55 protein-coding genes and 1 pseudogene (1 of these 56 running past the window's edge) are annotated in these 55,748 nt (G+C 65.6%); 31 read left to right on the plus strand and 25 right to left on the minus strand.

Annotated features, from left to right (window positions below):
* Together RMCB_RS36350 and glsA are read right to left on the minus strand one after the other, a co-directional pair.
* The coding region (locus RMCB_RS36350; RefSeq protein ID WP_206779459.1) for a hypothetical protein at positions 1–182 on the minus strand (182 nt) is incomplete at its 3' end.
* A 13-nt stretch (positions 183–195) separates the two neighbouring features.
* Positions 196–1,128 carry a glutaminase A gene (gene glsA / locus RMCB_RS16525; protein WP_234792142.1) on the minus strand — a complete coding sequence of 311 codons (933 nt, stop codon included), beginning with the start codon at positions 1,126–1,128 and terminating at the stop codon, positions 196–198.
* 207 nt (positions 1,129–1,335) lie between these two features.
* On the opposite strand from glsA, the gene RMCB_RS16530 reads away from it, so the two are divergent.
* Entirely contained in the window at positions 1,336–2,874 is a 1,539-nt protein-coding gene (locus RMCB_RS16530; protein WP_063979628.1) for an APC family permease, read from the plus strand.
* Entirely contained in the window at positions 2,871–3,629 is a 759-nt protein-coding gene (gene fabG, locus RMCB_RS16535) for a 3-oxoacyl-ACP reductase FabG (RefSeq protein ID WP_062829638.1), read from the plus strand. Before RMCB_RS16530 ends, fabG begins: the two co-directional genes overlap by 4 nt.
* A 17-nt stretch (positions 3,630–3,646) precedes the next feature.
* Here the strand turns inward: fabG and RMCB_RS16540 are convergent, their stop codons facing one another.
* Positions 3,647–4,387, minus strand: a complete 741-nt coding sequence (locus RMCB_RS16540) for a FadR/GntR family transcriptional regulator (RefSeq protein WP_062829639.1) — start codon at positions 4,385–4,387, stop codon at positions 3,647–3,649.
* Between the two features lie 171 nt (positions 4,388–4,558).
* Between RMCB_RS16540 and RMCB_RS16545 the strand changes: the two genes are divergently transcribed.
* The 10 genes from RMCB_RS16545 (at position 4,559) to RMCB_RS16590 (ending at position 15,097) form a co-directional block, all read left to right on the plus strand.
* Entirely contained in the window at positions 4,559–5,290 is a 732-nt protein-coding gene (locus RMCB_RS16545) for an SDR family NAD(P)-dependent oxidoreductase (protein WP_201028305.1), read from the plus strand.
* Complete coding sequence (locus RMCB_RS16550) at positions 5,284–6,558, plus strand: YlbE family protein (RefSeq protein ID WP_062829641.1); 1,275 nt, start codon at positions 5,284–5,286, stop codon at positions 6,556–6,558. Before RMCB_RS16545 ends, RMCB_RS16550 begins: the two co-directional genes overlap by 7 nt.
* 44 nt (positions 6,559–6,602) lie before the next feature.
* A complete protein-coding gene (locus RMCB_RS16555) occupies positions 6,603–7,352 on the plus strand; it encodes an SDR family NAD(P)-dependent oxidoreductase (protein WP_109784316.1) in 750 nt (249 codons plus the stop codon).
* A complete protein-coding gene (locus tag RMCB_RS16560; RefSeq protein ID WP_062829643.1) occupies positions 7,349–8,413 on the plus strand; it encodes a hypothetical protein in 1,065 nt (354 codons plus the stop codon). The genes RMCB_RS16555 and RMCB_RS16560 overlap by 4 nt, the downstream gene beginning before the upstream one ends.
* The gene (locus RMCB_RS16565) at positions 8,406–9,668 is read left to right on the plus strand and encodes a glutamine synthetase family protein (RefSeq protein ID WP_062829644.1); all 1,263 of its coding nucleotides are present in this window, start codon (positions 8,406–8,408) and stop codon (positions 9,666–9,668) included. Before RMCB_RS16560 ends, RMCB_RS16565 begins: the two co-directional genes overlap by 8 nt.
* A 2-nt stretch (positions 9,669–9,670) precedes the next feature.
* Entirely contained in the window at positions 9,671–11,041 is a 1,371-nt protein-coding gene (locus tag RMCB_RS16570) for a glutamine synthetase family protein (RefSeq protein WP_234792143.1), read from the plus strand.
* Positions 11,042–11,080: 39 nt separating this feature from the next.
* The gene (locus RMCB_RS16575) at positions 11,081–12,016 is read left to right on the plus strand and encodes an alpha/beta hydrolase (protein WP_062829646.1); all 936 of its coding nucleotides are present in this window, start codon (positions 11,081–11,083) and stop codon (positions 12,014–12,016) included.
* A complete protein-coding gene (locus RMCB_RS16580) occupies positions 12,013–12,741 on the plus strand; it encodes an SDR family NAD(P)-dependent oxidoreductase (RefSeq protein WP_062829647.1) in 729 nt (242 codons plus the stop codon). Before RMCB_RS16575 ends, RMCB_RS16580 begins: the two co-directional genes overlap by 4 nt.
* Before the next feature lie 117 nt (positions 12,742–12,858).
* The gene (locus tag RMCB_RS16585) at positions 12,859–14,328 is read left to right on the plus strand and encodes a flavin-containing monooxygenase (RefSeq protein WP_062829648.1); all 1,470 of its coding nucleotides are present in this window, start codon (positions 12,859–12,861) and stop codon (positions 14,326–14,328) included.
* 31 nt (positions 14,329–14,359) lie between these two features.
* Positions 14,360–15,097 (plus strand): gamma-glutamyl-gamma-aminobutyrate hydrolase family protein, encoded by a 738-nt coding sequence (locus RMCB_RS16590; protein WP_063979634.1) that lies wholly within the window; start codon positions 14,360–14,362, stop codon positions 15,095–15,097.
* Here the strand turns inward: RMCB_RS16590 and RMCB_RS16595 are convergent.
* From RMCB_RS16595 to RMCB_RS16605, 3 genes are all read right to left on the minus strand, one after another.
* On the minus strand, positions 15,069–18,524 hold the full coding sequence (locus tag RMCB_RS16595) for a serine/threonine-protein kinase (protein ID WP_062829650.1): 3,456 nt from the start codon (positions 18,522–18,524) through the stop codon (positions 15,069–15,071). The genes RMCB_RS16590 and RMCB_RS16595 overlap by 29 nt on opposite strands.
* A gap of 100 nt (positions 18,525–18,624) precedes the next feature.
* Positions 18,625–19,290: an SDR family oxidoreductase gene (locus RMCB_RS16600; protein WP_062829651.1), complete on the minus strand. Its 666-nt coding sequence runs from the start codon at positions 19,288–19,290 to the stop codon at positions 18,625–18,627.
* A 135-nt stretch (positions 19,291–19,425) separates the two neighbouring features.
* Entirely contained in the window at positions 19,426–20,385 is a 960-nt protein-coding gene (locus RMCB_RS16605) for a MerR family transcriptional regulator (protein ID WP_062829652.1), read from the minus strand.
* Between the two features lie 301 nt (positions 20,386–20,686).
* Here RMCB_RS16605 and RMCB_RS16610 point away from each other — a divergent pair, with 301 nt between their 5' ends.
* The gene (locus RMCB_RS16610; protein WP_062829653.1) at positions 20,687–21,388 is read left to right on the plus strand and encodes an Rv3717 family N-acetylmuramoyl-L-alanine amidase; all 702 of its coding nucleotides are present in this window, start codon (positions 20,687–20,689) and stop codon (positions 21,386–21,388) included.
* A gap of 12 nt (positions 21,389–21,400) precedes the next feature.
* Here the strand turns inward: RMCB_RS16610 and RMCB_RS16615 are convergent, their stop codons facing one another.
* The 3 genes from RMCB_RS16615 to RMCB_RS16625 are packed head-to-tail and all read right to left on the minus strand — an operon-like array spanning position 21,401 to position 24,007.
* A complete protein-coding gene (locus RMCB_RS16615; RefSeq protein WP_201028307.1) occupies positions 21,401–22,348 on the minus strand; it encodes a LysR family transcriptional regulator in 948 nt (315 codons plus the stop codon).
* Positions 22,345–22,896, minus strand: a complete 552-nt coding sequence (locus RMCB_RS16620; RefSeq protein WP_062829654.1) for a cytochrome b — start codon at positions 22,894–22,896, stop codon at positions 22,345–22,347. The genes RMCB_RS16615 and RMCB_RS16620 overlap by 4 nt, the downstream gene beginning before the upstream one ends.
* Positions 22,886–24,007 carry a catalase family peroxidase gene (locus tag RMCB_RS16625; RefSeq protein ID WP_234792145.1) on the minus strand — a complete coding sequence of 374 codons (1,122 nt, stop codon included), beginning with the start codon at positions 24,005–24,007 and terminating at the stop codon, positions 22,886–22,888. The genes RMCB_RS16620 and RMCB_RS16625 overlap by 11 nt, the downstream gene beginning before the upstream one ends.
* Before the next feature lie 198 nt (positions 24,008–24,205).
* Here RMCB_RS16625 and RMCB_RS16630 point away from each other — a divergent pair, with 198 nt between their 5' ends.
* The gene (locus RMCB_RS16630; protein WP_084388515.1) at positions 24,206–25,243 is read left to right on the plus strand and encodes an FAD-dependent oxidoreductase; all 1,038 of its coding nucleotides are present in this window, start codon (positions 24,206–24,208) and stop codon (positions 25,241–25,243) included.
* A gap of 13 nt (positions 25,244–25,256) precedes the next feature.
* Here the strand turns inward: RMCB_RS16630 and RMCB_RS16635 are convergent, their stop codons facing one another.
* On the minus strand, positions 25,257–26,015 hold the full coding sequence (locus RMCB_RS16635) for an aminoglycoside 3'-phosphotransferase (protein ID WP_407662127.1): 759 nt from the start codon (positions 26,013–26,015) through the stop codon (positions 25,257–25,259).
* A gap of 201 nt (positions 26,016–26,216) precedes the next feature.
* On the opposite strand from RMCB_RS16635, the gene RMCB_RS16640 reads away from it, so the two are divergent.
* From RMCB_RS16640 to RMCB_RS16650, 3 genes are all read left to right on the plus strand, one after another.
* Entirely contained in the window at positions 26,217–27,437 is a 1,221-nt protein-coding gene (locus tag RMCB_RS16640; RefSeq protein ID WP_062829655.1) for an acyl-CoA dehydrogenase family protein, read from the plus strand.
* Entirely contained in the window at positions 27,434–28,213 is a 780-nt protein-coding gene (locus RMCB_RS16645; protein ID WP_062829656.1) for an SDR family oxidoreductase, read from the plus strand. The genes RMCB_RS16640 and RMCB_RS16645 overlap by 4 nt, the downstream gene beginning before the upstream one ends.
* A gap of 77 nt (positions 28,214–28,290) precedes the next feature.
* Positions 28,291–29,094, plus strand: a complete 804-nt coding sequence (locus RMCB_RS16650; RefSeq protein ID WP_063979629.1) for a hypothetical protein — start codon at positions 28,291–28,293, stop codon at positions 29,092–29,094.
* On the opposite strand, the gene RMCB_RS16655 is transcribed toward RMCB_RS16650, so the two are convergent.
* A complete protein-coding gene (locus tag RMCB_RS16655) occupies positions 29,075–29,674 on the minus strand; it encodes a TetR/AcrR family transcriptional regulator (protein ID WP_109784317.1) in 600 nt (199 codons plus the stop codon). The two genes, RMCB_RS16650 and RMCB_RS16655, sit on opposite strands and share 20 nt — an antisense overlap.
* A 91-nt stretch (positions 29,675–29,765) precedes the next feature.
* Between RMCB_RS16655 and RMCB_RS16660 the strand changes: the two genes are divergently transcribed.
* Genes RMCB_RS16660 through RMCB_RS16680 form a run of 5 tightly spaced genes read left to right on the plus strand, consistent with a single transcriptional unit; the run spans position 29,766 to position 33,994 of the window.
* Positions 29,766–30,296, plus strand: coding sequence for a DUF4242 domain-containing protein (locus tag RMCB_RS16660; RefSeq protein ID WP_062829657.1), 531 nt, complete (start codon positions 29,766–29,768; stop codon positions 30,294–30,296).
* Complete coding sequence (locus RMCB_RS16665; protein ID WP_062829658.1) at positions 30,293–31,336, plus strand: acyl-CoA dehydrogenase family protein; 1,044 nt, start codon at positions 30,293–30,295, stop codon at positions 31,334–31,336. Before RMCB_RS16660 ends, RMCB_RS16665 begins: the two co-directional genes overlap by 4 nt.
* Positions 31,312–32,037: an ABC transporter ATP-binding protein gene (locus RMCB_RS16670; protein ID WP_062829794.1), complete on the plus strand. Its 726-nt coding sequence runs from the start codon at positions 31,312–31,314 to the stop codon at positions 32,035–32,037. Before RMCB_RS16665 ends, RMCB_RS16670 begins: the two co-directional genes overlap by 25 nt.
* Entirely contained in the window at positions 32,034–33,200 is a 1,167-nt protein-coding gene (locus tag RMCB_RS16675; protein WP_062829659.1) for an ABC transporter substrate-binding protein, read from the plus strand. Before RMCB_RS16670 ends, RMCB_RS16675 begins: the two co-directional genes overlap by 4 nt.
* Before the next feature lie 38 nt (positions 33,201–33,238).
* Entirely contained in the window at positions 33,239–33,994 is a 756-nt protein-coding gene (locus tag RMCB_RS16680) for an ABC transporter permease (protein WP_062829795.1), read from the plus strand.
* Here RMCB_RS16680 and RMCB_RS16685 read toward each other — a convergent pair.
* Positions 33,984–35,816 carry a hypothetical protein gene (locus RMCB_RS16685; RefSeq protein WP_456152462.1) on the minus strand — a complete coding sequence of 611 codons (1,833 nt, stop codon included), beginning with the start codon at positions 35,814–35,816 and terminating at the stop codon, positions 33,984–33,986. The two genes, RMCB_RS16680 and RMCB_RS16685, sit on opposite strands and share 11 nt — an antisense overlap.
* A 292-nt stretch (positions 35,817–36,108) precedes the next feature.
* Between RMCB_RS16685 and RMCB_RS16690 the strand changes: the two genes are divergently transcribed.
* Complete coding sequence (locus RMCB_RS16690; RefSeq protein WP_062829661.1) at positions 36,109–37,746, plus strand: hypothetical protein; 1,638 nt, start codon at positions 36,109–36,111, stop codon at positions 37,744–37,746.
* A 27-nt stretch (positions 37,747–37,773) separates the two neighbouring features.
* Here RMCB_RS16690 and RMCB_RS16695 read toward each other — a convergent pair whose 3' ends face one another.
* Both RMCB_RS16695 and RMCB_RS16700 read right to left on the minus strand, forming a co-directional pair.
* On the minus strand, positions 37,774–38,985 hold the full coding sequence (locus tag RMCB_RS16695) for an acyl-CoA dehydrogenase family protein (RefSeq protein ID WP_029368633.1): 1,212 nt from the start codon (positions 38,983–38,985) through the stop codon (positions 37,774–37,776).
* A gap of 25 nt (positions 38,986–39,010) precedes the next feature.
* Positions 39,011–39,622 carry a TetR/AcrR family transcriptional regulator gene (locus RMCB_RS16700; RefSeq protein ID WP_062829662.1) on the minus strand — a complete coding sequence of 204 codons (612 nt, stop codon included), beginning with the start codon at positions 39,620–39,622 and terminating at the stop codon, positions 39,011–39,013.
* 148 nt (positions 39,623–39,770) lie between these two features.
* On the opposite strand from RMCB_RS16700, the gene RMCB_RS16705 reads away from it, so the two are divergent.
* Together RMCB_RS16705 and RMCB_RS16715 are read left to right on the plus strand one after the other, a co-directional pair.
* Positions 39,771–40,379: a cysteine hydrolase family protein gene (locus tag RMCB_RS16705; RefSeq protein WP_062829663.1), complete on the plus strand. Its 609-nt coding sequence runs from the start codon at positions 39,771–39,773 to the stop codon at positions 40,377–40,379.
* Between the two features lie 278 nt (positions 40,380–40,657).
* Positions 40,658–40,813: pseudogene (locus RMCB_RS16715) on the plus strand (Lrp/AsnC family transcriptional regulator); the annotation flags it as partial.
* A 36-nt stretch (positions 40,814–40,849) separates the two neighbouring features.
* Here the strand turns inward: RMCB_RS16715 and RMCB_RS16720 are convergent.
* Positions 40,850–41,701, minus strand: coding sequence for a hypothetical protein (locus tag RMCB_RS16720; RefSeq protein ID WP_062829664.1), 852 nt, complete (start codon positions 41,699–41,701; stop codon positions 40,850–40,852).
* Positions 41,702–41,720: 19 nt separating this feature from the next.
* On the minus strand, positions 41,721–42,443 hold the full coding sequence (locus RMCB_RS16725) for an SDR family NAD(P)-dependent oxidoreductase (RefSeq protein WP_062829665.1): 723 nt from the start codon (positions 42,441–42,443) through the stop codon (positions 41,721–41,723).
* A 138-nt stretch (positions 42,444–42,581) separates the two neighbouring features.
* Here RMCB_RS16725 and RMCB_RS16730 point away from each other — a divergent pair, with 138 nt between their 5' ends.
* The 3 genes from RMCB_RS16730 (at position 42,582) to RMCB_RS16740 (ending at position 44,919) form a co-directional block, all read left to right on the plus strand.
* A complete protein-coding gene (locus RMCB_RS16730; RefSeq protein WP_062829666.1) occupies positions 42,582–43,115 on the plus strand; it encodes a helix-turn-helix domain-containing protein in 534 nt (177 codons plus the stop codon).
* 101 nt (positions 43,116–43,216) lie between these two features.
* Positions 43,217–44,023, plus strand: a complete 807-nt coding sequence (locus RMCB_RS16735; protein WP_072278491.1) for an aldolase — start codon at positions 43,217–43,219, stop codon at positions 44,021–44,023.
* An 11-nt stretch (positions 44,024–44,034) separates the two neighbouring features.
* Positions 44,035–44,919 carry a dihydrodipicolinate synthase family protein gene (locus RMCB_RS16740; RefSeq protein WP_062829667.1) on the plus strand — a complete coding sequence of 295 codons (885 nt, stop codon included), beginning with the start codon at positions 44,035–44,037 and terminating at the stop codon, positions 44,917–44,919.
* Between the two features lies 1 nt (position 44,920).
* On the opposite strand, the gene RMCB_RS16745 is transcribed toward RMCB_RS16740, so the two are convergent.
* The 8 genes from RMCB_RS16745 to RMCB_RS16775 all read right to left on the minus strand — a co-directional run bounded on the left by RMCB_RS16745 (position 44,921) and on the right by RMCB_RS16775 (position 51,625).
* Positions 44,921–46,063 (minus strand): FAD-dependent monooxygenase, encoded by a 1,143-nt coding sequence (locus tag RMCB_RS16745; protein ID WP_062829668.1) that lies wholly within the window; start codon positions 46,061–46,063, stop codon positions 44,921–44,923.
* Positions 46,060–47,403 carry an ABC transporter substrate-binding protein gene (locus tag RMCB_RS16750; protein ID WP_062829669.1) on the minus strand — a complete coding sequence of 448 codons (1,344 nt, stop codon included), beginning with the start codon at positions 47,401–47,403 and terminating at the stop codon, positions 46,060–46,062. Before RMCB_RS16750 ends, RMCB_RS16745 begins: the two co-directional genes overlap by 4 nt.
* Positions 47,400–48,752, minus strand: coding sequence for an MFS transporter (locus RMCB_RS16755; RefSeq protein ID WP_062829670.1), 1,353 nt, complete (start codon positions 48,750–48,752; stop codon positions 47,400–47,402). The genes RMCB_RS16750 and RMCB_RS16755 overlap by 4 nt, the downstream gene beginning before the upstream one ends.
* 44 nt (positions 48,753–48,796) lie before the next feature.
* A complete protein-coding gene (locus RMCB_RS36840) occupies positions 48,797–48,922 on the minus strand; it encodes a hypothetical protein (protein WP_264028955.1) in 126 nt (41 codons plus the stop codon).
* Complete coding sequence (locus RMCB_RS16760; RefSeq protein WP_234792146.1) at positions 48,909–49,466, minus strand: peptidoglycan recognition protein family protein; 558 nt, start codon at positions 49,464–49,466, stop codon at positions 48,909–48,911. Before RMCB_RS16760 ends, RMCB_RS36840 begins: the two co-directional genes overlap by 14 nt.
* A 103-nt stretch (positions 49,467–49,569) precedes the next feature.
* A complete protein-coding gene (locus RMCB_RS16765; protein WP_062829671.1) occupies positions 49,570–49,986 on the minus strand; it encodes a DUF5313 domain-containing protein in 417 nt (138 codons plus the stop codon).
* 8 nt (positions 49,987–49,994) lie between these two features.
* On the minus strand, positions 49,995–50,492 hold the full coding sequence (locus RMCB_RS16770) for a MarR family winged helix-turn-helix transcriptional regulator (protein WP_062829672.1): 498 nt from the start codon (positions 50,490–50,492) through the stop codon (positions 49,995–49,997).
* 146 nt (positions 50,493–50,638) lie between these two features.
* The gene (locus RMCB_RS16775; protein WP_084388520.1) at positions 50,639–51,625 is read right to left on the minus strand and encodes a LacI family DNA-binding transcriptional regulator; all 987 of its coding nucleotides are present in this window, start codon (positions 51,623–51,625) and stop codon (positions 50,639–50,641) included.
* 147 nt (positions 51,626–51,772) lie between these two features.
* Here RMCB_RS16775 and RMCB_RS16780 point away from each other — a divergent pair, with 147 nt between their 5' ends.
* From RMCB_RS16780 to RMCB_RS16790, 3 genes are read left to right on the plus strand one after another with little or no spacing between them, the layout of a single operon-like run.
* Positions 51,773–53,191: a sugar porter family MFS transporter gene (locus tag RMCB_RS16780; protein ID WP_062829674.1), complete on the plus strand. Its 1,419-nt coding sequence runs from the start codon at positions 51,773–51,775 to the stop codon at positions 53,189–53,191.
* Positions 53,192–53,217: 26 nt separating this feature from the next.
* The gene (locus tag RMCB_RS16785) at positions 53,218–54,264 is read left to right on the plus strand and encodes a Gfo/Idh/MocA family protein (RefSeq protein WP_062829675.1); all 1,047 of its coding nucleotides are present in this window, start codon (positions 53,218–53,220) and stop codon (positions 54,262–54,264) included.
* A gap of 3 nt (positions 54,265–54,267) precedes the next feature.
* A complete protein-coding gene (locus tag RMCB_RS16790) occupies positions 54,268–55,140 on the plus strand; it encodes a sugar phosphate isomerase/epimerase family protein (RefSeq protein WP_062829676.1) in 873 nt (290 codons plus the stop codon).
* 91 nt (positions 55,141–55,231) lie between these two features.
* Here the strand turns inward: RMCB_RS16790 and RMCB_RS16795 are convergent, their stop codons facing one another.
* Positions 55,232–55,748, minus strand: the 3' end of a protein-coding gene (locus RMCB_RS16795) for an MFS transporter (protein ID WP_062829677.1). 722 nt of this gene lie beyond the right edge of the window; 517 of the gene's 1,239 nt are visible here — the last part of the coding sequence; the start codon falls outside the window, past its right edge; its stop codon occupies positions 55,232–55,234.

The raw sequence follows: 55,748 nt of genomic DNA on the forward strand, positions 1-55,748 counted from the left end.
CACACCCGGTCAAACAACTCCCGCCGCGTCGCCTTCGAATGCCGATAACCAGTTGGCACGACAACCTCCCAAATCACCGATGTTGTCGTAACCGTATGAATCTGCCCGCCGATTTTTCGCAGACGATTCACGTTCGCGGTGCGACTGGTCCTGATCCCCCGTTGAGTGGTGCGGCGGTTCACGTTGGCATGAGCCTCAGAACACCGACCAGCGGGCCAGTCGGGCGAATTCCTCGATGGCGGCGACGCCGCCGGCCGAGTTGCCTGCAGGGTCCAGGGGCGGGCTCCAGACGCAGATGACGCCGTGTCCGGGCATGACGGCCAACACACCACCACCGATGCCGCTCTTGGCGGGCAGGCCGATCCGGTAAGCGATGTCACCGGCCGCGCCGTACATGCCCGAGGTCAACAGGACCGCATTCACGCGACGGGTGCTGCTTTCGTCGAGGACATCGGCGGCTTCGCTGCGGTCGGCGAGGAAGAGGGCGGCTCTGGCCAGGGCTCGCACATCGGCCGTGATCGCGCACTGGGCGAAGTACTGGCGCAGAACCTCGTCGATGGGATTCTGCAGACGCCCATGCTCGGCGAGCACATGGGCGATCGCCGAGTTGCGGTGCCCCGTCAGATACTCGGACCGCGCTGTTCGCGCGTCGCTCTCGAAAACGGCGCTGTTGTCGGATGTTCGGAGCAGCTCGATGGTCGCCGCGGTCGCATCGCCCGCGTGGCTGATGAGCCGGTCGGTGACGACGAGTGCACCGGAGTTGACGAAGGGGTTTGCGGGCTTGCCGTGGCTGCGCTCCAATTCGGCGACGGAGCCGTAGTCGGCATTGGTCGGCCCCCAGCCGATGTCCTGCCAGGCGCCGGGGTCAAATCTGAGCAATGCGCAGAGGGCGAACAACTTTGACAGGCTCTGGATCGAGAACACCTCTGCACTGTCGCCCGTGTGCAGCAGCGTGCCGTCCACGCCTGCAACGGCCATCGCAAACTTGGTGGCGGGGACGTCGGCCAGGGCCGGAATCTGCGTGCTCACCAGTCCGTCGCGCGCTGCCTGCACGCCGCGCTCGACCGCGGCGTGCAGGTATTCGATGTTTGACGAGGTGCGAAGGGGTCGGTCTGTGCACGTGGCCACAGCGGTCCTCCTGTCGCGCTTGCGAAGTCACGTCTGAGGTCAAAGCTCAGGGGATTAGGCCTTTATGGCCCGATGGGTTAACAGCATGTCACGTTCGCGAGATTTGGTCTATAGGTCTTGTTTTTAGTTCTTTTAGATCGTACGCTCTCGTCACCTGTAACGAACGTCACGTTGCACCGGGTAGGTATCAGAAAGGAAGGCTTCGCCATGGCCGTTGAATCAGTACCCGAGGCGCCGCCGTCGGCCGGCTCAGACGGGAGCCGTGCAACCCTCAAGCGTGGAGCGATCGGCCTGGTCGGCGTGGTGTTCATGGTGGTGGCGTTCTCCGCGCCGATCACTGCGATGACCGGAAACCTGCCTGTCGCAGTGGGTTTCGGTAACGGTCTAGGCGCTCCCGGCGGGTTCGTCATCGCGACGGTGGTCCTCACCGTATTCAGTGTCGGGTTCATCGCGCTGGCCCGGCACATCACCGCCGCCGGCGCGTTCTACACATTCGTCTCGCGCGGGTGGTCGAAGATCCCGGGTCTGGCGGCCGGCGTGATGTCGATGTTCACCTACATGACGATGGAAGCCGGATTGATCGGTATCTTCTCGGCGTTCACCAATCAGGCATTCAGCCAGCAGCTCGGGATCAACCTGCCGTGGGAGGCCTACGCCGCGGTGTGTCTCGTGGTGATCGCGCTGCTGTCGCATTTCGACATCTCGGTCGCCGCCAAGGTGCTCGGCGTAGTGCTCGTATGCGAGATCGGCATGCTCAGCATCAGCGCCATCGCGTCGCTGATCCACCACCCGGACGGGATGAGTTTCACGTCGTTGAGCCCGGTGGCTGCGCTGTCCACCAACGGTGTTGCCGGTGGCGTCGTCGGGTTGGGCCTGCTGATGGCGTTCTGGTCCTGGGTCGGTTTCGAATCCACCGCGATCTACGGGGAGGAGTCCAAAGACCCCAAGAGAATCGTCCCGTTGGCCACCATGATCGCGGTGATCGGCATCGGCGCGTTCTACACCTTCATCTCCTGGGGCGTCATCGTCGGCAATGGCCCTGACAAGGCTGTGGAACTGGCCTCGGGCTCCGATCCGTTCCAGCTGCTGTACAGCCCGGCGCGGGAGTATCTCGGTGAGTGGGGCGTGACGGCCTTCGAATGGCTGGTGCTGGGCGGCTCGTTCGCGTGTGCGCTGGCCATCCACAACTCAGCGGCCCGCTATCTGTTTGCGTTCGGTCGCGACGGCCTGCTGTGGCGCCGTCTGGGCGGAGCGCATCATCGGCACGCCTCGCCGTGGGTGGCGTCCTTGACCCAGAGCGTGTTCGCGGCCGTGCTCCTGATCATCTGCGCGGTATCGGGCAGCGATCCCTACGCCGTGCTGTTCGTACTCGTTGCGATCCTGGCCACGCTGTGTCTGCTGATCGTGCAGACAATGTCATCGATCTCGACGATCGTCTACTTCCACGTCAAGAAGGAACATCCCGAGACCGCGCACTGGTGGCGCACACTGGTGGCGCCTGCGGTTGGCGGGCTTGGCATGGTGTACGTGATCTACCTGATGGCATCCAATATGACGGCTGCGGCCGGAAGTGCTTCGGGCACCTTGTTTTTCAAGTTGATCCCGTGGATCGTCGGCTTCCTGTTCCTCGGATCGATGGCCGTCGCCGCCGTGTGGCGGAAGACCAGCCCGCGCCGCTACGCCCGCATCGGCAGCACCGTGTTCGATGACCGACCCGACGAGTTGCTGGCGGCGGATCGGGCATGACCGACTGGTCGACGATGCGGGTACTGGTCACCGGCGGCAGCCGTGGCATCGGGCTTGGGATCGCCGAGGGATTCCTGCGCGCGGGGGCTGCGGTCGCGATCAGCGGCCGCAGCCCGGACGTGCTCGCAGCCGCCACGCAGCGGCTCGGTCCGCAGGTTCATGGCGTGCTGGCCGATGTCGCCGACCCGCAGGCCTGCGTCGCAATGGTTCAGCAGGCAGAGGATCGGTTGGGCGGCCTGGATGTGTTGTGCGCCAACGCCGGAATCTATCCTGAGCGCACACTGGACCAATTGGGTGCCGACGACGTTTCGGCCATCCTGGCTACCAACGTCGCCGGCACGATCTTCTCCGTGCAGGCCTGCCGGGCGGCGCTGAAGGTTTCGGGCCGCGGCCGCGTGGTGGTCACGTCGTCGATTACCGGACCGATCACCGGTTTTCCGGGCCTCAGCCACTACGGCGCGAGCAAGGCCGCGCAGCTGGGATTCGTTCGCAGTGCCGCACTCGAAATGGCCGCCGACGCCATCACCATCAATGCCGTGCTGCCCGGCAGTATTGCGACCGACGGGCTGGACGGACTCGGTGCGGACACCATAGCCCGCATGCAGGCGTGCATACCGCAGCGCCGACTCGGGTCGCCCGCGGATATCGCCGCGGCAGCAATGTTTTTCGCCAGTGAAGAGGCAGCATTCGTAACCGGTCAGACCTTGGTGGTCGACGGCGGACAGACGCTTCCCGAACTACCGGTGTCGCTGTAGCCCCCCTGTGCTCGAGCTCAGCGCTTGAGCCAGGACTCGATGGTGTGTCGGGTGTCGTTGATGTGGGCTTCCATCCGCTCGGCGGCCAATTCCGGTTCGCGATTCTCGATCGCTTCCAGGATGGATTCGTGAAAGTCGTTGGCATTGGGCTCGAGCCGGCCGAATATCGCGCCGACCGGTAGCCACATCCGCCGCCGGGCGTCAGCCACCGCGTCGAGCAGGCGCTCGTTCTGCGCGGCTTGCGCGATTCCCATGTGAAATGCGGTGTCGAGGGTCTGGAATTCGGTGGTGTGCTGGCCGGATTGATCGTTGAGCGCGGTGTCGAGAGCGGCGTCCATGCCGGTCAAGAGTTTGTGCAAGTCGGTCAGATCGGCGCTACGGCGACGTTCGGCGGCCAGTCGCGTCGCCCCGGTCTCGACGATGATTCGGTAGTCGAATGCGTCCCGGATGGCACGCTTGTTGGCCCGCAGCTCTCGGCGCATCTGCGCGGCGTCGTAGACCGGTGCCTGCACGGTGAACCCGCCGCCGCGCCCGCGTCGGACCGCGATGAGTCCTTCGCGCTCCAGCACTGCCACTGCGGCCCGCACCGTGGTGCGGGACACATCGAGCATCTCGGACAGTTCGCGTTCGGTCGGCATGCGGTCACCGGGGCGGAACTGGCCCAGTTCCAGGGCGCGTCGCATCTGATCGACGACCAATTCGTGCGCCGGAATCTGACGCACGGGACTCAGTGCGACTTTGCTCGACGGTGACACCATGGTTACCCCTTTTCGCTTGCTCGAAGGGTAACCCATCTGGTTGCCAAATCAGGTAAGGCCTGGACCTTTGGGCCAAATGCGATAAAAGAACTAAAAACTTGACCAATAGGTCTTTATGCGTGAGACTCGATGGCAGTAGGTGATGGGCATCGCGAACGAAAGGATCAAGCGGTGGGAGACAAGGTCATCGTGACGGGAGGGGCCGGCGTCATCGGTCAGGCGATCTGTCGCCGCCTGCTCCAGAGCAGCTACGTCCCTGTGGTGGCTGATGTGAAGTCGGCTGTCGATGCACTCGATCTCGCCGAGGCCGGGATGGTCGGCGCCCAAGCCGTGGCAATGGACGTCACCGATCCCGAGAGCATCGACTCGGCGCTGGCGTCGGTTGTTGCGGACGGTGAGACCGTGTACGGGTTGGTCAACTGCGCTGGGATCCTGCGGGATTCGTTCCTCGGCGAGCTTGACGAGGCCAAGCTGGAGGTGATGTTCCAGGTGAATATCGCCGGAATGGCGCGCGTCACCGACGCGGTTGCGCCGTTGTTGACCGTGGGCAGCGCGATCGTCAACATCGGGAGTCTGACGGGCCACTTCGGGCGGTTCCGCGGCGCATCGGTGTACGGGGCAACCAAGGCGGGGATCGCCGCCTACACGCGGTATGTTGCCGAAGAACTCGCCGAGCGTGGTATCCGGGTCAACAATGTGGCGCCCGGGGTTATCCGTGCACCGATGAGTCCGTCCATGGCGCGGGTATCCGGCGGCGAGGAAGTCAGCGCGAGTTACGCGATGCTCAAGCGCATCGGTGAGCCCGAAGAGGTGGCCGAGGCCGTCGAATTCTTGCTGTCGCCGCGTGCTTCCTTCATAACGGCGCAGACGCTGCTGGTCGACGGCGGGGTCGTCGCATGGTGAGTGCCGAGCAGCTCGAGACTGCGCTCGACGCGGTCGACGAGGCCAATGTCGCATCGTTTCGCCGGCTCGACGCAGCCGACCCATGGGTGGTCGACGTGCGACCGGCCCGCGAGGTGTTGCCCGGCTACCGCGACAACTTGGTGCTCACCTCCGGTGCTCCCATGACATGGGACGACTACACCGGTGGTCAGCGCGAGGCGCTGATCGGTGGCGCGCTGTTCGAAGGTTTGGCGCCAGACCGCGACGAGGCGATTGCTCGTTTCGCCTCCGGCGAGATCGAGGTGGGCGCCTGCCACGACTACGCCGCTGTCGGCTCATTGGCCGGCATCTACACCGCGTCCATGCCGGTGTTCGTCGTCGAGAACCGCGCCCACGGCAATCGCGGATACTGCAACTTCTACGAGGGCAAGGAGCACCGGCGGCTCAATTACGGCTGCTATGACGCCGGCGTTCATGAACGCCTGCTCCACGTCGACAACGTGCTGGCACCTGTGGTCGGGGAGGCGATCCGTCGCCGCGGCGGTATCGCACTCAAACCGTTGATCGCCAGGGCCCTGCGGATGGGTGACGAGGTGCACAGCCGTAACGCCGCTGCATCGATCCTGTTCAACCGCGAAATTCTGCCCTCGATCTTGGACATGGTCGACGACCACGTGCCCGGGGTGCGCGAAACCATGATGCATCTGGCCGAGAACGACTACTTCTTCCTGAGGTTGTCCATGGCGGCCGCAAAGGCTTCGGCAGACGCGATGGTGGTTCCAGGCTCGACCCTTGTCTCCGCTATGGCGTTCTCCTGCCGTGGTTTTGCGATCAGGTTGGCGGGTCTCGGCGATATGTGGTTCGAAGGGCCGCCGCCGATTCACGAGGGCAAGCTGTTCGCCGGGCATACCGAGGACGAGATCACGTGGATGGGTGGCGAGTCGCCCATCACCGAAACCATCGGCCTGGGCGGGTTCGCGCAGTCATGTGCCTTGTCGCTGCAGGAGTATCAAGGTGGCTCGCCAGACGCGATGATCGAGCGCAACCGACAGATGTACGCGATCACCCACGGCGAGAACAGCGCATACCGCATTCCGCTGTTCGGCTTCCGTGGGACACCGACGGGCATCGACGCTCGCAAGGTCCTGGAAACCGGCGTACTGCCGGTGATGGATGTCGGGCTCGCCGGCCGCGACGGCGGCCAGATCGGCGCCGGCGTGATTCGTGCGCCACGAGAGTGTTTCGCCGCTGCCATGGCAGAGCACGAGCGTCGGTACGGTTCGGCATGACGAGTGCGACCGCGGACGTGAGGAGCAATGAGGCTGCTGCTCGGATGTTTACGCTGACGTTCCGGGGCGGCGACGCCGTGGTGACCGGAGCTGCGTCGGGAATCGGGGCGGCGGTCTCCCGAGCCCTGATGGGCGCGGGGGTGCGTACGGTACGACTGGACGTGCGCACACCCGATCCGGAACCGGGATATCCGGATGAGCTGCAGATAGCCCTCGGCGCGGACGTGCGTGACGAGGCACTGGCGCAGCGGCTCGCTGCGGTAGGTGTGGAAGATGTCTCGTACCTGGTGAACTGCGCTGGCGTCATCGACAACACCGGTTTCGCGGGCGTGGACCGGCAGGCCTGGATGCGCTGCCTGGAGATCAATCTCATCGGCGCGTACAACCTCATCGATGCCCTCGGTCCGGCCCTGCGCCGTGCTCCCACGGCCGCCGTCGTCAACATCACCTCCATCGAGGCCTACCGAGTCATCGCGCTGTCGGACCCTGACCCCACTCCGCAGTACGCGGCGTCGAAAGCGGGACTGCAGATGCTCACCCAGACCGCAGCGCGGGCCATGGCCCCCGACGGCGTGCGCGTCAACAGCGTCTCACCAGGGTTCACTGCGACGCCGATGGCCGCCGCGCACGGTGACACATCCATGCTCCCACCCGCGTTGGCTGCGCGAGTGCCTGGCGGACGCTTCGCCCAGCCCGAGGACATCGCGTCGGCAGTGCTGTTCCTGCTCAGCGATCAGGCCGCCTACATCACCGGCACCGACGTACGCGTCGACGGGGGGTTCGCGCTGACATGACCACCGACGAAGGCACCGTCGTCGCCTACGAGCCCTCGCTGGGGAGGTTGGCCCGCACCGGATCCTGGGAGCAGCTCGCCAAGGGCACGTATCGCGCAGCCACCGAGCAGTTGGCCGCCGGCAACGGCGCCGCGGCAGCACAACTCGTCGAAGTGGCAGTCTTGGAGGCCGATGAACTGCGCGACATCTACGAGCGCTGGCCGGCGGCCACGACCGAGTGGATTCTCGGTCACGGCGTGCCCGCCGAGAACGTCACGGCCGCGGTAGCTGCTCTGACGACGTTGATCGGCGAGCCCGCCATGGAAGGCATCGAAGCGCAGTGGCCGCAGTTCACCGCTGCCGTCGCCACGGCCGCCACAACATGCCGTCGGGGGACGCCGGACGCAGCCGACGCGATCGAACACGCCCGTGTGGTGTGGCAAGGCATCCACGATCGCGCCGTCGACCGGGTCGCCGGTCTCGTCGACATCGCGACCCGTCTGGTCGGCGAGGACAGCCTGGGCGGGCTGTGGGATTTCCTGATGGACGACTGGTACGAGGTGCACGCCCGCCGATACGCGCTGACCAACCAGCCGTGGTCGGATTCAGCGCATCAGCTGATGGTCGCCATCGTCGACGGCTTCCACGCCCACCTCACCGGCACCGGCCGGACAGGTGACATCGAGATCATCGATGAACCCACGCGGATGGGATTCCGTTTCGCCCCATGCGGATCCGGTGGTCGGTCTCTCGACCCGCGCATCACCGACGGTGCGCCCCGCTCCGGTGAACCGTTCGGATTCGCGGTCACCACCGAACCACACGACTGGGCCTGGAACACCGTCGGCATCTGCTCCTACTGCGTGCACTGCTGCCAGCTCAACGAGGTCATGCCGATCGACCGGCTGGGGTACCCGACACGGGTGATCGACGCCCCGACGTGGGACCCGCACGCACCGGTTACCTCCTGCACCTGGTGGGTGTATCGCGACCCCGCCGACGTGCCCGATTACGTTTACCGGCGCGTCGGCCGTGATCCCGGGCGCCGGCCCGCCCGAAATGTAGGAGCAGGCCATGACTGAGCGCGTAGCAATGACCCAGGTCGAAGTGCCCGACTACGATCTCGGAATCCGGGGAAAGTTGGTGCGTACCAACAAGACCCGGGACACGGTCAGTGTCGCGATGTGCACGATTCTGTACGGGCTCTCGGTGGCCGACGAGGTCGCCGACACTCCCTTCAGCAACGCGGCCAACGGTTATCCCGACGCCAGGCTGGTCCCCGATGAGTCGACTCGGATCGATCTGAGCTGGCGAGACGGCGTCGACGCAGTGATCGCCGATCTGGCGGGCGCCGACGGTCACCCGGTGGAGATGTCGCCGCGCAACGTGTTGCAGAGCCTGCTGCGCCGCTATGCCGAACTCGACCTGCAACCTGTGCTCGGCTTCGAATACGAACTGTGGTTGTTCAGCGGAGAACGCCGACCGTTCGGCGCTACCGAGAATGCCTACAGTCTTACCAGATCCGCCGAAACCTCGTCATTGGCAACCGAGTTCATCAATCGGATGGAGTCGGTCGGGATCACCGTGGAGATGTTCCATTCGGAACTCGGACCCGGCTTCTTCGAGTTCACCCTCGCGCCGGCGCCGGCTTTGGAAGCCGCTGACAGCGCCGTGCGCGCCCGGCAGTATCTGCGTGACCTGTGCGCCGAGCGGGGTCTGCACGCGAGTTTCATGGCAAAGCCGTTCGCCGACAAGTCGGGTGCGGGCGGACACGTCCATTCCAGCTTGATGCGGGACGGCGCCAATGTGTTCTCCGATGGGGCTCGCGGACTATCGCGCGAGGGCAAGAGCTACCTGGCCGGTCTGCTGACCGGGATGTCTGACACCACAGCGCTGCTCAATCCATACGTGAATTCGTACAAACGGATCGACCCGGAGATGTTCACTCCGGCGGTGGCCGCCTGGGGTCATGATGACCGCGGACAGGCCTGCCGGGTGATCCTCAACGACACCGCTTCTGCGCGAGTCGAGCATCGTCGCCCCGGCGCTGACGCCAGCCCGTATCTGGTGGCCGATGCGGTGTTGGCTGCCGGTCTGCACGGATTGACAGACAGGCTCGCATTGCCGGCGGCGGGCGAGCAGGTGGCTGCCCTTCCGGCCGATTTACGCAGTGCGGCAGCATTGTTCGAAGATTCCGCCTGGCTGGTCGAACTGCTCGGGAAACCGTTCTGTGGATCCTTCGCGGCCACTCGGCGCGCCGAGGCCGACCGCTATGAGCAGTGGCTGCGGCAGAACATCACCACCTGGGAACTCACGCGTCACCTGGAGCATCAATGAACATGTCACCCCTTACGCTCGCGCAATTCGACCGGCTGGCAGAATCGGGCGAGATCAACACCGTTGTCTGTGCCACGCCGGATCCTTACGGGCGACTTGTCGGGAAACGGCTCACGGTCCCGGCGTTCCGATCGCTCGGCCTGTCCGGCGACGGCATCAACGCCAGCAGTTTCATCTTCGCCGTCGACCTGGAGATGAACCCGTTGGACCTACCGGTGTCCAACGCCGCGAACGGCTGGGCCGACATCCGGCTGGTCCCCGACCTCGCCACGTTACGTCGGGTACCGTGGGAATCCCATGTCGCACTGGTGATCTGCGATGCCTACGAGGCGAACTCCGACACCCTGCTGGAGGTGGCGCCGCGCACGATTCTGCGCCGCCAGGTGGAACGCGCTCGTGAGTACGGCCTGCGCTTCAAGTTCGCCTCCGAGCTGGAGTTCTTCCTCGCCGCCACACCGCCGCGGGAAGCCTGGGAACTGGGCTACCAGAATCTGAAGATGTTGTCGGACTACCGGTCTGACTACCAGATGGTGCAGGCCGGCCGCGATGACTGGTTCATCGAGCAGATTCGCAACCAGATGCCCCAGTTCGGGGTACCGGTCGAGTCATCCAAACCGGAGTGGGGGCTGGGCCAGCAGGAGGTCACCCTTGACTACTGCGACACCCTCGAAATGGCAGACCGGCACGTGCTGTTCAAGTACGGAGTGAAGCAGCTCGCCCATGCCGCCGACCTCACAGTGACCTTCATGGCCAAACCCAAGATCGACGAGGTCGGGTCTTCGTGTCACCTGCATGTGAGCATGTGGTCTACCGAGCAGGACAGCAGCCTGTGCTGGTCGCAGCAGCCCGGTGGGGGCATGTCGGAGCGGTTCGGGTCCTTCGTCGCCGGCCAGTTGGCGCACGCTGCCGACATGACGCTGATGTTTGCCCCGACCATCAACTCGTACAAGCGATTCCAGCCCGATCAGTTCGCCGGCACCGCGATCGCGCTGGGGGACGACAACCGCTCATGTGCGTTCCGGCTGGTCGGCCACGGACCGTCCTATCGGGTCGAGAACCGGATACCCGGCGGCGACGTGAACCCCTACTACGCGTACTCGGCGACCATCGCGGCCGGGCTCGACGGCATCGAGCGCCAGCTTCCGGTCCCGGACATCTTCCACGGCAATGCCTGGACCGCAGAGCACATCTCGCTCGTGCCGACCTCCATGCATGAAGCGTTGCGCTTGTTCGCCGAGTGCAAGATGGCCCGCACCGCATACGGCGACGACGTCTTCGACCATCTGATGACCTCAGCGCAAGCCGAACTCGTCGCCTTTGATTCGCACACGGTCACCGACTGGGAGAGTCGCCGCTACTACGAACGCGTCTAGGCATATACAACCCGAACCGGCACCACCACGAGGAGCAACATGCCCATCGATCCGATCGCCCAGAAGATGCTGGACGACGCCAAAAAATCCGGCCGCCCCAACGCCCACCTGCTGCCGGTTCCGACGGCGCGGGAGAATTTCGAGAACACCTTTGCCGCCCTGGCCAAGCCGCCCGTCCACCGCGTCGTCGACGTCGCGATTCCCACCCGAGACGGGCAGACCATTCCGGGCCGGCTGTACCTGCCTGCCGAAGACAGTTCAGATCTGCCACTCACGTTGTACTACCACGGCGGTGGCTGGTTGCTCGGCAGTATCGACTCCCACGACGTCGCGACTCGGCTGCTGGCCAACGCCTCGGGCAGCGCCGTGCTGTCGGTCGGCTACCGGCGTGGTCCCGAAGCCAGGTTCCCGACCGCGGTCAACGACGCCGTCGACGCGCTGAACTGGGCGAGCGATCTCGCAGCGGGCCTGGGCGTCGACCACCGCCGCGTGGCCGTCGCTGGCGACAGTGCGGGCGGCAACCTGGCCGGCGCTGTGGCGCTGCACGCCCGTGACACCGGAACACCGCTGTGCCATCAACTGCTGATCTATCCAGTGACCACCACTGACCTCACCATAGGCATGGACCCCGAATACGACGGTGTCATGCTCGAACGCGACGAATTGCAGTGGCATCAGGACAATTACCTGCCGGGGCCTGACGCCATGAGCGACCCTCGGGTCAATATCCTGGGTGCCGACCTCACCGGATTGCCTGCTGCGACAGTCATTCTCGCCGAATGTGATCCGATCCGACCACAGGGTGAGCGCTACGCTGCGGCCCTCGACGCCGCGGGCGTGCCGACCATGGTTCATGTCACTGCGGGCATGGTTCACGGATTCTTCGGTCTGGACGAGGTCTTTCCCACGGCGACCGAGGCGATGATGTTTGCCGGTGCGCAGCTCGCACAAGCGTTGGCCGGTGTACACCGGTGACCAGGACTGCTCTGGTCACCGGCGCCGGTGGCGGAATCGGGCTGGCGACGGCCATCCGGCTTGCCGCCGAGGGCATCGATGTCCTCGCCACCGACGTCAAATCGCGCCCCGCGGAACTGCCCGCGTCCGTGCGGTTCGAGAGCTTCGACCTGATCGGCGCGGATCCGACGACACTGCTCGACGCTGTGGGGTCGCCGGCGCTGGACTACCTGGTCAACGCGGCCGGACTCGCATTGTTCGACCGCGACGGGTCGGTGCTCGAGACCGACGAGTCGGTGTGGGACGTCACCCTGGGAGTGAACCTCCACGGGCTTCGACATCTCACCGTCGCGGCGATCCCCTTGCTGCGTAACGGAACCGGACGCAGCATCGTCAATGTGGCGAGCACCGCCGGGATCCGAGGGATGGACTCACCACTGGACGCCTACCAGGTCAGTAAGGCCGCCGTGGTGTCCCTGACCCAAAGCCTGGCCCTGCAGCTGGGGCCTGAACGGATCCGGGTCAACACCGTCTGCCCGGGCGCGATCCTGACGCCGATGATCGAACCGCTGTACGAGGAGAACCCGGCGCGGCGCGCCAACATGGAAGAACGCACACCGTTGCGGCGTCTGGGTCTGCCGGTAGACATCGCCAACGCCATCCATTTCCTGCTCTCCGACCAGGCGTCGTTCATTACTGCCACCGACCTCGTGGTCGACGGCGGCTGGACCGCCCAGATCAAATAATCCACGGTGGCTGAGCCACTTTCAGCATGTTGACAATTCCATTTAAGGTCTAAATACTGGGCCTATAGCTATTTCGGCGCTGGCCCGCCGGTTCGTACATCTCGAAGGAGCATCCCGATGAACGCACACGCACACTCGACGCCCCGGGTGGCGATCATCGGTGCTGGGTTCAGTGGTATCGCGGCGGCCGTCGCTCTGCGGCGTAAGGGAATCGAAGACTTCGTCATCTTCGAGCAGGCCCCCGCCCTGGGCGGAACCTGGTGGCACAACCGCTATCCCGGTGCCGAGGTCGATCTCGAATCCCACATCTACTCGTTCTCGTTCGAACGCCACGATTGGACCCGCACCCACGCGGACTGGCGGGAGTTGTTGAGTTACCTCGAGGGTGTGGCTGACAAGTGGGACCTGCCACGGCGCATCTTGTTCAACGAGTCGGTTCAGGATGTGGTGTGGTCCGACCATGACCACACCTACACCGTGCGGACGTCATCCGGGGTGGATCACGGCGTGTTCACGGCTGTGATCAGCGCGGTCGGCTTCCTCAACATTCCCGTTGTGCCACCGTTTGCCCGGGGCGACAACGAGTTCCAGGGCGCGATGTGCCATACATCGCGGTGGATCGACAGCCTGGACATGACCGGCAAGTCGGTGGCCGTCGTCGGCACCGGGTCCTCGGCGGTCCAGATCGTCAGCGAGGCTGTGAAAGTGGCCTCCGAGGTCAAGATCTTCCAGTTGGAGCCGAACTGGCTGCTGCCCAAGGACAGCCGCGACTTCACCCCGCGCGAACGCCGACTCAACCGCAACCCTCTTGTGTATGGGTGGCGGCGTTACCGGCTGTACGCGGACTACGATCTGCGACAGATCCGGTCCAGTCATGCCCGCAGCACCGGCCGGCACAACCGTCAGCGCCACGCCAAGTCGCTGGCCTTCTTGCGTCGTGAGCTGGCGGCACGGCCAGACCTGATGGAATTGGCCACACCGCAATTTGCGTTCGAAGCCCGGCGTACCGTCCTCAGCGACACGTACTACGCTGCGCTGCGCAACCCCAAGGTGACCCTGGTACCGCACGGCGTCAAGGGCCTCACCCGGACCGGCGCGGTGGATGCCAACGGCGACGAGCATGAGCTCGACATCATCGTCATGGCAACAGGTTTCGATGCGGCAAACTATCTCGGCAACTATCAGGTACACGGCATGGGTGGCAGAGAACTGCACGAAGGATGGCAGGGTGAGCCGGAGGCGTTCCTGGGCATGATGGTTCCGGGCTTCCCGAACTTCTTCATCATGTACGGCCCCAATACCAACTCGGTGCCTCTGGTGTCGTTCTACGAGGCCCAGGCCGCCTTCGCTGCCGGATTGATCGCCAGAGCGGCGAAGACCGGCAAGACGGTCATCGACGTTCGCCGCTCGGTGTTCGTCATCTACAACGACTGGCTTCAGTCCCAACTGGCCAAAACGGTGTGGGCCACGACCACGAGTTACTTCCGGGCTGGGACGGGAAAGATCGTGTCACAGTGGCCGTTAGGAGCGACGCCCTATATCTTGGCCACCAAGATGCTGCGCCGGATTGCCGTCCGGTTGTCATGAAACCCCTCGGACTGCTCTCGGAAGGCTTGTGATGGGAAAACCAGTCATCGCGGTCACGCTCAGCAGTCGAGAGCTGTCCGACATGGTGTATTGGCGCCGCATGTTCGACGGGTTGCAGGAATGCGGTGCGATTGCCTTCGCGGTGGACTGCGGCACCGCACCGCTGAACATCGCGGCATTGCTTGAGCATGTCGACGGGCTACTGATCAGCGGTGGCGTCGACGTCGACCCGACCCGATACGGAGCGGATCCACACGATCCGAAGTTGGGAGCGATCAACACCATTCGCGACGCCAACGAGATTGCCGCGGTCGAGTATGCCGGGGGTTCCGCCGTTCCCACGCTTGCCATCTGTCGCGGTGCGCAACTGGTCAACGTCGCGCGAGGCGGCACGTTGTATGTCGATCTGCCGCGCGACCGGCCGTCGGACGTGTGGCATCGGCGGTCTGAGGAGGAGCTCACGACCACGGCCCACAACGTCGATGTCGCAGCGGGCAGCCGCCTGTCCGAGTGGTTGGGGGAAGCCGGGCGACTCGCCGTCAACAGCCAGCATCACCAAGGCATCCGCACATTGGCGCCGGGTTTGGTTGCCACGGCGTTCGCCGATGACGGGCTCATTGAAGCGTATGAGGCGACAGAGCAGCCTCTTTCGGCCGTTCAGTGGCACCCGGAGATCGACTGGCCGGACAGCAAGGCGTCACGACGGTTGCTGGAAGGATTTGTCGGCTCTTGCCGGAGCCTCACACCCGTTGCGGTGCAGCAGCGTTGAGTGCCTGATCGAGGAAATCGGCCGGCACCTCGGGCCACGCCGGATTCCAGTGGCCCGCTTGTTGATCCGAACGCAGCGCCGCCAGGGTGGCGACCACGTGCGGGCCACCGTCGACGAGGTAGCGCAGCATCCGCAGCTGCGCGCACTGGGCTGCCACCGTCACAACCATGGCCTTGGCGTCAGCTGTCCGCCCGTCGGCGGCCAGACACGCACCCAGCAGACGCCGGGCCCGCAGCATCGCCTGCGGTCGGTTCAGCGGAGCCAGTTTGTCCACCCATTCGCGGGCCCAGCGGCACGCGAGTTCGCGCTGTGCCGGATCGGCGCCGGCGATGAGTGTCCGTATTGCGGAAGCCTCTTCGAACTGCACGGCGATCTCGTCCATCGCGTCGACAGGTTGCCGGCGGGCGTCATAGGACGTCACGGGCATGGGACCGAATTCCGGATGCGGCGGTAGACCGAGCCTGATGCGTTCATGCTCGGCCAGCGCGCGGAGCCGATTCAGGGACAGCGCACGTGCGACGCGGGTGGCCTCGTCGAGCCGTTGAGCGGCTGCCAACCGGTCACCTTGCAGTGCTTTGATCCGGGCGTTGATCACGTACCGGGAGATCTTGAAGTCGACGGAACCGCCCTCTGGCCCGAGCTTGTAGCTCTCGTCCAACAGGCGCGTCGCCTCATCGAGATCGCCTCGCTCGTATACCAATTCGCCGAGCAATGAGCTGGCCAGCCGGGCGGTGTAGGAATGGATGCCGCCCGACCGCTTGGCAATTCGCAGCGCTTTGCGGAAGAAGGCTTCGGCCGCATTGTTGTCGAGCATCAGGTGATGCGCCATCCCGGTGAAACACAAACCGTTGACGATGGTGAACGCATCGCCGCTGCGCGCGTAGTACGGCGCCGCCCAGTCCTGGATCCGATTGACCTCGTCGAGGTCGTAGCGGTACGCGGCCGCGAAGGTCGCGACGTTGGCGGCCGACGCGACGCTGAACGGGCGCAGGCGATCCCGGCGTCGAATCGCCGCCGCGATGTGGTCGTCGATACCGGTGAGCCGGTCGGCGCGCAGATCCACCACACCGCGCACCACACCGGCGTCGGCTTGTACGTCGGCGATCTCCTCGGCGGTCAGCCCGGAGTCTTGCAGCGTCGTATCCACCAGTGCCAGGGCCTGTTCGGCGGTCGGGATCCGGTGTAGCACGATGTTGGCCCACGCCAGGGCGAGCTGCAGGCGTGGGTGTGATTGCACGGCGGCGGCGGGAAGCTTGCCGGCCAGTCCGATCAGCGTGGCCATCTGGGAGTTGGCGACGAACGAGAGGCCGTCCTGCTCGACGAGGGTGACGGCGCGTTGCTCGTCGCCGGCGGCCAGCGCGTGGTCGACCGCCTCGCTGATCAACAGGTGCTCGGCGAACCATTCCGAGGCCGCCCGGTGCAGCCGCACCACCCGCTGCGGATCGCGACTGAGCCGGTGCTGCAGAAAGTCCAGGAACAGTTGGTGGTAGCGGAACCACTGATCGTCGATCCGGCGGAGGAACAGGTCGCGTTCCTCGATCTGCTCGAGTATCGCGAGCCCGTCGGGCACACCGGTCAAAGCGGATGCCAGGTCCCCGCAGATGCGTTCGGTGATCGAGGTGGCCAGCAGGAAGTCGAGGATGGACGGTTCCAGGGTGTCGAGCACGTTCTCGGCGAGGAATTCACTGATCATGTGGTGCCGGCCGGTCATCGTGCCGATGAGCTCGACGGGGTCGTCGCGGTCACGCAGCGACAGGGAGGCCAGCTGCAGGGCCGCCACCCAACCGTCGGTCTTGGCGGTGAGCTCCTCGACATCGGTCGGGTCGAGGTCGAGGCCGCCGAGCTCCACCAGCAGATTCTCCGACTCGGAAACGTCGAAACGTAGTGCGGTGGCGTCGATTTCGACGAGTTCGTCCTGCATCCTCATTCGGCTCATCGGCACGCCGCTCTGGCTGCGGCTGGTGATCACGATGGTCATGCCGGAGGCGACGTTGTCCAGCAGGTAACGCAGCGCCCCGATGGTCGCGGGATCGGTGACCCGCTGCCAGTCGTCGATGACCAGCGTCATGCGGGTGCCGCTTTCGTGGATCTCGTTGATCAGAGACGTCAGCACGTAGCGTTCGGCCTCGTCGCCATGTTCCTCGAGCACCTCGCCGAGATCGGCCGCCAGCGCGGGCGTCACCGCGCGGATGGCCTCGATGAGGTGGGACAGGAACCAGACCACGTTGTTGTCGTCATGGTCGACGGTCAGCCATGCGACCGTGGCCCCTTCGGATTTCAGCAGCCGCGCCCATTGGGCCGCCAGCGTGCTCTTGCCGAAGCCGGTCGGCCCGTGGATCACCGTCAGCTTCTTGTCTCGCTGGGTGCGCAGTACCTCGATCAAGCGGGCCCGTTCGACGAGCGTCTTCGTCGACATCGGCAATCGGAACCGGGTGGCCGGGGCGGGTGGCGTCAGCGTGCGGACCCGCTGGCCGCTGAACGGCGTGCGCGGAGACGCCGACGGCTCGAACCGATTCTCCGGCGCCGGGACCGGGATGGCCATGTCATCGACGGGAAGACCATGGCGGCGCTGCAGGTCGCGCAGCTGCTCCCCGAACGCCGCTGCACTGGCCGGACGGTCCTTGGTGTTGCGCGACATCGCCCGTTCGATGATCGTGCACATGTCGGCGGGCAGCTCAGAATCCCGCAGGTTCGGCATCGGTTGCTTGGTGATCCTCAGGAACTGGGCCACCAGCTGCTCGCCGTCACGACGCTCGAACACCGCGTGGCCGGTCGCTGCGCTGAACAGGGTGGACGCGAGGCTGTAGATGTCCGAGGTGACGTCCGGTGGCTGTCCGAGCAGAACTTCGGGCGCCGTGTAGGCGGGTGAGCCGGTGACGGCACCGTCGGCGGTCTCGAATCCGCCGATGATGCGGGCGATGCCGAAATCGGTCAGCTGCGGGTCGCCGTACTCGGTGAGCAGGATGTTCGCCGGTTTCACGTCACGGTGCAGGGTGTTGCGGCGGTGTGCGGTTTCCAGAGCGCCGGCCATCTTCACCCCGATGCGCAGCGCCTCCTGCCAGCCGATCGGTCCGGTGTCGTTGATCTTGGCGTTGAGTGAACCGTGCGGGTGGTACTGCATGACGATGTAGGGCCGGCCGCTCGCGGTGCTGCCGACCTGGAAGATGTTGACGATGTTCGGGTGGCCGGACAGCTTGCCCATCGCGATCTGCTCGCGCATGAACCGTTCGAGATTGTCCGGCTCCAGATCGGTGGTCAGGACTTTCACGGCGACGGTGCGCCCCAAGGCGCGCTGGGTGCAGCGGTACACCATGCCGAACCCGCCGCGGCCGATCTCCTCGGGATCCTCGTAACCGGCCGCCGACAGCTCCGCCGGGATCCCGGCGGGCAGATCCCGCTGCGTCGGCAGCGGGTCATTGCGGCCCATCGTTCGCCTCGAAACTCCCATGGCGTCGTGGCAGCAGCTCAGCCGCCTCAGGAGAGAATATCTCCGGCTTTGCCGACGGGCGCGGACTCGGAGAGATCGGTTACGCCGGCTGACGGGTCAGGTGCTCGGGGCCGCTGACATAGACGATGGCGGGGTGGCCGGGCGAGGTCGCAGCGTCGGCGACGGCGGCGGCGAAGTCGACCGCTGAGTCGGCGAGCACCTCGCCGGACACCACGGTGAAGTTGATTCCGTGTCGGTCGAATTCCTTGCGCATGGCGTACAGGGTGGTCTCGCCGGCGCGCTTGCCTGCGGCGATGGATGCGTACCCCTTCGGCACCGCCTTGTAGGGATAGAAATGCGCCTGGTGGCTGGTGACGAAGACGATCCGGCCGCCGACGGGGATCAGGGGCAGGGCCAGCCGCGCGAGACGGCGCTGGGCGTCGCGGTTGAGGTGCATGGCCGGTCCGGGTTCGGTGCAGTATTGCCGTCCACCCGATGCGTTGAGCACCAGCATGTCGAGCCGGCCGAAGCGGGTTGCGATGTCGTCGATCATCGCGGCGACTGCCGTTTCGTCGGAGATGTCGGCCGCGGAGGTCGAGGCGTGCCCTCCCGCGCAGCGAATGGCATCCGCGACGTAATCGGCACGTTCGGTGTTCGAGCGGTAACCGACGACCACGTGGATGTCAGGATCCGCGAGCTGGAGAGCGATTTCTGCGCCGATGCCTCGCGATGCACCGGTCACCAGAGCGACCCGTTGGCTGTGCATATTCGGTTCCTTTCCCTGGTAGCGGTGACAAGGCACAAATGCGCGCCGCCGCCATGACAACCGGATACGTCAACGCTACACCGACATTAAGAAAAATAAGAGACTCGTAAGGTCACGGTAAGGTTGAGATGCGGGTCACATTCGGTTCTGCCGTAGCCAGTCGAGCACCTGCTGACCGTGGGTGTTCGGCGGGAAGATCGGGTAGAACACGTGCTCGATCACGCCATCGGTGACCACCAAGGTCAGTCGCGAGTAGAGCCGCGGATGTCCCGATGCGGCGAAGGTCGGCAGGCTCAAGGTGTCCGCGAGGGAGAACTCCGGGTCCGACAACATGTGGAACGGCAGGTGCAGACGCTCGACCACCTCGGCCTGATACTCCGGCGACTGGCTCGACATGCCGTAGATCCCGACGGCACCCGCTGCGCGGAGCTCATCGTGATGGTCTCGGAAACTGCACGCTTCGGTCGAGCATCCGCGGGCACCGGGTATCGAGTCCCACCCCTCGGGAATGTCGACACCCGGGCGGCCGGTGAGCGGATACAGGTAGATGATCGTGCGTCCGTGGGGCAGGGCGGACAGGTCGACCCTGCCTCCGTCGCTGGTCTGCACCGTCAACGACGGCATGGGCTGTCCCGGCAGGTGTGCGGCGCGGCCGTCGTCACTCGGTACCGGCAGATCGTCGGGCAGCGTGGTGAAGTCGACAGGCATGGTGGCGATCTCCGATTCGGGTTGGTGGTGGTGTGGCCGCGTGGCTCCCTGGTGCAACTTCTCGGCCAGCACGGCCCGACGTCGCGTCAAAGTAGCTATGGCATAGTCGATTTCGGCGATGCTGTCGCGATACGCCGCGAGTGAGGCGGGGCATTCGTCGCTGTGGAGGTGCCCGGCGTCGAGGCATTCGATGAACGGACCGGCCTTGGCAGGCGGGATACCGAGCTGCGCGAGCTCGCGGATCTCGGCCACCGCGCGCAGGTCGGTGTCGTCGTATTCGCGGTATCCATTGGGTTGGCGCAGTGGGGTCAGCAGACCCAGCTGCTCGTAATAGCGCACGGCTTTCACCGAGACGTTGGCTCGGCGGGCGAGCTCACCGATTTTCATCGTCACCTCCTCAAACCGACGGTAAACCCTGCCCCCGGGGGCAGGGTCAAGCCCGATGTCGTCAATGGCGCCGAACGCTCGCGGTCCGGGGCTTCGCGCCGACGCCCGCCGTCAGCTGACAGCAAATTCACATGTCCGCGTGACGGTTTCGATACGCCGCCGATCGGCCCCGTTGATGGCGGCACGAACGCAGTCGCCGTACGGTGCAAGAATGCAGATTCCGAGCAGCCGTGGCCTGCCTCGGCAACCAGGCTGCGTCAGCCGTCGGGACGTTCTCCGGTACGCGGCTGCCGGGCCGCTCATGCTTGGTCTCCCGACGGTCACCGCGGCGCTCACGGCACCCGTCGCGACCGCCTCGAACATCGCCGGAAGCATCGTGTTCCTCGATCCGGGCCACAACGGCGCCAACGACGGTTCGATCAACCGGCAGGTCCCGACGGGCCGCGGTGGCACCAAGGAATGCCAGACCACCGGGACGACAACCGATAACGGTTATCCCGAGCACACGTTCAATTGGGATGTGGTGCTGCGCATTCGGGCTGAACTCTCACAACTCGGTGTCCGTACGGCGCTCTCGCGCGGCAACGACGATGCGCTCGGGCCCTGTGTGGATCAGCGGGCGGCCATGGCAAATGCCCTGCGTCCCAACGCGATCGTGAGCATTCACGCGGACGGCGGACCACCCGATGGCCACGGTTTCCACGTCAACTACTCGTCGCCGCCGCTCAACGCGGCACAGTCCGGGCCGGCCCTGCAGCTCGCGCGGGCGATGCGCGACCAGCTCGTCGCGGCCGGGTTCACCCCGTCGAACTATCTCGGATCCGATGGCCTCTACGGGCGTTCGGATCTGGCCGGGCTCAACCTCGCCCAGTACCCTTCTGTGCTCGTCGAGATGGGGAATATGAAGAACCGCGACGACGCGGCCCTGCTCGAAAGTGAACAAGGCAGGGCCAGGTGCGCCGCGGCTGTTGCATCAGGGCTGAACGCGTATCTGTCGCAGTGAGTTTGAGAACGTTCAGCCGACTGCGCCGCGGGTGATGTGGGTCAGCAGATCGCGCGCCGCGCCGGCCGGCGGCATGCGACCACCCACCCAGATCGCCCGCAGATCGCGGCGCAGGTCCAGCCCTGCGACCGCGACCTCGCGCACCCGTCCGACCGTGAGATCGTCGGCGACGGCCAGCCGGCTCATGACGGCGGGACCGGCACCGGCGGCCACCGCGGCGCGGACGGCCGCCGATGAGGACACCTCGAGGATGGGCGCTGGTTGATCCACCGCCGCGCCGAGTGCGGCTTGTAGCGCCGCGGCCAGCGCATCACGGGTGCCCGAGCCTGATTCGCGCGTGACCAACGGGGTGCGGGCCAACTCGTCGGCGGACAACGGGCTGCGTCGGCGGGTCCACTTGTGGTCTGGCGGCACGATCACCACCAACTCGTCGTGGCCGACGATCCGGCTGCGCACATTGCTTGGCACATGCGGGGTTTCGACGAAGCCGAGATCGGCGGTGCCGTCACGCACCGCTGAGATGGCGTGGTCACTGTTGGTGGCGGTCAGGATGAATTCGGGTGGTAGGACACCACGCCGGGCGGCGTCGGCCTGCAGCGCCACCAGCCAGCGCGGCATCAGGTGTTCGGCGACGGTCAGGCTGGCGGCCACCGTGATGCGCCTGCGCTTCTCCGAACGCAACGTTGCCAGCCCGGCGTCGAAATGCTGTGCCGAGTCGAGCAGCCGTGCGGCCCACTCGGCCACTACTGCACCGGATGGCGTCAGCGTCGAACCGCGCGGTGTGCGCGACACCAGCACCACACCCGTCTGGGCCTCGAGCGAGGAGATCCGGGACGACACCGCCTGCTGGGTGAGGCCGCACGCCCGGCCTGCGGCGCCGAGACTGCCGGTGGTCGCGACTGCCAGGAAGATCTCCAGTGCCGACAGCTCGGGCATGCGGGCGCTGAGCTGGTTGGTCATCGGCTCCTCGACGGCCACAGCGCCATGCGGTCGAGCAACCCGTCGCGCAGCACGAGCGTGTGAAACAGCACGGCGCACAGATGCGCGGTGAACGTCGTGAACAGCAGGGCCGCCAACGCGACGTGTGCAATGTGCAAGCCCGCGAACAGGTTCAGGTTGTGGGGTGCGATGGCGGGCAGACGCCACGAGCCGACGACGACGGGAGTACCCGACGCCGAGACCATGGCCCAGCCGACCAGGGGCTGCAGGAGCAGCAGGGCGTACAGCAACCGCTCCGACCATGTGGCGACGCGGCGTTCGATGCGGCTCATGGTGGCCAGGAACGGTGGCGGGTGATGCCGCAGCCGGTTGACCAGCCGGACCACGGCAAACACCAGGATGACGATGCCCAGCGGGCGATGGATCGCCAGCAGCAGCGGGTAATAGGCCAACGACGCGACCATCGTGACCCCGAGGAGCAACTGGGCGATCACCATCGCGGCCATCGACCAGTGCAACAACCGCGAGACCACGGTGAAGCGGGCCGGGGCGAGCTGGTCAGTGCTCATCGCGGTGCTCCACCGTCGCGACATTGACGGCGCTGGGCTGTTTGGGTTCTGCCGCCCGCCGAGCGAACGACCGCGCATACACCGCTGATCGTGCAGGCAGTAGCGGATCGTCGGAAGGCGCGATACCCCGCGGCAGCACAAGGGGATCGAAGTTGATGTCGCGCGCATTGCCCGGCGCTTCGGTCTGGACGGCTTCGATGGTCAGCGTGCCCGCGTCGATGGTGCGCCGGTCCGCCGGCCAGGGTTTGGTCGCGTCGTTGGTGGGGTCTTCGGGCCGGCCGATCACGATCTTCAACGTCCAGGCCTGCGGCCCACGTTCCATTGCTTCGATCAACGCGTCGAAAAGGTAGTTCGGGTCTGATGTCGCGGCCTCGCTGACCGGTTGGGCGGCCTGCTGCCGCGGCACCAGCATCCATCGCACCGGTACGGTGACGCCTTGGCGGTTGGTCATCAGGAACGCGTTGAGCCCCCAGAAGGTGCTGTCGGCGAATCCGGATGTGGGTGGCTGCTGTGCGATGATACGTTGGGCGGCAACGGTTTCCGGATGTCTGGCGAGAAAGGCTGACATGGCGGCAGGATCCGGTTTGCCGGTCTGCGGTTGCGGTTTGGCGGCCAGGATGCGCTCGTAGAAACCCTGCGGGGTGCTGTCGACGAACACGGGGGTGTTGATCATCGGGCTGTGCCACTGCTCACCGTTGGGCAACTGGTACTGGACCGCCAGACCCCGGACGGTCGCGGGTTTGTCGGGTTGATCCGGTAGACCACCCGACAGCGAGAAGCGCGCGACGACGGGGATGGTGCCCTTGGCGAACACCGGGGCGTGGCAGATCTCGGCGGCTGCGCCACTGGCGGCGAATGTGCCGGTCGCGGCCAGACCTTTCGCGTGGTTGCGCCGGAAGCCGTCGTGGCGGCCCGCGATCTGCTCGAACCGGTCGGCGAACTGCGATGGGGTGAGGGTGTCGGGGCGCAGCCAGCCGCCGGCGTAGGCGAACCCCCCGACGTCGATCGCGGCCACACCGGCCACGGCGGCCATGCCGAGCATGACGGCGCGCCGGTTGATCGGAGGTGGGTCCGGCTCGCGCGAAGAATCGTCGGGAGCCGCGGGTTCCATGGTGTTCCCCCCTCGGTGAATCCGGCACTGTCACCGATCCTGCACCTGTCGCAGCGCTGTGTCGACACCTGCTGGCCGGGAACTGCGCTACCGGCTAGCTGCAATGCCCTGACACAAGGCAGTCTTGTGAGCTGACAACATGTGCGGCTCTACCCGCGGCCACTTGACCGGCCCACCATCGAAGATGTGACAACGGCAATGACTCAGTACAAGTGGGCAGTGATCGGCGCGGGCCCGGCAGGAATCGCCGCGGTCGGGCGGCTTCTCGACCACGGTGTCGCCGGCGAACACATCGCCTGGCTGGACCCGTATTTCGCGGCCGGTGACCTGGGCCGCAAGTGGCGGCGAGTGCCCAGCAACACACCGGTCAAGACGTTCCTGGAGTACCTGTACGCCTCACCCGCATTCCAGTTCACCGAGGCACCGCTGTTTGCCCTCGCCGAGGCAGATCCGTCGCAGACCTGCGCGCTGGGTCTCGTCGCCGAACCACTGGTGTGGATCAGTGACCGGCTGCGCGAGAGAGTGTCGGCAGTCCGGACCATGGTCACTGATCTGCGTCTGCGCCAACGGCATTGGATCGCAACGACCGGCGTCGGTGAGATCGAGTGCGACAACGTCATTCTCGCGGTCGGCGCCACACCCAAAACGCTTGACCATCCCGGCTTGACGAACATCGCTCTCGATGTCGCACTCGACCCCGACAAGTTGGCGCAACTGCCACTCGACGGCGCCACCGTTGCCGTCTTCGGCTCATCGCACTCGAGCATGGTCGCGCTGCCCAACCTGCTGGAAAGGCCGGTGGCGAAGGTGGTCAACGTCTATCGCAGCCCCCTGCGGTACGCCGTTGAGTTCGACGGGTGGACACTGTTCGACGACATCGGGCTCAAGGGTCACGCCGCGGCGTGGGCGAAAGAGCACATCGACGGCGTCCATCCTGCCCGGCTGCAACGGATACCCCTGCACGACAAGGACTTCAAAGCCGCACTGGACATGTGCGATCACGTCGTCTACACCGTCGGGTTCGAGCGCCGGACACTGCCGCACACCCCGCAATTCGGCAGCTTGGACTACAACCCCACCAACGGGATCATCGCGCCCGGCATGTTCGGGCTCGGCATCGCCTTCCCCGAGCGGCGGGCCGACCCACTCGGATTTGTCCAGCACCGGGTGGGCCTGCGCAAGTTCATGCAATACCTGGATGCGGTGTTGCCGATCTGGCTGGCATACGGAACCTGACCGGAGAATCGGGTCAGGTCAGGTCGTAGAGCAGGCGGTAGTAGGCGATGCGATCCGGGTCGGGCTCAATTCCGTAGGCGCCGTACAGAACGTCGTCGAAGCCCGGGCCGAAGTCCCAGCCGAGGCTCCAGCTGGCCACGGCCAGATCAGCCCAGCGGTCGGCAACCCCGAGCGAGCCCAGGTCTACGTGCGCGGCGAAGGTAGCGTCGTCGTGCAGCAGGGTGTTGGGGACACAGGCATCGCCGTGGCAGACGACCAGTCGATCGACGGCGGGCGGCGCGTCCAGGCGGGCGCGTGCCTCGTCCCGATCCAGGTGCCGGTGCTCGGGAAACCAGTCCGCGGGGCCTTCGCCGGCGGCGATGCGCTCGTCTGCGCGGCGCAGGCGGCGTTCGATACCCCAGTCGAACGGGCATGCGTCGACCGGCAGCGCGTCGTGCAGCAGCCGCAGTCCCCGGCCGATCCCGGCGGCGACGTCGGCGGCCCGCCCGGCCCAGTGCGGGTCGACGGCCGAGCGTCCCGGCACCGCCGCGGTGATCAGCCACGCTCCGTCAGCGTCGGTGCCGTGGTCGAGGACCGGCGGGACTGCCACCCGCGTCTGCGCCCATGTCAAACGTTCGGCCTCGGCGATCAGATCGATCTCCGGCGTGCCCGCGGCGACCCATTTGACGTAGGCCGTCGCCCCATCCGTTCCGTCGAGGCGGAAGGTCAGCCCACCGAGTTCGTTGCGCCACACCGGGGTCAACGTGGCGTCGCCCGCAAGGGCAGTCACCACGTCGGGAACGGCAACCGGCCCAACCGGCGGGCCTGACAGTGATGGGGTGTGCACACCCTGACCTTGCCACAGGCGCATGCCGGGCTGTTTGACAGGCGCGAGCGGCGACGTCGCGACGGATTTGCTTATCGAATCGCTCCCGGCGACGGGGCAGTCATACGCTGGCGTGGACGCCGGCTGACGATGAATTCAGGAGCTCCCATGTCACTGTTCGAGGTAACCGAGCGCGCGCGGCAGTATCAGAGTCAGCTGCTCGAATTCATGGATTCGCATGTCTACCCCGCCGAAGCGGTCTACGACGAGCAGATGCGGGCGGCCGGCGATCCGCATTTTCATCCGCCGGTCTTGGAGGAACTCAAGGCCGAGGCGCGCCGGCGCGGGTTGTGGAACCTGTTCCATCCTCATCCGGATTGGGGCCCGGGCCTGACCAATCTGGAGTACGCGCCGCTGGCCGAGATCATGGGCCGCAGCCACCTTGCTTCCGAAGCGTGCAACTGCAGCGCACCCGACACCGGCAACATGGAAGTGCTGACGCTGTTCGGCACCGACGAGCACAAGGAGCGCTATCTCAAGCCGCTGCTGGACGGCACCATCCGGTCCGCTTTTGCGATGACTGAGCCGCAGGTTGCCAGCTCGGATGCCACCAATGTGGAGATGTCCATGGTCCGCGATGGCGACGACTACGTTCTCAACGGACGAAAATGGTTCGCCTCCAACGGTATGCACCGCAACTGCAAGGTGCTGATCGTCATGGGCAAGACCGATCCGGGCGCCCCGGTGCACCGCCAGCAGTCGATGATGGTGGTGCCCATCGATGCGCCCGGCATCACAGTGATCCGTAACCTGCCGGTCTTCGGTTACCAGGACCGGGAGGGCCACGCCGAGATCGTCTTCAACGACGTCCGGGTGCCGGCATCCGATGTGCTCAAAGGCGAGGGCGAGGGCTTCGCCATCAGCCAGGCGCGCCTGGGACCGGGCCGCATCCACCACTGCATGCGGTCCATCGGCATGGCCGAGCGGGCGCTGGAATTGATGTGCAGGCGGGCGCAGTCGCGGGTCACCTTCGGCAAGCCGCTCAGTGAGAACGCCAACATTCAGGACTGGATCGCCGAGGCCCGTATCGACATCGAGATGATTCGGCTGCTCACACTCAAGGCTGCTCACCTGATGGACACCGTCGGCAACAAGGAAGCCCGCACCGAGATCGCGGCGATCAAGGTGGCTGCGCCCAATATCGCGCTGAAGATCGTCGACCGGGCCATCCAGGTGCACGGGGGCGGTGGTGTCACCGACGACTTCCCGTTGGCGATGGCGTGGGCTCATCTGCGCACACTGCGGCTGGCCGACGGCCCCGACGAGGTGCACAAGCGGGCCATCGCCAAACAGGAACTGCGCAAATACCGGAACGAGGCATCGGCATGAGCGGGCTCGATCTCACCGGACGCACCGCGATCATCACCGGTGCCTCCCGCGGTATCGGTCTGGCTGCGGCACAAGCGATTGCCGCGGCCGGCGGCAACGTCGTCGTGACGTCGCGCCGCCAGGATGCCGCTGACGCCGCGGCAGCCGAGATCGGCGGCAGCGCACTCGGCGTGGCGGCGCACGCCGTCGATGAGCAGGCCGCAGCGCGGTGTATCGACCTGACACTGGAACGATTCGGCAGCATCGACATCCTGGTCAACAACGCAGGCACCAACCCGTCCTTCGGCCCGTTGATCGACCAGGATCACGCCCGGTTCGTCAAAACCTTCGAGGTCAACCTCTGGGCGCCGATCCTGTGGACATCGTTGGCCACCCGGGCCTGGATGGGTGAGCATGGCGGTGCGGTGGTGAACACGGCGTCGATCGGCGGTATGGGATTCGAGCCGAACCTGGGCCTGTACAACGCATCGAAAGCAGCGCTGATCCACCTCACCAAACAGCTCGCGCTGGAGCTCTCGCCCACGGTGCGCGTCAACGCCGTCGCCCCGGGCGTGGTGCGAACCAAGCTGGCCGAAGCGCTGTGGAAAGAGTATGAGGGCCGATTGAATCTGATGACGGCACTGGGACGCATCGGCGAACCGGAGGATGTCGGCGGGGCCATCGCGTTCCTGGTGTCCGACGCGGCGAGCTGGGTGACCGGGGAGACGTTCGTCATCGATGGCGGTCAGCGCCTCGGTGACGCCGCGCCGTTCCGAGGGCAGGGCGGCCACGGTTGAGGTGACCGAGGGGGCGTGGACTCGGCCTGCGGGCTCCTGACGCGACAGGGCGCAGGAGGACCCGCGAAGATGGCGTCATGGGACTTTCCGTGATGCCGAAAGCACACCTGTCCGACGCCGATGTCGCGGACGCGCTACGACGCGCCGTGCGCGTGGCCGACATGGTCCTCGATGTGTTGGCGGAGGCCGACCCGCTCGGGTTGCGACGCCGTAGCCACGACCTCGGTGACAGTGCCGGTACCGGCTGCCCTGACCGGGTGCTCGATCTTGCGGCGCGGCTGCTCGACTGCGCCGATCTGCCGGGCACGCAATCCTGGGACCGTAAGGACCGCAAGGCGCGTATCCACTGGTGGGTCCGGCGAGTGGGTGCCCTCGATACGATCTTCGTCGCATTCCCCGGGGTGTTCGGTGCGCTGGTCAAACGCCTGCCCTTGCAGGACGTGTTCGGGTTCGCCAATCAGACACTCGTCTTGTGCGCCGTCGCGCGCGAGTACGGGATCACCGATGCCCCGACGCAGGTGCGGCTACTCGCTTCGGTGCTGTGTGGGCGAGAGATCGACAAGTCTTGCGCTGCAACGGGTCCGGAGGAATCCTGGCCGGACTTGGCCGACCGGTCGCTGGTCGGAAAGCTGTGGCATCTGGCCGCCATCCTCAACGCCGTCGGCGACGAACTCGGCAAGCGGCCGCACCCGCGCTCGATCTTCCGGTACTTCGGCATGCTGCCGTGGATCGGCGCGGTCGCCGACTATCTCGGCGAGTACGGAGCGTTGGTGCGCGCAGCAGCTGCCGGTGAAACGTGGATCATGGCGCAGGACAGCGAGGTTGACAAGGCAGAGTCGGCACCCGACGCGGGGGAAGCGGTCACCGATCCGATCGCGTGATCAATCGCTGCGCGAGGCGGCGACCCTGTTCGATGGGCAGAACCGACCGCGCGACCTTCGAACCCACCTGGGCGCCGTCGTAGATCAGCTGGACATCGCGGGCGACTTCCACTGGGCGGTCCACGCCGGCCGCCGTGAGCAGTTCAGCGACGGTATCGAGCACCCACCGGCGATGAATCGAGACGGGTTCGAGTTCGGTACCGGGGAATTCGGTGGCCGCATTCGCGTACAGACACCCACGGAAGTCGCGGCTGCGCGCGCCGGTGATCGCCAGGTCGAAGAACGCCAGCACCTTGTCCACCGGATCGGCCAGATCTGCGACCGCTTCCTGATAGCGATTTCGATCACGCAGATCCAAATGTGTCAGGTACGCGATCACCAGCGCTTCCTTGGAGCCGTACGTGCTGTAGAGGCTGGCTTTGGCGACGGCTGCATCACGCAGCAGATGATCGATGCCCACCGCTCGAATGCCTTGGGCGGCAAACAATTTGGTGGCAGACGCCAGGAGCCGCTCAGCGGGCGAGGCGACGGGGTCGGCGGTGCGCGTCGACCGTGGGGTGGTCTGTTTCATCGCGTCCATGGCTGCAGCGTAACGCGGGAACGTCGATAGACAGACCAGTCTGTCTGTGCCACTGTCGGGGCGTGCCGAACACCGACGACGGGAGTTATTCGTGACGCTGTTCCTCTACGAGATCGCCAGCGGATCTGCCGATCCGACCCGAACCAGCCAATTGATCAAGGACGTCGACGCCGAGATCCATCAGGGCGGCGGCGAACTGATCGAAGCGCAGGTGACGCAGGCATCCGGGCGCGTATTCGTCGTTGCCGAGTTCGCCGAGACCGCCGTCAGGCTCGACGCGGACGCACTCGGCGCCGACACGATCGCCGGACCGGACCAGGTTCGCCTGGTCGGCGCTGATCTGGACACGCTCAAGGCCGCTCGCCCCACCGCCGGCTATCTGGTCGAGTGGGACCTTCCTGAGGACCTCGACATGGACTCGTACCTGGCCCGCAAAAAGGCGAATGCGCCCAAATACGCCGAGGTCCCCGAAGTCGACTTCCTGCGTACCTATGTGCGTGAAGACATGGACAAGTGCCTGTGCTTGTACGACGCGGTCGACGAGGATGCAGTCCGCCGGGCGCGGCTGGCCGTCTCCACCCCGATCGACCGGCTGCACGGATTGGCGGCACCCACGCCATGACGGCGGCAGTGGGCCTCCAGGTACCGCTGTCGCGGATATGCGACAACGTCAGCGAGCGCGCCGCAGCGCTCGACGAGCACCGCGCCGACGTGCGGGCGGACCTGGCGCAGATCGGTGCCGCCGGGCTGTTCGACCTCGGCTTCGGGACCGGTGACCTGCCCGACATGGTCACGGTCATCGACGAGATCGCCGCCCACAGCCTGGCTGTGGGTTTCTCGGCGTGGGCTCACCGGATGACGCTGGAGTATCTGCGGCGGGCATCGTATGCCCTGCCGGACAACATCTTCGGACAGCTGCGCAGCGGCCGCCGACCGGGTGTCACGGCCATGGCGGCCGGTCTGCGATATGTCGCAGGCCTGGAGGCGCTGCCCGTCACAGCGCAGCACGACGCAGATGGCCTGCGCGTGACCGGCCCGATCCGCTGGGCTTCCAACGTCTTCGATGACGCGCTGATCGTGCTGCCCGCTGCCGGAGACGCCGGCGAAACCTATGTCGTGGCGGTGGATGTGGCGCAGCCCGGGGTCGCCGTCAACCCCGAGCCGAATCTGATGGCGCTCGGGGCGACCGGGTCGACATCGCTACGCCTGACGGACGTCGCGGTGTCGTCGGATCGCATCCTCAGCACCGATCTGGCGGGGTTCATCGCAGCCGTGCGGCCACCATTCCTGTTGCTGCAGACCGCGTTCTGCGTGGGTGTGACGCGGGCCGCGGTATCGGCCGCCGAACAGGTCACGGGCGGTCTCGCCGGCGAGTTCGCCGATCAGCTGACCGGCATTGCCGAGCGTAGCCGGGCGCTGCGCGACGATCTGTATGCGCGGGCGGTCGATCCGTCCGCAGTACCCGTCCCTGACCTCATCCGGCTACGCCTGCTGACCGCGCAATTGGCAATCGAGGCAACCCGGCTGGAGTGCACGCTGACCGGCGGTGCCGCATATGCCTTGGGCAGTCCCGCGAACCGACGATTTCGCGAGGCTGCCTTCCTGCCCGTGCAATCTCCATCGGAAGGACAACTCAGGTGGGAACTGAAGCAGTACGGGTGACGGCCGGCCACAAGGCTTTCGGTGCCAGCGCCGCGCTGCAGGACATCGATCTGTCGATCGACGACGGGGAGTTCCTGGCCGTGCTCGGTCGCAGCGGCAGCGGCAAATCCACCCTGCTGCGTGTGCTGGCCGGCTTGGAAGAGCTTACCACCGGAAGCGTGGAATGGGTCGGCGACGGGAATCGTCCTCGCACCGGCGTCGTCTTCCAACAGGCATTGCTGATGCCCTGGCTCACCGTGGCGGCCAATGTCGGCTTCGCCAAACGGTTCTCAGCACACCGGGATGGATTCGACCAGGCCTACGCCGATCAGCTCATGGAGCGGTTCGGGCTCGGCGCTCTTGCCGACCGCTACCCCGACCAACTGTCGGGAGGGCAGGCGCAGCGGGTGGCGATCTTGCGTGCCGCCGCCACCCGGCCGCGGCTGCTGCTACTGGACGAGCCCTTCAGCGCGCTGGATCCGGCGACCAGGGCCGATCTGCGAGGCTGGCTTGCTGATCTTGTGAAGCAGTTGTCGGTCACCGTCGTCCTGGTTACCCACGATGTCGACGAAGCGCTGGAGCTCGCCGACCGCATCGTGCTGCTCGGGCAAGACGGTCGCATCGGTACCCAATGGGTGGTCGACCGCGACTCTGCCGTGTCGGGGCAATTGCGCAGCGCCATCCTCGGGCAGTACCGACTGGTGGGGAGCGAATCGTCGTGACCGGGCACGGCTGGTCCCGCCGGCACGTTCTGTTGGGCGCGACCGCCCTCGCCGCCGCCGGCGGCGGACTGTTCGGTGTCGCTGACCTAGCTCACAGCGCCACAACGGATTCCGCGGACCGGGGCCACGGACTACGGGTCGGTTACCTGCCGATCACCGATGCCGCGCCGCTGCTGATCGCGCATAGCGCCGGACGCTATCCCAGCGGAGCCGGCCGACCTGTGCTGTTCCGCAGCTGGGCCGCGCTGGCCGAGGCGTTCCTGAACCGTCAGATCGATGTCGCGCACCTCCTCATGCCGATGGCGGTGCAACTGCGGTACGCGCTCGGCAGCGGCATCAGGGTGCTGGGCTGGAATCACACCAACGGCTCGGCGCTCACCGTCGCGCCGCACATCGAGGACCTCACGGATCTGGCAGGCATGCAGGTCGCGATTCCGTTCTGGTGGTCGATCCACAACATCGTCGTGCAGCAGTTGCTGCGCGCGCACGATCTGAAGCCGGTCGTGCGGCGCCGCGCGTCCCGGTCGCAGCGCACTGTCGAGCTCATCGTGATGAGCCCTTCAGACATGGTGCCGGCGTTGGCCAATCGCTCGATCGGTGCCTACACGGTGGCCGATCCGTTCAACGCCGTCGCGCAGATCAAGGGCATCGGGCGGATTCACGCCTTCCTCGGAGACGTGTGGCGGGATCATGCGTGCTGTGCGCTGGTCACCCGCGACGACGTGATCGCCGCGCAGCCGGCCGCTGTCCAGGCCCTGGCCGACGCCGTTGCCGGCGCCCAGCTGCGGATCGCCGCCGACCGCGGTGCGGCGGCGGCGACGCTGGCAGCGGAGTACTATCTGCCGCAACCAAAACCGGCTCTGCAGCTGGCGTTGACGTATCCGACTCCGCCGTATGCGCTGCGGCATCCGCAATGGCGGCCGCAGCAGATCGGGTTCCGGCCGTTCCCGTATTCGGGTTTCACCGAGCGTCTGGTCGAAGCGATGGGGGAGACCGTGGTCGACGGTGATCGCCGATTCCTGGACCACATCGACCCCTCCGGCGTCCACGCCGAGCTTGTCGACGACACGTTCATCCGAAATGCCATGACATCGTATGGCGGACCGCGGGTGTTCGGTCTCGACGCCGGCCTCACCCGAATCGAAGAGGTTCAACCACTGTGACGACATCTGCCGAGCCCCGGTCCGCTGAGCGTGTTCTGATGCATCGACTGCTTCCGCCCGCCGTCGCCATCGTCGTGATGGTCAGCCTCTGGTGGTTGGCCACGACGACGGCCGCCGGCGCGCACTCCCTGCTTCGCCAGACCGCACCGCAGCACGTGATTCCCGCTCTCATCGGGCTGTTGGATCGCGGCGTGCTCGTGCCAGACGCCGCGATCAGCTTGTGGCGCTTGATCATCGGGCTGTGTGTCGCGGCGCTCGTCGGGATCCCGGCTGGTCTTCTCATCGGGACGAGCACTGTCGCCGAGCGGGCGACGCGTCCCGTCGTGCAGTTCCTGCGAATGATCTCCCCGCTGTCGTGGACGCCGATCGCGGTGGCATTGTTCGGGATCGGCAGTCAGCCGGTGATTTTTCTGATCTCCGCCGCCGCGGTATGGCCAATCCTCATGAACACCGCCGCGGGTGTGCACGCCATCGAACCAGGGTTTCTGAACGTGGCGCGCAGTTTTCACGCCACCCGCACCGAGACACTGGTCGCTGTCGTGCTGCCTGCCATTCGCGGACATATCCAGACCGGGCTGCGCGTCGCGCTCGGGGTGGCTTGGGTGGTCCTGGTGCCCGCCGAAATGCTCGGCGTCCGTTCCGGATTGGGTTACGAGGTGCTCAATGCCCGCGACCAGCTGGCTTATGACCAGGTGGTCGCGGTCATCGTCGTCATCGGAATTCTCGGGTTCGCCCTGGATCTCGCGGCTCGGTGGTTGTTGACGCCGCGCCGCGGGCGTCCGGTTACGGCGTGATCAGCGTCCCAGCGTCTGAGGCGGCCTTCTGCAGTTCCGGAATGGTCATGTCGCCGTAGCCGCTTTCGACCGGACCCATCGTGGCTCCCAGCCACGGCACCACACCCGGGTCCGGGGTGACACCCAGGTTGTAGGCCTGCATGCCAGGCAGGTGATGCTCGAGGAAGTTGCCCAGGATGTCCACCACGAAGACGACGTCGCCGATTGGGTTGGCGCCCCACAACGATGAGGCATTGACCAGCGGGGTGGTCGCCGTGGGGTCACCGATCATCACGATCGAGCCATAGTGCGGTTTGGTTCCCCCGCCCGGCACGTACGGCGGCACGAACGGTTGCAGCGCAGGCAGATCCGTCGCGAAGTACGCGGCGGTGTCACCATAGGTCTCGACATTGACGAACCCGGAGTTGGCGCCGTTGCCCGGCACAGTGGTGTTGATGCCGGGGCTTTCGAACCCGATGCCACCCACGCCGGTCTGCTGCGCGACGTATTCAGCCTCCCAGCCGCCCAGCGAGTGGCCGGTGACGAAGATGTCGTCCTGGCTGTAGCCCTGTTTGGCCGCCTCGGCCGCAACCTGCTGTTCAAAGGCCAGGGAGTCGGTGAAGGCCTGCGGAGTCGTGTTGGTGAATATCACCTGGGCGTCGGTAGCGATCTGCGAGATCGCTATTACCGGGTTCGCCAACAGGTTTGTGCCGCCGGTGGTGCCCTGATACGCGACGATGATCTGGCCCTGGGGTGTCACCCAGGCCTTCGCGGATTCGCCCGACAGGGTGTTGGTCGACTGCATCTGCTTGCCATCCACCGTGAACGGCTTCAAGTCGCCCGGCGTGCCGCCGAGCACGTACTCGGCGGCCGCGGCGTTCAGGAACTGTGACACCGTCGGAGTCTTGCCCGTTGCCGGGCCCGTGTACGTCAGGGGTGGCGGCGTCGGTTGCGCGGCCGGTGTCTTGTCCAATCCCAACGTCGCTTCGACGCGCCGGAAGGCCGCGAACAACGCCTCATCGACCGGCTGGAAATTGAGGGGGCTCTTCGGACCGTTGGCAGAGACCGTGATGTCCAGCGCTTGCAGCACCGAGTTGATCACGCGGCCCGGCAACTCGGCCAGCTTGGCGATAGGGGACAGCGGTTGCGGCGGCGTCGGGGTGCTGGGGGTCGGGGTGCTCGGCGCCTCGACCGGCGAGGTGGCCGCGGCGAGCTTCGCCGTCAGGGGGATCGCCGGAGTCTTCAGATCGGGCTTGAGCGCGGCAATGGTGTCGGCGTGCTGCGGCTCGGGTGCCTGCGGCTTGGTGGTTCTGCCGGTGAGCGAAGTGGCCGCCGTCGTCAGTTGCTTCACGGCCGAGCGCACGCGAGTGGGCGCCGCCTGCTTGACGTGTGACTTTCCCACTGAGGTGTCGGTGGGCGAGTCTTGCCGCAGCGCTGTCGGCTTCTGCTGTTGTGCCGAATCCTGTTGTGGTTTATCGCTATTTGAGTCGTTGGTGACCGGCCTTGTGGGCTTCGTATCGGTGCCCGACGCCGCGGCGCCACCGGTGGGTCCCCTGTCTCGGGTGTCGTCCCGGGTCTTCGTCGTGGTCGAGGACCGGTCCGGTCTGGTGCCGTGCCTTTGCGGGGCCTGTTTGGGGCCATGGTCGGTGGTGGCACTCGCATGGCTCGACGTGGTTCCGGACGAATCGGACGTGCCGGGGTCCGCCCACGCCACAGCGTGTCCACTCGCCCCGGCGATGCCGATGCCGACCGCTACGACGGCCAGCCCATAGCGCGGTGGTAAGCGTCTGGCACTTTTCGGGCAGCGCGAATCATGCACCATAATTGATGTCCCCCTTGACATTTCACGGTGGTGTCCGCATCTGCCGATGGCATGAGTGCCAGCCGCCCCGAACACACGCCGGCTCAATATATGACATCAGGTGATGTCATTCCGGGCTTTTGGTGGATAAGGACGATGCGCGCAATTCTGTGCAGTTGCCGCAAGGTCACTGATCCCAACCTGTGAGCGGAATTATTCGCAATGCGTTCCGAACTTGGGCTGTGCTTCTATACCGTTGAACTGCGGGCTTATGTTCTGGAAACAACGCGGCGACAACTGGATTCCCAAATCAACATCGTGGTGGGGGAGTTAGATGGCCAAGCATTCGACTTCCGATGCGTCGGTTGGCTACCTGTCGGTGGAGGATCTCATCGCGCGTGCGGGTGATGACGCCGAAAAGATCGCTCCGATCCTCAGGGATACCGATTCTCCGTCCGTCGAGGCGTACGTTGCTTCCGACATTCCGTACTCGTCGTACGTGGTGACCACGAGCGCCGACCTGGCGGAGGTCGACCGCTGGCTCAAATTTCCCTCAGAGGTCGCCGGCAAGAACGCTCTTGTCGATACGACGACAATCGTCACGTTGGCCAGCCTCTTGACGGCCGGAGACCGACTGACACCGCTCACATTGTGGGACTTGTCTCGTGCTGTGAATGCACTGGTCTGCTACGACCACCTGTTTCATTTCGCCAACCCGGATATCGACGATGCCGACATCAATGGTGCGCTCGGTGAGACCGTCTTCTGCTCGATCCCGTTGCCCGACATCGGACAGGAGTATGACCCCCGAGGCGTTCGGGGACTGTTCCGAACCGCGTGGGCAGACACCGACACCTTGATGAACCGACTCTCGGACAACGCCGGCCGTGCCACCATCGAGGGCAGGAGTCTGGAGGAGTTTGCCTGGCAGTGGTCGATGTTCCTGGGACAAAAGCTGTCTGTAGAAGATGTGAGCAACCGCCGCGACCCCAGCGATTACGAGTGGTCGACGGCCGGGCCGGCGCTGCTGGCCCAGCTTTGGTACCAATCAGGGCTCACTCCACGGAATTTGGAAGATCAAGTGGCCTATGGCGAAGCGGTCACGTCCCTCGACAGTGCCGACGTCACCAAGTCCAGTCGCGAACGTCTACACGGCATGATCACCGAATGCAATTACCGTAGCTACGTCAACGAGCGCTTGGCCCAACATCTGGGGCTTCCATACGTCGCGAACACCGCACGGCTGCCGTTCAGGTCGATGTACTACGACCTTCCGCTCGCGGTTACCAACGCGCTGCCGTCGGTGTTGGCGGCAGACAAGACTTACGTCCAACGCGCCGCGCACGCCGACCTGTTGCGCGGTGATCCGCTCGTCCTCCCGGTGTTCTTGGCCCTGGCTCTCAACAATGCGAATACACCTGCCGACCTGTGGGCTGCGATTGCCGAACTCAGAGCCAAAGCTGCTCGGTTCAGAGAGCGCCGTGCCGAGCTGGATCGAGCGCTCGACGTCGGCAACGAGAAAGAGCTGAAGAACATCCGAGACGCCCTGGGGACTGACGCCAAAACGCTGACGGAAGCATTGGCAGAAGCCGGGGCGGCCGCAGGGAAAGCCGCTGTCACGTCCGTCGGAACGCATCCGAAAGCGCATCTGTCGGGACAGGCGGCACCGTGGTTGGTGACTGCCTTGTCAGCGGTGATAGCCGGCGCGCGCAAGCTCATTCCAAAAGAGACCGCGCAGCGGCTGATATGGAGTCGATGCCGCCCCGACTTGCGTTTCCTTTCTGATATCACGGCCGACAGCCGCGGAGTAATAGACTCGCTTCCCAACGTTCAGCGGTTGTGGGGTTTGAGCGGTGCCACGGCCGACGAGTTCGCTAAACGTATCGACGGCATCCGTACTGCAGGATCGGCGAAGAAGCCGGGCAAGCAGAAAGCACGCGCGAAGAAGACGGCTTCGAAGAAGGTGTCTTGATCGAGCAGCGCGCGTGGCTCCGGCGGGCTACCGAATCGCCAACCCCGTCAGTGCGCGTGAGATGACCAGGCGCTGAATCTCGCTGGTGCCCTCGAAGATCGTGAAGATCTTGGCGTCGCGGTGCATGCGCTCCACCGGGTAGTCGCGGGTGTAGCCGTTGCCGCCCAGGATCTGGATGGCCTCGTCGGTGACGTAGACGGCGGTTTCGCTGGCGACCAGCTTCGCCATCGAGCCCTCGGCGTTGTCGAAGCTCTGATTGTTGCGGGCCATCCAGCCGGCCCGCCAGACCAGGAGCCGGGCGGCGTCGATGCGGCTCTTCATGTCGGCGAGCTTGAACGCCACGGCCTGGAACTCGCCGATCTTGCGGCCGAATTGTTCACGCTGGCAGGCATATTCGAGCGCGTACTCATAGGCCGCGCGGGCCACGCCGACCGCCATGGCGCCCACGGTGGGCCGGGTACGTTCGAAGGTCTTCATGGCAGCCTGGCCGCCTGCGGACGCACCGGACTTCACGCGTGCCACGCGCTCCTCGAACTTTTCGCGGCCGCCGAGGATGAGATCTTCAGGAAGTCGCACGTTGTCGAGCACCACCTCGGCGGTGTGCGATGCGCGAATGCCGTGCTTCTTGAACTTTTGCCCCTGGGCGAGACCGTGGGTGTCGGGCGGGATGATGAACGTCGCTTGGCCGCGTGACCCCAGCTCGGGGTACACCGAGGCCACCACGATGTGCACGTTGGCGATGCCGCCGTTGGTCGCCCACGTCTTGGTTCCGTTGAGCACCCACTCCCGGGTGGCTTCATCGAACCGGGCGCGGGTGCGGATGGCGCCCACGTCTGAGCCGGCGTCTGGTTCGGAGGAACAGAACGCTCCCAGCTGCGGTTCGCCGGGTGTGCCGAACATCGCCGGCAGCCACTGGCCGACTTGCTCAGGAGTTCCGTTGCCCGCCAACGCCGCTGCCGCCAGGCCGGTGCCCAAGATCGACAGTGCGATACCCGCGTCACCCCAGAACAGCTCCTCGAACACCGTGATGAAACCCAACCCGCTCGGTTCGGCGGCCTGGGTTCCGAAGAACTCAGGGGAGTACAGGCCGACCTTGGCGGCCTCCTGGATGATCGGCCATGGTGTCTCCTCGCGTTCGTCCCATTCGGACGCGGCGGGGCGTACGACCTCGGTGGCGAACTGGTGCACCCAGTCGCGGACCGCGATCACGTCGTCGCTGAGCTGCAGTGAGAAGGTCATGTGTGACTCCTGAAAAGCTATGTGGTTAGTGGTCTTTGGGAACGGAATACTGCTTGAGCATGCTGACGGTCTGCGCCACCCAGGCCTCGAAGTAGCGGTCGTCGTCGATGTTGCCCGGCGTGCGGCGGGTGAGTGCCCGCAGTGTGGCGTGATAGGACAACGCCCCGATGGCCACCGCCGCGGCCGCGGCGGGGTCTGGTATCCGGGTGCGACCTGCGCGATTGGATGCCTCCAGTTCGTCGGCGAACCGCTGGTAGGCGTTGTCGGTGATGGTCTGCCAGGTGTGCTCGTCGAGGTCGCCGAGCTCATCGGGTTCACGAAGCATGACCCGAAGCAGATCCTCGCTTTCGGCGAGGTTGTTCCAGATGAGTTGTCCTGCGGTGCGCACCGCGGCCTCGGTGCTTTTGGGTTCGCCCGAGTCGAATTGGTCACGGGCCGTGACGATGTTGTCGATGCGGTGCCCGACCGCCGCCTCCAGCAGAGCGCGTTTGGACGAGAAGTGTTTGTAGAGCGCGCCGGACCCAGGTGCCAGCCCGGCCGCCTGTTGGATATCGGCCACCGACGTCGCCGCGTAGCCCTTGGCGGCGAACAGTTCCAGCGCGATGGCCAAGAGCTGATCGCGCGTCGATGCGGACATGGTGAGAGAGTACTCACTCACTGAAGTCGTCGGCAAATCCGTTGAGGCTGCGGTCGCGCGCGATGAACGAAGGGCGCGCCGAGACGGCGCCGGCGGGCGGCGAACTGCACCGATTGCCCTCCGCGGAAAGCAGGAATAACCTGCGGTTATGGCGATCGACCCGGCGACAACAGCTGTCGTGCTCATCGAGTTTCAAAACGATTTCACGTCGGAGGGCGGCGCCTTGCACGGCGCCGTGGCCGAGGTGATGCAGGCCACGAAGATGCTGGCCAACATGAGGGAAGTGGTCGACAGTGCACGGGCCGCCGGAGCGACCGTGATGCACGCGCCGATCACATTCGCGGAAGGATATGGCGAGATCTCAGCTCATCCATACGGGATCTTGAAGGGCGTCGTGGACGGCCGAGCGTTCATCAAGGGCTCGTGGGGAGCCGAGATCGTCGATGAACTGGCGCCGATGCCCGGCGATATCTTGATCGAGGGCAAACGTGGTCTCGACGCCTTCGCCAGCACCAATCTCGACTTCATACTGCGCAGCAAGGGAATCAGCACGCTTGCGCTGGGCGGATTCCTCACCAACTGCTGCGTCGAGTCAACCATGCGCACCGGTTATGAGAACGGCTACCAGGTGGTCACCCTGAGTGACTGCGTCGCAGCCACCTCCATGGCTGAACACGAGAATGCGCTGACGTACGACTACCCGATGTTCTCCCGTCCCATGACGGCCAGTGAGTTCGTAGCCGAACTGACGGCGTAGCGCGATTGGGTGCAGAAACCGGAGCGTCCGTCGAAACCTTCGAAATAGCGCTGACTTTCGCGTGACCCGCGGCAACGGGCCGACCGATGGTGCCTCTTCAGCCGGTCCGGCGTCCCGTCATTCGTCGCGTGGTGAGGTGAGCGCCTTGATGGCTGCGGTCGACATCGTCTTGACGATGGACTCCTGGTCCAGGCCCTTGTTGAGGGTCGCGACGGAATTGAGCATCGAAAACACCGTATGTGTGAGCAGCCGAACCTCTGGTTCGGACAAGTACAAGGATCCACGTGGTGGCCCACGAGGCCGACGACCTCTACCGCGTAGCGGGCCGCATACTCGACATCGACGGCGTCGAGCAGACCACCACATCTCTGGTCATGCGCAAGCTCGTCGACTTCAGGCTGGCACCGCTTCTGGAGAAGCTGGCTGAGGAATAGCCGCTACTTCGCGCAGCCTGGCTCAGTTGCTCTGTACTACCGCGCGCCCGCCGGCGTGAGCCAGGCCGCGATGTTGCGGACGTAGTCCTTGAAGATCTCGATCCGGGACGAATCGAATTTGACCTGATTCCCGGGCGCTTCGGTGACGAAAGTGGGCGCGCCGCAGTTGATGTCCCAGTTGTAGTCGGCGAAGTGGTGAAACGTCGACTCCGCCAGGGCCCGTCCGAGTGGTCGGCCGTCCGGGGCGCGCTCGCCGTCAATCAGGACCGCCAAGTTGAAGCGCCGACCGGTGGACGTGCTGCGGCCCTGGGCAAGTACCTGGGTATGGGGACCGGCCACCGCCACCAGACCCTCGTGCGGATGGGCTGGGAACCACTCGATGCGACCGCTCGCGGTCCGCGCGGTCCGTAGCAGCTCATGTACCGGCCCGTCGGCGAACACCGGCTGGTAGTCGCCGTTGGCTCCGGAGTGGTAATTGGGCCAGGAGATGTCGGGGTTGTCCTGGTCGTCGCACATGGTGGCGGGGTCGACGGCCGCGTCGTGGAACTGATTGACCGTGCCCAGGGAACCGAGCCCCCGCAGACAGCTGCCCAACTGCTGATGGTCGCGCGCGGTGAGCACCCCGCCGCCCTGAGCACGAAACCGGCCGACCGCGGCACACTCGGCCTCGGTGAGCCCGTCGCCCACGTCGACCGCCAGTAGCCAGAGTTGATCGAAGTCACCCACGTCGAGGTGGCACAGCACGGGGTCGTCGTCGTGGCAGGCCCGGTTGCGTGCCACCACGTCGTGGCCCGCCGCGCGCAATTCGGCAGCCAGCAGGGAAAAGCGGCTGATGTCCCAGTCGTCACGACTCGCCGGAATCGTGGTCTGCAGCAGGATGTTCGACACGGCTTCGTTCCCTCGATCGTCAGATGGCGGTTCCGCCGCCGTCGGCGTGCAGCGTGGAGCCGGTGATGAAACTGGACCGTGGCGATGCCAGGAACAGCACCGCCTCGGCGATCTCCTCAGGGCGCGCGGTGCGTCCCAGCGGCAGCGAACGGCCGAGTTCCTCGTTGGTGTCGCCCCATTCCGCCTCGACGCCTTCGGTTTTGGTGGGTCCGGGAGCGACGCTGTTGACCCGGACACCGTACGGGCCGAACTCGGCGGCCCACGTGCGGGTCAGGGATTCCAGTGCCGCCTTCGACGCGCTGTAGGCCGATGCGCCGGGGACGCCTTTCATGGCGACCATGGTGGTCACGTTGACGATGCTGCCGCTGCCTCGTTCGAGCATGCCGGGTACCAGGCCGGCTGCCAGGAAATACGAGCCGCGAACATTGGTATGGAAGGTCTTTTCAAAGGCCGCAACGCCCTGGTCGACGGTCAACGCAGCAGGGAAGCTCGCGGCGTTGTTCACCACGATGTCGACCTTGTCGACTTGCCGCACCAGGTCATTCACCGAATCGATGTCAGACATATCGGTCCGGACGAACCGCGTTCCCGCCCCGATGCTGTTGGCGGCAGCCGCGCCGCGAACCGGGTCGCGTCCCGTGATCACCACCGCCGCGCCTGAGCGGGCCAGCAGACGGGCCGACGCCAGCCCGATTCCCGCGGTTCCGCCCGTGACCAGTGCCGTGTGTTGCGTCAATTCCATACAGCCAAGCCTGTCCGGGCTACGTCGAATGCGGACCCTTGACATCCCGTAGTCGGGGCCCGGGTGTTGTTCGTGACACCAAGTGTCTGATCGGTGGTGGGTAAACTCGGCTGGCGTCGACAGAATGCGGGAGGTGCGATGAGTGCTCTGCTGCGCTCGGTGCGTCAGCAACGGGGTATGACGCTTGAGGAACTTGCCGAGGCGACCGGGTTGACCAAGAGTTACCTGTCGAAGATCGAACGGCAGCGGTCCACGCCCTCGATCGCGGTGGCGATGAAGGTAGCCCGTGTGCTCGACGTCGACGTGGCACAGCTGTTTTCCGAAGATCCCGAGGTGACGACGCTGTCGGTGGACCGGGCCGGGGACCGCCCGTCCGGCCGCTACCACGCGATTGCCGCAGGCATGCTCGGAAAGGCGATGTCGCCCTTCATCGTTCATCCCACTCGCGAGTTCAGTGAGCATCCGCACCCTGCCCATGTCGGGCAGGAGATGGTGTTCGTCCACTCGGGTTCTGTCGAGCTGCGTTATGCCGACCAGATCATCCCGCTGGACACCGGCGATTGCGCATACTTCGACGCCGCGCAGCCGCACCAGCTCCGACAGCGGGGCTCGGCGCGTAGCGAAGTGCTCGTGGTCGCGCAACCCGACTTCGGCCGCTCAAGGCAGGGCTGACCGGCCGCCGGAGCCGCGGAAACACGCTATTGACGATAGGACACCGTGTGTCCTATCGTCGCTCTTGTGTCGCTCCGCACGGTTCCGGAAAGGCTTTTGACATGACTGCCACCACCCTTGGTGATTCCAAACAGGTGTTGATGCAACGCGCGCTGGATGCGCTGTCCAGCCACGTGCAGGACTCGCCGCTCACCACCCGCCAGAAACTGGCGTTGACCTGCCGGGCGCTGTTCGACGCAGGGCATGACTCTGGCCTGGCCGGCCAGATCACCGCGCGCGCCGAGAAGCCCGGCACGTATTACACCCAACGGCTTGGGCTCGGGTTCGACGAGATCACCGATGCCAACCTGCTGCTCGTCGACGAGGATCTCAATGTCCTGACTGGGCAGGGGATGGCCAACCCCGCCAACAGGTTTCACTCGTGGATCTACCGGGCCCGCCCAGACGTGCAGTGCATCGTGCACACCCATCCATTCCACGTGGCCGCGCTGTCCATGCTCGAAGTGCCCCTTCAGGTTTCACAGATGGACATGGCGCCGCTGTATGACGACTGCGCGTTCCTGCCCGACTGGCCCGGCGTCCCGGTGGGCAATGAAGAAGGTGAAATCATCAGTGCCGCATTGGGAGACAAGAAGGCCATCCTGCTCGCGCACCACGGCCACGTGGTCGCAGGCGCCACTGTCGAAGAAGCGTGCTCGCTGGCGATGCTGATCGAGCGCGCCGCCAAACTGCAACTTGCCGCCATGGCAGCGGGCACCATCGCCGAGCTGCCCCCACGACTGGCCCGCGAAGCCCACGACTGGACCCTGCGCCCCAAGCGCAGCCAGGCCAACTTTGCCTACTACGCCCGACGCGCCCTGGCGCGTCACCCCGACGCCCTGACCGGCGATCAGCCCGACAACCAGTAAGGAAACCGAACATGGCCAAAGACAAAGATATTCACGGAATCCTGGCGTACCCCGTCACGCCGTTCACCGCGGATGACGACGTCGACACCGGCGCTCTCGCCGCACTCGTCGATCGGTTGGTGGACACCGGCGCGCACGGTATCGTCCCGCTCGGCAGCACCGGCGAGTCCGCTTACCTGACCGAACCCGAGTACGACGCGGTCATCGACATCACCATCGACGTGGTCAACGGCCGGGTGCCCGTCATCATCGGCGCGTCCGACCTCACCACCGCCAATACCGTCCGCCGCGCTCAGTACGCGCAACGGGCGGGGGCGGACGCGGTGATGATTCTGCCGATCTCGTACTGGAAGCTCTCCGAGCGCGAGATCGCCCAGCACTACGCATCTGTCGGAGCAGCGATCGACATCCCGATCATGGTGTACAACAACCCCGCGACCAGCGGCATCGACATGAGCCCCGAACTGCTCGTGCGGATGTTCAACGAGATCGACAACGTCACGATGGTCAAGGAATCCACGGGCGATATCACCCGCATGGAGCGCATGTCCCAGCTCACCGACGGGCAACTGCCGTTCTACAACGGCAGTAATCCGATGATCCTCAAGGCATTCAAGGCGGGGGCCAAGGGATGGTGCACGGCAGCGCCCAACCTGCAGCCACAGCCGTGCCTTGACCTCTACGCGGCCGCACAGGCGGGGGACTGGACGAAGGCCGAGGCCATCTACGCCGAGTTCAAGCCGCTGCTGGAGTTCATCGTGGCCGGCGGCCTACCCACCACCATCAAGGGCGGCCTCGACCTGCTCGGCCAAGGCGTCGGAGTACCCCGGTTGCCGCTGCTGCCGCTGGCCGACGACGACCGTGCCGAACTTGGCCGGCTGCTGAAGATCTCGTGACTCAGCTGCCGACGATGTCGGCGAGCCGGGCCACGATCCTGGCCCGGCGCTGTGCGTAACCTCGTGCGGCGCGCTGAATTTCGGCCGTCTGCTCGGCCCGCACGCGTTGATACCGCTGCAGGGCTTCGGCATGGGATCCCGCACGCAGGCCGTCGAGTTGGGTCGCCAGCTCTCCGGCGTCTTGGATCGCCTGATTGGCGCCCTGCCCACCGAACGGGGTCATCGGATGGGCGGCGTCGCCGAGCAGCGCGATCCGCTCGGTGGTCCACCGCTCGATCGGGTCGCGGTCGTAGACCGGGTGCATGAACACGGGACTGGTCGCCGCCCGGATCATCCGCGGCACCACCGGGTCGAACTCGTCGAACTGCCGGGCCAGCGCTTCCAGATCGGCACGTGCCGACCAGAGGTGCGCCGGCGGTTCGTCGACCCCGAGGGTGGCGTCCACCGCGACCTGCCGCCCGGCCCGTACCGGCATGGTGATCATGTGCTTGGCCCGGTCGGCCGAGTGCCAGGCCCGCAGCCGGTCGTTGGGTCCCAGGTCCTGCAGGCACGCGGACGGGCTGACGGCCCGGAAGATCACCGACCCGCAGTAGTGCATATCGTCCTGGCTGAACAGTTTTCGCACCGTCGAGCGCAACCCGTCCGCGCCGATCACCAACCCGGCCCGTGCGGTCGCACCATCTGCGAACACCAACTCAACGTGATCGTCGTGCTCGACGATGTCAGCGAGGCGGTGGTTGAGCCGGATGTCGGTCGTTCCCACCGCCGAGACCAGCAACGTGTGTAGATCGGCCCGGTGCACGGTGCGCGGCGCCATCTCGGTGTCGGCGTAGCCGAACCGGCCGTGGTCGGCGCCTGCCTCGGGCGCGGCCGCGTAATCGGTCACCTTCAGCAGCAGGCCGTGTTGATCGCGGTCCTCGAAGCACGGTGTGGCCGAGGATATCTGCTCGAAGCTGTGGAGTATCCCCCAGCGTTTGAACAGCCGCAGGGTCTGCGGCGATATGCCGAGTGGGCCACCGACCTCGCCGAGTTCTCTGGTCTTGTCGAACACCACTGGGTGGTGCCCATGGTGTTGCAAGGCCACCGCGGCCGCCAGCCCGCCGAGGCCGGCCCCGACGATGGCGATGGGTATGTCGACGTTCATAGGGTGTACGCCTTTCGTGTTGCCTGGGAAGGCTCGAGCCGAACGAGCCCTTCGGAGTCGAGCCATGCCGCGGTGATGGCGCCCGGTCGATAGCCGACGACGGTGCGCACGTTGGCGATCGGATACCAGAGGCCGCGTTGGATGATGAGTTCCTGGATGCTGTGCACCATGCTGCGGCGGACTTCGGCATCGGCACAGCTCAGCTGCGCGTCGAGGAGCTTGTCGAGATCGTCGGAGTGTAAGCGGCGGTTCATGTTTCGCTGCAAGAAGGCAAACTGATACCGCAGCACGTCGGGATCTTCCCCGGTGTAGTAGAAGAACCGGAAGTCGTAGTCGCCGGACTGCTGGCGGCTGCGCAATTCGGCGAAGCCGACATCGGCGAGCTGCAACCGGACCCCGTGCTGCGACCACTGGTCGGCGATCGCGGCGAGCAGTTCGGCGTCGATCGGGGAGAAGTTGCTGTTGAACAGCACCTCGAAGGTGAGGCTCGGACCCGCGTTGGCAGCGTGCAGCAAGCGCCGGGCCCGCGCGGGATCGTAGGTGAGCTCGGTGCCGAGATCCCGGTGATAGCGCGTGGTCGGCGCGAGGACCGAATTCGCCGCGGTATATCCCACTTTCGCCAGGATCGGGCGTATACGGCTGCGGTCGATCAACAGGGACAGCGCCTGCCTGATCCTCGGATCGGTGAGCGGTCCTCGGGATGCGTTGGGGCACAAACCATATGTGATGCCTGGGTTGTGGTATTCGATGGTCGGGTGCCCAGGTGCGTGACCGGCGTAGAGGTCGGTATCCGGGTGATCGGTCTGTACGAAGACGAGCCGGTGGGATCCATCGGTCAACGTCGCGGGAACCCCGGATGTGTCGGCAGGGCGCCAGCGTCCCGTGCCCACCCGGATATCGCCTGCGGCTCTGCTGATCGCGAGCCCCACCCTGGTGAGCGACCGCAGGAATGCTGCGTTGTGCCGCCCGAAATGGAAGGTGACCGTGGTGTCAGTGGCCCGGATGTCCTTGAGCCCGGCCAGCGCCGCCACCGCGGCGGGCAGCGGCTCGGCGTGCTGCAGCGCGAGGATATCCACGAAGCTCTGGCGGACGTCCTCAGCGGACAGGTCTGTTCCGTCGGCGAACTGGACTCCCGGGCGGATCGCGAACTCGACGGTGAGCGGATCGATCTGCCGCCACGACGTGGCGAGCCACGGCACCAGCTCTCCGGTGGTCGGGTCGATGTCGAGGAGGCTGTCGAAGGCCATGCGGGCGTAGGTCTTCGACATGGTGTTGTAGGCGAGGCGGGGATCCCGGGCGAGTTGTGCGGTGGGCCAGCCGAAGGTGATCTCGCCGCTCATCCGACCGTGGCCAACTGAGATGGTGCCGCACGCCGGGCTGCGCGGGCAGCGACGGAAGCCACGATCCCGGCAACCAGGACCAGGGTGGCGGCAGTGCTGAACAGCGCTGTGCCGTCCGCGGTTTCGCGGACGACTGTCGCTCCGATGGACACCCCGATCGCGGCGCCCAGCGCGCGGAGGTAGTGGTACACGCTGGAATCGAACGGGATCTGCGCGGAGTTGGTCAGCACGTTGGCAGCCAATGGACTCCACAGCAGGCCCATCGCGCAACCCATCACCGCGGCACTACCGAGCAGCGGGATGACACCGTCGTCCGCCGCGACGGCGGCCACCGTGAGACTCACTGCGGTCACGATCAGCAGGCTGGCTCCGTAGCTCACAAGCCGGGTGTTCTTGGCGCTGTTGCCGGGGCGTCCCCACGGCAGCACCGGCAACAGGCCCGCGAAGAATGCCATCGGAACCAGAACCAGAGCCGAGCGATACGAATCGAATGAGCGCAGCTGCTGCAGGAAGTACATCACCGACAGGGTGAAGACGTTGGTCGCGATACCAGCGACGAAGACGATGAGGAAGCTCTGGTAGAGGATAGGCCGAGGTCCGTCAGATGCCCGCCTGCAGATCACGATGACCGTGACGCCGACTGCGATCGCCATGACGCACAGCACTATTCGAGCCAATGCGGTGCCGGCTGCGCTCGTCAGCAGGAAAATTCCCACCTGCGCGACGCCCAGACCGACGATCAGTGCCGCCGTGCCACGTGACCGGTTCGGCGGCGGCTGATCTTCGGCGGTGGTGCGCGCGGTGGATCCCAGCGCCATCAGGACAACCGCGGCAATCGTCGTGGCCACGGTCTCGTACGGGAACGAGCGCCAGCCCCACGCATCGTTGAGTGCCGCGGTGATCAGCGGTGAGGCCAACGCCGAGACCGAGACCACCAGACCCCAGGTCCCGAGTACGGCCGAGTGATGATCGGGATAGAACTGCCGGCGAATGATCCGGAAGATCTGCGGGGCAAGGGCGGCCGAGGCCACGCCTTGCAGGAACCGGATGGCGATCAGGACCCAGAACTGTGGGCTGAGGCTGGCGGCGACGCCGAGCACGACGAGCATCACCGAGCTCACGTGGAAGGCCCGCATCGGTGGATAGCGGTGCACGGTTATCCCGGCCGGTAACAGCGCAACGCAGAAGCCGGCCAGGAAGGCCACGCCGACGTAGGCGGCTTGCGCGAACGGGATGTCGAACGACTCGGAAATCGCCGAATTCAACAGCACGGTCGACGACGAGTTGGAGTAAAGGGTGTATTCGGTCAGGTACAGTGACGCCGCAACGGCGTAAAGGGACGGCTTCATGACGCCTCAGAGAACTAGCAGGGGTTAGTCGTGCGAACGAAGAACTAACCTGCGATTCTCTTCAGCGGCGCCAGCCGGGCCCGGTTCCAGATCGATGCGAACAGGCTCGGTGCGCACGACACGACGACCCGCACCACGCGTGCGGATGCGCTGTCGTCACCGGCACCCATGCCGATCACTGTACCGGGTGCGACCCGGAATCCGGTCTGCGATATCGGCCCTGAGCTGGTCCATGCTCAGGGACGGATCGTGTTTGGTGAGGTCCCATTCCTTATGTCCGATCACATGCGAGGCAGGTTGCCCGAGCTTGGCGACGATCGCCGCGCAGCACTGGACGTAGGCCAGGTACTGCTCCAGCGGATAGGGCTTCCTGCCGTCGCTGACGGCGTGGACACCGATCGTGTGGGCGTTGGCCCTGTTGGCGGGCAGATCCGGGTACGAACCGTGGCCGGCGTGGTGGGCGATGCCGGCAGCAACCACGGTGGCGGAGCCGTCACGGCCAATGAGGATGTGCGACAACGGGCCCGGTAGGTCGGCGGTACCCTCGGCAACCATGTCAGCGGCGACGGTGTCGGTCCCGGTGTGGTGGCACACCACACCCCACGCGTCGTCGATGTAGCCGTGGCCACGTTGGCGCCACCCGTCGATCTCGGTCACCGTCAGACGCTCTGCCCGCAGGACGTGAGCGAGCCAGCCCAAATCATCGATGGCCACAGAACCTCCCTGAAACGCTGCCCGGCGCACGATGGATTCATGCTCACGGCTCGGCTGCTCAGGAGGCCCGAGTAGTGCGGTACCTGTTTTTGCTGGCGTCGATTCAGAAGGGGCTGCTGTTGGCCTGATACCGGGCTGATTCCGGACGGGGGCCGAAGCGCCGGATGTAGTCCTCGTGGATGTGGGCTTCCTTCTTGTACTTGATCTCGTCGACGAGGTTGGGATCAAGGTTGTGCTGGGCCAGCCGGTGGCGGCGCCACACCTTGTTCAGTGCCAGCGCCATCAACAGTGCCCAGATATAGATCGGCACCGTCATCTCCATGTGGACGTACAGCGATGCAGGCAACAGCCACAGCGGAGCCAGGACGAGTAGCGGTGGGATGGCCATCCGGACCATGTGCCGGCGCACCGCACCGTAGTCAGCCAGGTCGTGGGCCACCCACTCGCGCATCGAGTCGGGGAGGCGCTTGCCGTACGCGTAGGTGAGGTACTGGATGGGATTCGGGCGGTCTTTCGCCATGGTGACTCCTAAGTTCCGGCGGTGAGTGCGTTAGCGGCCAACGCCGCGGTGTTGATCCGGGTGAGTACCCGGTGCAGCTCCTCGAGCTCGGCCATGTCGACGCCCAGTCGGGCGACGACGGCCGGCGGGATCTCCAAGGCCTGCTCACGTAGGGCGACGCCGGCTTCGGTCAGACCGATGTCGGTCGAGCGTTCGTCGCCTGTGCTGCGGGTGCGGGTGATCAGGCCCAGCGTTTCGAGCCGCTTGAGCATCGGCGAGAGTGTCGCCGATTCCAGCTGCAATGCCGCAGCGATCTGCTTGACCGACAGCGGAGGCATGCCCGCGGCATCCGACCGCTGGTGGTCCCACAACGCCAGCATCACCAGGTACTGCGGGTGCGTGATGCCCAGCGGCTCCAGTAGAGGCCGGTACACGGCCTGCACGGCGCGGTTGCTGATGGCCAGGGCGAAACAGACCTGCCGCTCGAGGGCGAGAGGATCGACTTCCACCTCGGTTGGTGTGGACATGATTAAAAAGTACCCTAATAGTTAGGGCACTATCAATATCTGCTGTGTCACAAGGTGCGGGTGGCCGCGCCGACACTACGGTTTATGGCCAAATTTGGCGGTTTTCGCGCCAAAAACCGTCGTCTCGGCGAGGGGGTGGAGGGCGGCTACTTTGCCCGCGCCGTGGTGGAGCGCACTACCAACTTGGGTTCCAGCACGACGTCGTGAGCTTCGCTGCGGCCCTCGAGCATCGCGACCGCCAGCCGCACGGCGTGCTGGGCGAGACCGGCCGCATCCTGGTGGATGGTGGTCAGGTCGATGCGCGGGTTGTCCGACAGATGGCTGTCGTCGTACCCGATCAGGGACAGCTCGCCGGGGATGTCGACGCCGGCGCGGGTGAACACGTCGAGCAGACCCAGCGCACAGCGGTCATTGCCGGCCAGTACCGCGGTGGGCAGCGTGTCAGCGTCGAGCATGGCCCTGGCCGCGGCCGCACCGGCCTGCTCATTGTGGGCACCCGGGATCACTGCGATGCGGTCGGCGAGTCCGTGTCTGCGCATCGCGGCGCGGTATGCGCGGCGGCGGTCGGCGGAACCGGGATCGTCGCCGCCGTCGACGTGATGGATATCGCGGTGGCCGAGATCGACCAGATAGTCGACCGCAAGCCGCATGCCCTTGGCATCGTTGGTCCGGACCGTCGCCAACATGGCGTCGCTGTCGACGTGGGCCAGTCGGCGGCCGACCACCACGGTCGGGGCACGGTCGGCGAGCTGCTTCAGATAGTCGTGACTTGACCTGGGGCCCAACAGGATCAGACTGCCGCACCGGTGGCTCAGCAGCGATTCGACGAACGTGGACTCCGCGTGGTCGTGCAGGTTGGCCGACAGCAGCATGTCGTAGCCGCAGCTCTCGGCGGCCGGGTAGATGTTGGTCACCAACTCGGCCTGGAACAGTTGGTGCACGTCGGTGAGCACCCCGATGGTGCGGCTGCGTCCCTGGGCCAGCAGGCGTGCGGCCGAGTCGGGGCGGTATCCGATCTCGTCGGCGACGGCGAGCACCCGCTGACGGGTCTCCTCGCTCGCGCCCGGCTTGCCGTCGAGGATGAATGAGACCAGGGTTCTCGACACTCCCGCGCGTTCGGCGACGTCGGCCATGGTGGGCCGCCGTGGGCCGGTGCGCGGTGATGGACTCACCGAGTCCCCGGGAACGGTGACGGTTGACACAGTTCGGGCATGCGCCCATAGTAAACCTCACGCGCGTTACTAACGCGCGTTAGTCAGAAGAGGAATCGAGGCCCTGCAATGTCCGGATCATCTGGCGGAGTCCGAACTGCCCCGCATGGCAGATTCCTGACCAAGCTCACCCTCATCGCCACGCTCGGTGGGCTGCTGTTCGGGTACGACACCGGTGTCATCTCCGGTGCCCTGCTCTACATGAAGGACGACCTGGACCTCAGCGACTTCGGTGAGGCCACCGTGGTCAGTTGCCTGCTGTTCCCGGGCGCGGCCTTCGGCGCGCTGTTCGGTGGCAGGGTCGCCGACCGGATCGGTAGGAAACGCACGCTGCTGGTGTGCGCCGGGCTGTTTCTCGTCGGGGCGATCGGATGTGCACTGGCGCCGGGTGTCCAGGTGATGGTTGCCGCGCGCATCGTCCTCGGGCTCGGCGTCGGCGCCGCGGCGGTGACCTGCCCGCTCTACCTCGCGGAAATGGCGCCCGCCGACCGACGTGGACGCATGGTCACCATCAACGAACTGATGATCGTCACCGGTCAGATGCTGGCCTTCGCGACCAACGCGCTGTTGGACCGCTTGTTTCACGACCCCCACGTGTGGCGCGTCATGCTCGCGGTGGCCGCGGCCCCGGCGGTTGCTCTGCTCATCGGAATGCTGGTGCTGCCGGACTCGCCGCGGTGGTACGGCCTCAAAGGCCGTATGACTGAAGCCCGTTCGGTGCTGGGGCTGAGCCGCGACCCGGCCGAGGCCGACGCCGAGTATGACCTGATCGAAGAACACACCGCGCACATGCTCAAGACCACCGCGACCCCGTTCTCGGTGATCCGCGACGTGCCGTGGATCCGGCGCGTGGTGCTCATCGGGTGCGGCCTGGCCATCATTCAGCAGGCCACCGGCATCAACACCGTGAACTACTACGCCCCAACGATTCTCAAGCAGAGTGGCCTGGGCGTCAGCGCCGCACTGGTGGCGACCATCGCCGTCGGCGTCACCTCCGTGGTCACCACGGTCATCGGAATCGTCCTGCTCGGTTACATCGGCAGGCGCACCATGCTGCTGATCGGATTTGCCGGGGTTGCCGCATCGCAGGCAGCACTGTCGCTGGTGTTCCTGTTACCGGAGTCGACGACCCGCAGTTACGTGATCCTCGGCGGCATGATCGCCTTCGTCGCGTTCGTCCAGATGTTCATCGGCACTTGTGTGTGGCTACTGCTCTCCGAGATCTTCCCGTTGAGCATTCGCGGATTCGCGATGGGCATCGCGGTTTTCGTGCTCTGGTGCACCAATGCCATCATTTCGTTCCTGTTCCCGCTGCTGAACTCCGCGCTCGGCTCGACCGGCACGTTCGCGCTGTTCGTGGTGATCAACCTCGTTTCGTGGTGGTTCGTCCGCCGCTATGTGCCGGAGACCAAGGGCACCAGCCTCGAAGAGCTCGAAGAGCGTTTCGAAGCCCACGGCACCGGACCCATTCCCGCCGTTACTCACTGATTCCGCTATAGCCGAAAGGGATTTCCATGTCCGATCTTCGAGTTGCCGTCCTGGGCGTCGGCCTGATGGGCGCCGATCACGTCGCGCGGTTGTCGTCCCGCATCTCCGGTGCGCGCGTGGCGGTCGTCAACGACTTCCTCACAGAGAAGGCCGAGGCCGTCGCCGCCGATATCCCGGGCTGCCGGGCGATCGGTGATCCGCTGGATGCGATCGCCGCTCCCGACGTGGACGCGGTGGTACTGGCCACCCCGGGACCGACGCATGAAAAGCAGCTTCTGGCATGCCTTGATCACGGCAAGCCGGTGCTGTGCGAGAAGCCCTTGACCACCGATGTCGAATCGGCGCTCGCAGTCGTCAAGCGCGAAGCCGAACTGGGCAGGCGGCTCATCCAGGTCGGGTTCATGCGCCGCTTCGACGACGAATACATGGCCTTGAAAGAAATGCTCGACCAAGGTGAGCTCGGTCGGCCGCTCGTGTTGCACTGCGCGCACCGCAACCCGGCCGTTCCACACGGTTTCGACAGCGCCATGGTGGTGCGCGACTCGTTGGTCCACGAGATCGATGTCACCCGGTTCCTGTTCGACGAGGAAATCGCGTCCATCCAGATCATCAAGCCGACACCGAATCCGTCGGGCCCCGAAGGGCTTTCCGATCCGCAGATCGCGATCCTGCGCACTGCAGGCGGCAAGCATGTCGACGTCGAGCTGTTCGTTCATACCGGGATCGCCTACGAGGTCCGCACCGAGGTGGTTGCCGAGCACGGTTCTGCGATGATCGGCCTGGATGTGGGTGTGGTGCGCAAGAGTGCGGCCCGCACGCAACGAGGAGAACGGGGCCCGGGTACTTGGGGTGGGCTGATCACGCCGGGATTCCGGGAACGGTTCGGCCGGGCTTACGACACCGAAATCCAGCGTTGGGTCGATGCGGTTCGTCGCGGTGTGAATGTCGACGGGCCCACTGCGTGGGACGGTTATGCCGCCGCCGCGGTGTGCGAGGCCGGCGTCGAATCCTTGCACTCCGGTCAGCCCGTTGAGGTGCAGATGGTGGCACGCGACTCGATCAAGGGGGCCTGACCCATGAAGATTGCGTTGGATCCCACGCCGTTTCACCATTCACATGAATTGCTGGAGTTTCCGAAGCTGGTGGCGGAGTTGGGCTATGAATATCTGCAGTTGACACCGCACCGGGATTTCATCCCGTTCTTCAATCATCCGCGCGCCGATGACGATCTCGTCGCCAAGTTCCGCAAGGCGTGCGCCGACGCCGGGGTCGGGATCGCGTCGGTGCTGCCGGTGCTGCGCTGGTCGAGCCCCGAGCCGGATGCCCGGGACGCCGCGGTGCGCAACTGGAAACGCGTCATCGAGATCACCGTCGACCTCGGCGTCAACGTGATCAACACCGAATTCGCCGGCCGCCCCGAGAAGGCCGAGGAGTCCGAGCGGGCGTTTTTCCGGTCGATGGAAGAGCTGCTGCCGATCATCGAACGCGAGGGCATCGACGTGCGGATCGACCCGCACCCCGACGATTTCGTCGAGGACGGCTTGGAAGCGCTGCGCATCATCCGCGGGGTCAACTCGCCGAACATCGGCATGGTGTACGTGGCGTGTCATACGTTTCACATGGGTGCCAACATGGCTGAGATCATGGCTGCGGCGGGGGAGAAGCTGCGGTTGGTGCATGTGGCCGACACCATGGACCATCACCGCAGCCACGGCCTGCGGTACATCACCAATCCGCCGGGGAATCCGGTGCGGGTGCATCAGCACCTCAAGATCGGTGACGGCGATATCGAGTGGGATGAGTTCTTTGGTGGCCTGGCCGGGATCGGTTTTTATGATCGGCCCGATACGGTCATGGTGTCGAGTGTGTTCGGCGAGGACGAGAACGCCCACGAGGTGTCGCGCTATCAGCTGGCCACCATGACCGATTACGTGGCGAAGTACCGCTGATTTGTTCGGCGAGCAGTCACAGCGGTACCGCAACTGCGGCGTGTCGGGTACCGCCGGGACTGCTCGCCGGAGAAAAACGCGCGAGGAACGGTCAGGCGGGACGCGGCGCGAGGTGCTTGGACCAGCCCGTGGCACAGCACAGGGCGCACAGCGCCGCCAGCACCCCGAGCGCCGTCAGCATGACCGGATAGCTGAAGTAGTGGGCGAGCGCGGCCAGGGCGGCAGGCAGCAGGAAGCCGATGTAGGCCAGCGAGTAGTAGACGCCGGACAGGCCCGCGAGTTCGTCCGGTTCGGCGATGCGCTGGATCTCCAGAAGCCCTGACACGATCGCGATGCCGTAGGCGCTGCCGAGCAGCATGGCCACCAGCAGCGCCACCAGCGGGGAGCGCGTGACGGCGGTCGCCACGGCAGCGAAGACGCCCAATGCCATCAACACCATCGAGACCACCACGGCGCGCGCGGTCGAGCGGTCGTCGAGGCGCCGTGCGATGGGCTGCACCAAGACGCCGCACCCTAGCGTCAGAACCGTGAGACCGGCTGTGTAGAGCAGTGCCCAGGAGCCGAGCTGGTCGGCCACCAGGGCGGGCACGATCGCGTACGCGATGCCC

Origin of the sequence: Mycolicibacterium brisbanense (assembly GCF_001570425.1) — a bacterium.
Taxonomy (GTDB): Bacteria; Actinomycetota; Actinomycetes; order Mycobacteriales; family Mycobacteriaceae; genus Mycobacterium; species Mycobacterium brisbanense.

Excerpts from the sequence above, each read along its gene's own strand:
- RMCB_RS16530 (WP_063979628.1), top strand. The coding sequence starts at position 1,336 with ATGGCCGTTGAATCAGTACCCGAGGCGCCGCCGTCGGCCGGCTCAGAC.
- fabG (WP_062829638.1), top strand. The coding sequence starts at position 2,871 with ATGACCGACTGGTCGACGATGCGGGTACTGGTCACCGGCGGCAGCCGT.
- RMCB_RS16540 (WP_062829639.1), bottom strand. The coding sequence starts at position 4,387 with ATGGTGTCACCGTCGAGCAAAGTCGCACTGAGTCCCGTGCGTCAGATT.
- RMCB_RS16550 (WP_062829641.1), top strand. The coding sequence starts at position 5,284 with ATGGTGAGTGCCGAGCAGCTCGAGACTGCGCTCGACGCGGTCGACGAG.
- RMCB_RS16555 (WP_109784316.1), top strand. The coding sequence starts at position 6,603 with ATGTTTACGCTGACGTTCCGGGGCGGCGACGCCGTGGTGACCGGAGCT.
- RMCB_RS16560 (WP_062829643.1), top strand. The coding sequence starts at position 7,349 with ATGACCACCGACGAAGGCACCGTCGTCGCCTACGAGCCCTCGCTGGGG.
- RMCB_RS16565 (WP_062829644.1), top strand. The coding sequence starts at position 8,406 with ATGACTGAGCGCGTAGCAATGACCCAGGTCGAAGTGCCCGACTACGAT.
- RMCB_RS16570 (WP_234792143.1), top strand. The coding sequence starts at position 9,671 with ATGTCACCCCTTACGCTCGCGCAATTCGACCGGCTGGCAGAATCGGGC.
- RMCB_RS16575 (WP_062829646.1), top strand. The coding sequence starts at position 11,081 with ATGCCCATCGATCCGATCGCCCAGAAGATGCTGGACGACGCCAAAAAA.
- RMCB_RS16585 (WP_062829648.1), top strand. The coding sequence starts at position 12,859 with ATGAACGCACACGCACACTCGACGCCCCGGGTGGCGATCATCGGTGCT.
- RMCB_RS16590 (WP_063979634.1), top strand. The coding sequence starts at position 14,360 with ATGGGAAAACCAGTCATCGCGGTCACGCTCAGCAGTCGAGAGCTGTCC.
- RMCB_RS16595 (WP_062829650.1), bottom strand. The coding sequence starts at position 18,524 with ATGGGCCGCAATGACCCGCTGCCGACGCAGCGGGATCTGCCCGCCGGG.
- RMCB_RS16600 (WP_062829651.1), bottom strand. The coding sequence starts at position 19,290 with ATGCACAGCCAACGGGTCGCTCTGGTGACCGGTGCATCGCGAGGCATC.
- RMCB_RS16605 (WP_062829652.1), bottom strand. The coding sequence starts at position 20,385 with ATGAAAATCGGTGAGCTCGCCCGCCGAGCCAACGTCTCGGTGAAAGCC.
- RMCB_RS16610 (WP_062829653.1), top strand. The coding sequence starts at position 20,687 with ATGCTTGGTCTCCCGACGGTCACCGCGGCGCTCACGGCACCCGTCGCG.
- RMCB_RS16615 (WP_201028307.1), bottom strand. The coding sequence starts at position 22,348 with ATGACCAACCAGCTCAGCGCCCGCATGCCCGAGCTGTCGGCACTGGAG.
- RMCB_RS16620 (WP_062829654.1), bottom strand. The coding sequence starts at position 22,896 with ATGAGCACTGACCAGCTCGCCCCGGCCCGCTTCACCGTGGTCTCGCGG.
- RMCB_RS16625 (WP_234792145.1), bottom strand. The coding sequence starts at position 24,007 with ATGGAACCCGCGGCTCCCGACGATTCTTCGCGCGAGCCGGACCCACCT.
- RMCB_RS16630 (WP_084388515.1), top strand. The coding sequence starts at position 24,206 with ATGACTCAGTACAAGTGGGCAGTGATCGGCGCGGGCCCGGCAGGAATC.
- RMCB_RS16640 (WP_062829655.1), top strand. The coding sequence starts at position 26,217 with ATGTCACTGTTCGAGGTAACCGAGCGCGCGCGGCAGTATCAGAGTCAG.
- RMCB_RS16645 (WP_062829656.1), top strand. The coding sequence starts at position 27,434 with ATGAGCGGGCTCGATCTCACCGGACGCACCGCGATCATCACCGGTGCC.
- RMCB_RS16650 (WP_063979629.1), top strand. The coding sequence starts at position 28,291 with ATGGGACTTTCCGTGATGCCGAAAGCACACCTGTCCGACGCCGATGTC.
- RMCB_RS16655 (WP_109784317.1), bottom strand. The coding sequence starts at position 29,674 with ATGGACGCGATGAAACAGACCACCCCACGGTCGACGCGCACCGCCGAC.
- RMCB_RS16665 (WP_062829658.1), top strand. The coding sequence starts at position 30,293 with ATGACGGCGGCAGTGGGCCTCCAGGTACCGCTGTCGCGGATATGCGAC.
- RMCB_RS16680 (WP_062829795.1), top strand. The coding sequence starts at position 33,239 with ATGCATCGACTGCTTCCGCCCGCCGTCGCCATCGTCGTGATGGTCAGC.
- RMCB_RS16685 (WP_456152462.1), bottom strand. The coding sequence starts at position 35,816 with ATGTCAAGGGGGACATCAATTATGGTGCATGATTCGCGCTGCCCGAAA.
- RMCB_RS16690 (WP_062829661.1), top strand. The coding sequence starts at position 36,109 with ATGGCCAAGCATTCGACTTCCGATGCGTCGGTTGGCTACCTGTCGGTG.
- RMCB_RS16695 (WP_029368633.1), bottom strand. The coding sequence starts at position 38,985 with ATGACCTTCTCACTGCAGCTCAGCGACGACGTGATCGCGGTCCGCGAC.
- RMCB_RS16700 (WP_062829662.1), bottom strand. The coding sequence starts at position 39,622 with ATGTCCGCATCGACGCGCGATCAGCTCTTGGCCATCGCGCTGGAACTG.
- RMCB_RS16705 (WP_062829663.1), top strand. The coding sequence starts at position 39,771 with ATGGCGATCGACCCGGCGACAACAGCTGTCGTGCTCATCGAGTTTCAA.
- RMCB_RS16725 (WP_062829665.1), bottom strand. The coding sequence starts at position 42,443 with ATGGAATTGACGCAACACACGGCACTGGTCACGGGCGGAACCGCGGGA.
- RMCB_RS16730 (WP_062829666.1), top strand. The coding sequence starts at position 42,582 with ATGAGTGCTCTGCTGCGCTCGGTGCGTCAGCAACGGGGTATGACGCTT.
- RMCB_RS16735 (WP_072278491.1), top strand. The coding sequence starts at position 43,217 with ATGACTGCCACCACCCTTGGTGATTCCAAACAGGTGTTGATGCAACGC.
- RMCB_RS16740 (WP_062829667.1), top strand. The coding sequence starts at position 44,035 with ATGGCCAAAGACAAAGATATTCACGGAATCCTGGCGTACCCCGTCACG.
- RMCB_RS16745 (WP_062829668.1), bottom strand. The coding sequence starts at position 46,063 with ATGAACGTCGACATACCCATCGCCATCGTCGGGGCCGGCCTCGGCGGG.
- RMCB_RS16750 (WP_062829669.1), bottom strand. The coding sequence starts at position 47,403 with ATGAGCGGCGAGATCACCTTCGGCTGGCCCACCGCACAACTCGCCCGG.
- RMCB_RS16755 (WP_062829670.1), bottom strand. The coding sequence starts at position 48,752 with ATGAAGCCGTCCCTTTACGCCGTTGCGGCGTCACTGTACCTGACCGAA.
- RMCB_RS36840 (WP_264028955.1), bottom strand. The coding sequence starts at position 48,922 with ATGGGTGCCGGTGACGACAGCGCATCCGCACGCGTGGTGCGGGTCGTC.
- RMCB_RS16765 (WP_062829671.1), bottom strand. The coding sequence starts at position 49,986 with ATGGCGAAAGACCGCCCGAATCCCATCCAGTACCTCACCTACGCGTAC.
- RMCB_RS16770 (WP_062829672.1), bottom strand. The coding sequence starts at position 50,492 with ATGTCCACACCAACCGAGGTGGAAGTCGATCCTCTCGCCCTCGAGCGG.
- RMCB_RS16775 (WP_084388520.1), bottom strand. The coding sequence starts at position 51,625 with ATGGCCGACGTCGCCGAACGCGCGGGAGTGTCGAGAACCCTGGTCTCA.
- RMCB_RS16780 (WP_062829674.1), top strand. The coding sequence starts at position 51,773 with ATGTCCGGATCATCTGGCGGAGTCCGAACTGCCCCGCATGGCAGATTC.
- RMCB_RS16785 (WP_062829675.1), top strand. The coding sequence starts at position 53,218 with ATGTCCGATCTTCGAGTTGCCGTCCTGGGCGTCGGCCTGATGGGCGCC.
- RMCB_RS16790 (WP_062829676.1), top strand. The coding sequence starts at position 54,268 with ATGAAGATTGCGTTGGATCCCACGCCGTTTCACCATTCACATGAATTG.